The sequence below is a fragment of the Staphylococcus sp. GDB20D11A genome, assembly GCF_016893255.1.
Taxonomy (GTDB): domain Bacteria; phylum Bacillota; class Bacilli; order Staphylococcales; family Staphylococcaceae; genus Staphylococcus; species Staphylococcus aureus.
Genome location: NZ_JAFEPJ010000018.1, coordinates 57,672 through 115,342 on the forward strand (window position 1 = coordinate 57,672; position 57,671 = coordinate 115,342).

The 57,671-nt window shown below is 32.2% G+C and carries 50 protein-coding genes (1 of these 50 only partly in view); 11 read left to right on the plus strand and 39 right to left on the minus strand.

The window, feature by feature from the left end; all coding sequences use genetic code 11:
• Window positions 1-82: 82 nt before the first annotated feature.
• From femB to JV528_RS10915, 10 genes are all read right to left on the minus strand, one after another.
• Window positions 83-1,342, minus strand: coding sequence for an aminoacyltransferase (femB, locus tag JV528_RS10870; RefSeq protein WP_204177674.1), 1,260 nt, complete (start codon window positions 1,340-1,342; stop codon window positions 83-85).
• An 18-nt stretch (window positions 1,343-1,360) separates the two neighbouring features.
• Window positions 1,361-2,623: a glycine glycyltransferase FemA gene (gene femA, locus JV528_RS10875; RefSeq protein ID WP_000673315.1), complete on the minus strand. Its 1,263-nt coding sequence runs from the start codon at window positions 2,621-2,623 to the stop codon at window positions 1,361-1,363.
• A 321-nt stretch (window positions 2,624-2,944) separates the two neighbouring features.
• Window positions 2,945-3,673, minus strand: a complete 729-nt coding sequence (gene trpA, locus JV528_RS10880; RefSeq protein ID WP_000163613.1) for a tryptophan synthase subunit alpha — start codon at window positions 3,671-3,673, stop codon at window positions 2,945-2,947.
• A complete protein-coding gene (gene trpB, locus JV528_RS10885) occupies window positions 3,666-4,880 on the minus strand; it encodes a tryptophan synthase subunit beta (RefSeq protein ID WP_001041347.1) in 1,215 nt (404 codons plus the stop codon). The genes trpA and trpB overlap by 8 nt, the downstream gene beginning before the upstream one ends.
• On the minus strand, window positions 4,873-5,505 hold the full coding sequence (locus JV528_RS10890) for a phosphoribosylanthranilate isomerase (protein WP_204177672.1): 633 nt from the start codon (window positions 5,503-5,505) through the stop codon (window positions 4,873-4,875). The genes trpB and JV528_RS10890 overlap by 8 nt, the downstream gene beginning before the upstream one ends.
• On the minus strand, window positions 5,505-6,287 hold the full coding sequence (gene trpC, locus JV528_RS10895; RefSeq protein ID WP_000153609.1) for an indole-3-glycerol phosphate synthase TrpC: 783 nt from the start codon (window positions 6,285-6,287) through the stop codon (window positions 5,505-5,507). The genes JV528_RS10890 and trpC overlap by 1 nt, the downstream gene beginning before the upstream one ends.
• Before the next feature lies 1 nt (window position 6,288).
• The gene (gene trpD / locus JV528_RS10900) at window positions 6,289-7,287 is read right to left on the minus strand and encodes an anthranilate phosphoribosyltransferase (RefSeq protein WP_000173827.1); all 999 of its coding nucleotides are present in this window, start codon (window positions 7,285-7,287) and stop codon (window positions 6,289-6,291) included.
• 5 nt (window positions 7,288-7,292) lie between these two features.
• On the minus strand, window positions 7,293-7,859 hold the full coding sequence (locus JV528_RS10905) for an anthranilate synthase component II (protein WP_000604805.1): 567 nt from the start codon (window positions 7,857-7,859) through the stop codon (window positions 7,293-7,295).
• A complete protein-coding gene (locus JV528_RS10910; RefSeq protein WP_000382439.1) occupies window positions 7,856-9,262 on the minus strand; it encodes an anthranilate synthase component I in 1,407 nt (468 codons plus the stop codon). The genes JV528_RS10905 and JV528_RS10910 overlap by 4 nt, the downstream gene beginning before the upstream one ends.
• 492 nt (window positions 9,263-9,754) lie before the next feature.
• Window positions 9,755-10,786 (minus strand): M42 family metallopeptidase, encoded by a 1,032-nt coding sequence (locus tag JV528_RS10915; protein WP_000433354.1) that lies wholly within the window; start codon window positions 10,784-10,786, stop codon window positions 9,755-9,757.
• A gap of 164 nt (window positions 10,787-10,950) precedes the next feature.
• Between JV528_RS10915 and JV528_RS10920 the strand changes: the two genes are divergently transcribed.
• A complete protein-coding gene (locus JV528_RS10920; protein WP_000214271.1) occupies window positions 10,951-12,042 on the plus strand; it encodes a prephenate dehydrogenase in 1,092 nt (363 codons plus the stop codon).
• A gap of 136 nt (window positions 12,043-12,178) precedes the next feature.
• On the opposite strand, the gene JV528_RS10925 is transcribed toward JV528_RS10920, so the two are convergent.
• On the minus strand, window positions 12,179-13,441 hold the full coding sequence (locus JV528_RS10925) for a Y-family DNA polymerase (RefSeq protein WP_000283030.1): 1,263 nt from the start codon (window positions 13,439-13,441) through the stop codon (window positions 12,179-12,181).
• Between the two features lie 147 nt (window positions 13,442-13,588).
• Here JV528_RS10925 and JV528_RS10930 point away from each other — a divergent pair, with 147 nt between their 5' ends.
• Window positions 13,589-13,774, plus strand: coding sequence for a 2-hydroxymuconate tautomerase (locus tag JV528_RS10930; RefSeq protein WP_001123276.1), 186 nt, complete (start codon window positions 13,589-13,591; stop codon window positions 13,772-13,774).
• An 87-nt stretch (window positions 13,775-13,861) separates the two neighbouring features.
• On the opposite strand, the gene JV528_RS10935 is transcribed toward JV528_RS10930, so the two are convergent.
• Entirely contained in the window at window positions 13,862-14,845 is a 984-nt protein-coding gene (locus tag JV528_RS10935) for an LCP family protein (protein ID WP_000356976.1), read from the minus strand.
• Window positions 14,846-14,981: 136 nt separating this feature from the next.
• Between JV528_RS10935 and msrA the strand changes: the two genes are divergently transcribed.
• Complete coding sequence (gene msrA, locus JV528_RS10940; protein ID WP_001024830.1) at window positions 14,982-15,491, plus strand: peptide-methionine (S)-S-oxide reductase MsrA; 510 nt, start codon at window positions 14,982-14,984, stop codon at window positions 15,489-15,491.
• A gap of 202 nt (window positions 15,492-15,693) precedes the next feature.
• On the opposite strand, the gene mprF is transcribed toward msrA, so the two are convergent.
• The 7 genes from mprF to parE form a co-directional block, all read right to left on the minus strand.
• Window positions 15,694-18,216, minus strand: coding sequence for a bifunctional lysylphosphatidylglycerol flippase/synthetase MprF (gene mprF, locus JV528_RS10945; RefSeq protein ID WP_204177670.1), 2,523 nt, complete (start codon window positions 18,214-18,216; stop codon window positions 15,694-15,696).
• 480 nt (window positions 18,217-18,696) lie between these two features.
• Window positions 18,697-19,905 carry a cell elongation protein CozEb gene (cozEb, locus tag JV528_RS10950; RefSeq protein ID WP_001004752.1) on the minus strand — a complete coding sequence of 403 codons (1,209 nt, stop codon included), beginning with the start codon at window positions 19,903-19,905 and terminating at the stop codon, window positions 18,697-18,699.
• The gene (locus JV528_RS10955) at window positions 19,898-20,065 is read right to left on the minus strand and encodes a hypothetical protein (RefSeq protein ID WP_001788758.1); all 168 of its coding nucleotides are present in this window, start codon (window positions 20,063-20,065) and stop codon (window positions 19,898-19,900) included. Before JV528_RS10955 ends, cozEb begins: the two co-directional genes overlap by 8 nt.
• A complete protein-coding gene (glcT, locus tag JV528_RS10960; RefSeq protein WP_000505013.1) occupies window positions 20,040-20,891 on the minus strand; it encodes a glucose PTS transporter transcription antiterminator GlcT in 852 nt (283 codons plus the stop codon). Before glcT ends, JV528_RS10955 begins: the two co-directional genes overlap by 26 nt.
• A gap of 499 nt (window positions 20,892-21,390) precedes the next feature.
• Window positions 21,391-22,851: a glutamine transporter AlsT gene (gene alsT, locus JV528_RS10965; protein ID WP_000651164.1), complete on the minus strand. Its 1,461-nt coding sequence runs from the start codon at window positions 22,849-22,851 to the stop codon at window positions 21,391-21,393.
• Window positions 22,852-23,100: 249 nt separating this feature from the next.
• Window positions 23,101-25,503, minus strand: coding sequence for a DNA topoisomerase IV subunit A (gene parC, locus JV528_RS10970; protein WP_204177668.1), 2,403 nt, complete (start codon window positions 25,501-25,503; stop codon window positions 23,101-23,103).
• A complete protein-coding gene (gene parE, locus JV528_RS10975; protein ID WP_001574370.1) occupies window positions 25,503-27,494 on the minus strand; it encodes a DNA topoisomerase IV subunit B in 1,992 nt (663 codons plus the stop codon). The genes parC and parE overlap by 1 nt, the downstream gene beginning before the upstream one ends.
• Window positions 27,495-27,699: 205 nt before the next feature.
• On the opposite strand from parE, the gene plsY reads away from it, so the two are divergent.
• Both plsY and JV528_RS10985 read left to right on the plus strand, forming a co-directional pair.
• Entirely contained in the window at window positions 27,700-28,308 is a 609-nt protein-coding gene (gene plsY / locus JV528_RS10980) for a glycerol-3-phosphate 1-O-acyltransferase PlsY (RefSeq protein WP_000972779.1), read from the plus strand.
• 377 nt (window positions 28,309-28,685) lie between these two features.
• Entirely contained in the window at window positions 28,686-28,982 is a 297-nt protein-coding gene (locus JV528_RS10985; protein ID WP_001165377.1) for a HesB/YadR/YfhF family protein, read from the plus strand.
• A gap of 206 nt (window positions 28,983-29,188) precedes the next feature.
• Here JV528_RS10985 and menI read toward each other — a convergent pair whose 3' ends face one another.
• From menI to JV528_RS11000, 3 genes are all read right to left on the minus strand, one after another.
• Window positions 29,189-29,656 (minus strand): 1,4-dihydroxy-2-naphthoyl-CoA hydrolase MenI, encoded by a 468-nt coding sequence (menI, locus tag JV528_RS10990; RefSeq protein ID WP_000640487.1) that lies wholly within the window; start codon window positions 29,654-29,656, stop codon window positions 29,189-29,191.
• A gap of 178 nt (window positions 29,657-29,834) precedes the next feature.
• The gene (gene acnA, locus JV528_RS10995; protein WP_204177665.1) at window positions 29,835-32,540 is read right to left on the minus strand and encodes an aconitate hydratase AcnA; all 2,706 of its coding nucleotides are present in this window, start codon (window positions 32,538-32,540) and stop codon (window positions 29,835-29,837) included.
• Window positions 32,541-33,369: 829 nt separating this feature from the next.
• Window positions 33,370-35,016 (minus strand): BCCT family transporter, encoded by a 1,647-nt coding sequence (locus JV528_RS11000; RefSeq protein WP_001088978.1) that lies wholly within the window; start codon window positions 35,014-35,016, stop codon window positions 33,370-33,372.
• 203 nt (window positions 35,017-35,219) lie between these two features.
• Here JV528_RS11000 and mscL point away from each other — a divergent pair, with 203 nt between their 5' ends.
• A complete protein-coding gene (mscL, locus tag JV528_RS11005) occupies window positions 35,220-35,582 on the plus strand; it encodes a large conductance mechanosensitive channel protein MscL (RefSeq protein WP_000910489.1) in 363 nt (120 codons plus the stop codon).
• 70 nt (window positions 35,583-35,652) lie between these two features.
• On the opposite strand, the gene sbcC is transcribed toward mscL, so the two are convergent.
• The 8 genes from sbcC to sosA all read right to left on the minus strand — a co-directional run bounded on the left by sbcC (window position 35,653) and on the right by sosA (window position 43,814).
• A complete protein-coding gene (sbcC, locus tag JV528_RS11010) occupies window positions 35,653-38,682 on the minus strand; it encodes an exonuclease subunit SbcC (protein ID WP_000803156.1) in 3,030 nt (1,009 codons plus the stop codon).
• A gap of 3 nt (window positions 38,683-38,685) precedes the next feature.
• Window positions 38,686-39,807, minus strand: a complete 1,122-nt coding sequence (gene sbcD / locus JV528_RS11015; RefSeq protein ID WP_000691295.1) for an exonuclease subunit SbcD — start codon at window positions 39,805-39,807, stop codon at window positions 38,686-38,688.
• 123 nt (window positions 39,808-39,930) lie between these two features.
• Window positions 39,931-40,398: a CcdC family protein gene (locus tag JV528_RS11020; protein ID WP_000966142.1), complete on the minus strand. Its 468-nt coding sequence runs from the start codon at window positions 40,396-40,398 to the stop codon at window positions 39,931-39,933.
• Between the two features lie 93 nt (window positions 40,399-40,491).
• On the minus strand, window positions 40,492-40,590 hold the full coding sequence (locus JV528_RS11025; protein WP_001789897.1) for a hypothetical protein: 99 nt from the start codon (window positions 40,588-40,590) through the stop codon (window positions 40,492-40,494).
• A complete protein-coding gene (locus JV528_RS11030; RefSeq protein WP_000246909.1) occupies window positions 40,577-40,819 on the minus strand; it encodes a YneF family protein in 243 nt (80 codons plus the stop codon). Before JV528_RS11030 ends, JV528_RS11025 begins: the two co-directional genes overlap by 14 nt.
• Window positions 40,820-41,096: 277 nt before the next feature.
• A complete protein-coding gene (tkt, locus tag JV528_RS11035; RefSeq protein ID WP_000481456.1) occupies window positions 41,097-43,085 on the minus strand; it encodes a transketolase in 1,989 nt (662 codons plus the stop codon).
• A 120-nt stretch (window positions 43,086-43,205) separates the two neighbouring features.
• Window positions 43,206-43,445, minus strand: a complete 240-nt coding sequence (locus tag JV528_RS11040; protein ID WP_000071351.1) for a DUF896 domain-containing protein — start codon at window positions 43,443-43,445, stop codon at window positions 43,206-43,208.
• Between the two features lie 135 nt (window positions 43,446-43,580).
• Window positions 43,581-43,814: a DNA damage-induced cell division inhibitor SosA gene (gene sosA, locus JV528_RS11045; RefSeq protein WP_000499656.1), complete on the minus strand. Its 234-nt coding sequence runs from the start codon at window positions 43,812-43,814 to the stop codon at window positions 43,581-43,583.
• A gap of 142 nt (window positions 43,815-43,956) precedes the next feature.
• Here sosA and lexA point away from each other — a divergent pair, with 142 nt between their 5' ends.
• Window positions 43,957-44,580, plus strand: coding sequence for a transcriptional repressor LexA (gene lexA / locus JV528_RS11050; RefSeq protein WP_204177663.1), 624 nt, complete (start codon window positions 43,957-43,959; stop codon window positions 44,578-44,580).
• A gap of 379 nt (window positions 44,581-44,959) precedes the next feature.
• Here lexA and JV528_RS11055 read toward each other — a convergent pair whose 3' ends face one another.
• From JV528_RS11055 to JV528_RS11075, 5 genes are all read right to left on the minus strand, one after another.
• Window positions 44,960-45,976, minus strand: a complete 1,017-nt coding sequence (locus tag JV528_RS11055) for a CAP domain-containing protein (protein WP_014532626.1) — start codon at window positions 45,974-45,976, stop codon at window positions 44,960-44,962.
• Between the two features lie 21 nt (window positions 45,977-45,997).
• Window positions 45,998-46,975: a GMP reductase gene (gene guaC, locus JV528_RS11060; RefSeq protein ID WP_000688131.1), complete on the minus strand. Its 978-nt coding sequence runs from the start codon at window positions 46,973-46,975 to the stop codon at window positions 45,998-46,000.
• Between the two features lie 156 nt (window positions 46,976-47,131).
• The gene (gene rpsN, locus JV528_RS11065) at window positions 47,132-47,401 is read right to left on the minus strand and encodes a 30S ribosomal protein S14 (protein ID WP_001085655.1); all 270 of its coding nucleotides are present in this window, start codon (window positions 47,399-47,401) and stop codon (window positions 47,132-47,134) included.
• 453 nt (window positions 47,402-47,854) lie between these two features.
• On the minus strand, window positions 47,855-48,004 hold the full coding sequence (rpmG, locus tag JV528_RS11070; RefSeq protein WP_001265708.1) for a 50S ribosomal protein L33: 150 nt from the start codon (window positions 48,002-48,004) through the stop codon (window positions 47,855-47,857).
• Between the two features lie 90 nt (window positions 48,005-48,094).
• Window positions 48,095-49,612 (minus strand): catalase, encoded by a 1,518-nt coding sequence (locus tag JV528_RS11075; protein WP_000082539.1) that lies wholly within the window; start codon window positions 49,610-49,612, stop codon window positions 48,095-48,097.
• Window positions 49,613-49,815: 203 nt separating this feature from the next.
• Here JV528_RS11075 and JV528_RS11080 point away from each other — a divergent pair, with 203 nt between their 5' ends.
• The 3 genes from JV528_RS11080 to JV528_RS11090 all read left to right on the plus strand — a co-directional run bounded on the left by JV528_RS11080 (window position 49,816) and on the right by JV528_RS11090 (window position 51,802).
• Window positions 49,816-51,270, plus strand: coding sequence for an amino acid permease (locus tag JV528_RS11080; protein ID WP_065316381.1), 1,455 nt, complete (start codon window positions 49,816-49,818; stop codon window positions 51,268-51,270).
• Between the two features lie 138 nt (window positions 51,271-51,408).
• Window positions 51,409-51,513: a hypothetical protein gene (locus tag JV528_RS11085; protein ID WP_031901186.1), complete on the plus strand. Its 105-nt coding sequence runs from the start codon at window positions 51,409-51,411 to the stop codon at window positions 51,511-51,513.
• Window positions 51,488-51,802, plus strand: coding sequence for a hypothetical protein (locus tag JV528_RS11090; RefSeq protein WP_000580201.1), 315 nt, complete (start codon window positions 51,488-51,490; stop codon window positions 51,800-51,802). Before JV528_RS11085 ends, JV528_RS11090 begins: the two co-directional genes overlap by 26 nt.
• A gap of 290 nt (window positions 51,803-52,092) precedes the next feature.
• Here JV528_RS11090 and JV528_RS11095 read toward each other — a convergent pair whose 3' ends face one another.
• From JV528_RS11095 to JV528_RS11110, 4 genes are read right to left on the minus strand one after another with little or no spacing between them, the layout of a single operon-like run.
• Window positions 52,093-52,896: a Cof-type HAD-IIB family hydrolase gene (locus JV528_RS11095; protein ID WP_000186306.1), complete on the minus strand. Its 804-nt coding sequence runs from the start codon at window positions 52,894-52,896 to the stop codon at window positions 52,093-52,095.
• A 57-nt stretch (window positions 52,897-52,953) separates the two neighbouring features.
• The gene (thrB, locus tag JV528_RS11100; RefSeq protein ID WP_000073175.1) at window positions 52,954-53,868 is read right to left on the minus strand and encodes a homoserine kinase; all 915 of its coding nucleotides are present in this window, start codon (window positions 53,866-53,868) and stop codon (window positions 52,954-52,956) included.
• A gap of 1 nt (window position 53,869) precedes the next feature.
• Window positions 53,870-54,931: a threonine synthase gene (gene thrC / locus JV528_RS11105; protein ID WP_001255462.1), complete on the minus strand. Its 1,062-nt coding sequence runs from the start codon at window positions 54,929-54,931 to the stop codon at window positions 53,870-53,872.
• Window positions 54,932-54,936: 5 nt separating this feature from the next.
• Window positions 54,937-56,217, minus strand: a complete 1,281-nt coding sequence (locus tag JV528_RS11110; RefSeq protein WP_000735864.1) for a homoserine dehydrogenase — start codon at window positions 56,215-56,217, stop codon at window positions 54,937-54,939.
• A 190-nt stretch (window positions 56,218-56,407) separates the two neighbouring features.
• Here JV528_RS11110 and JV528_RS11115 point away from each other — a divergent pair, with 190 nt between their 5' ends.
• A protein-coding gene (locus tag JV528_RS11115; RefSeq protein WP_000868645.1) for an aspartate kinase crosses the window boundary here: on the plus strand, window positions 56,408-57,671 show its 5' portion. The gene runs 119 nt beyond the window's last position; 1,264 of the gene's 1,383 nt are visible here — the first part of the coding sequence; its start codon is at window positions 56,408-56,410; the stop codon falls past the right edge of the window.

Consider the following 57,671-nt stretch of genomic DNA (forward strand, 5'->3'; position numbering starts at 1 on the left):
ATATCATTTATAGAGGCTTTATTAAAAAGCATAAAAAAGAGCCTATAGTATCAATAACTATAAGCCCTAACATCATTTACATCTATTTCTTTAATTTTTTACGTAATTTATCCAATGTTGTGAACAACCAATATTTCACTTTATGAATTGGTTTATAGAAATCCCCTATTAATTCTTCGATTTGTACATTAAATCCACGTTTAAAGCGGTATACGCCATAATCTTCACTGTTTTCCGTAAAATCACCTGATAAACCATAGAAATTATAACGATCATAACCATTATCGAAGCAATAGTTAATCATAAACCAATGCATCATGTATGGTCCCATAAATTGATTATATTTTTCTGATGAACCCCCAGAGAAATAATTCACTTCATATGCATTTGCGAAATAAACGCCAGAAGCAAGGTTTAGAATTGGGCCGTCCGTTTTGCTCAATTCACTTGCATTCAATAATTCATGCTGATCATGATCAATTTGCTTATCTAATTCTGCAATTTTCTTCATTTGTTTATCTGATTTGTTTTCTTTCGCCATCATTTGATCACGACGATTTTCTTTGTCATTCAATTCCTGTTGCAACTTTAACACATATTCATCAAGGTCAATATATGCTAATGGTACTAATACTTTATCTCCATATGTGTCAATAAAGTTATAAAAATAATCATCTGTTTTTGATACAAATCCAGCACGCTCTTCAGTTTCACGATATAAATCTAGGAAAAGATTGAACTCATCACATTCAAGGAATCTAACTTTAACACCATAGTTTATCGCTTTATTAATATTACGTTTACGTTGACTATCAAATGTTTTTTTCAATGTTTCAGGTGTTTTACCTTCAAGGTTTAATACGCCCATCCATCGTACTTGGCTCGATGTATCATACTCAGTTGTAAAGCCATGATGCTCGTAACCATGCGATTTAAACAAGTTTACTAAGGCATCATTTTTCTCGCGACCTTCAAATGGCACGATATCTTTATCATATAGATGATATAACCAATACGGATCTAATTTAACATATAAACATTGATGTTGCTGTAAATATTTATCTAACTCTTTTAAATAATAATCAACTAAACCTAAATCTGAAAAATCCATTACTGGACCACGATTCGAATAGTAAACATAACTTCCCATAGTAGGAATTTTAGAGAAAAGGCTTGCTGCAATTACTTTGTTATTGTCGTCTTTAATACCTAATAAAACTACTTCAAAGCCATCATTCTCACGGGTAACTATATTTTCTTTTACTTGGAAATAATGACTTTCCAATGATGGATTTTGTACAAAGTTGTCAAATTCGGTAACAGTTAACTCTGTAAATTTCATGTTTTGATAATTCCCTTCCTAAAAAATTCTGTCTTTAACTTTTTTAAGTGCGGTATATGCTGCGTAAACAGGTTTATTAATTGGTTTAATAAAGTCACCAACATATTCAATAATTTCAGCATTGTAACCTTTTTTGAATTTAACTACACCAGCATCTTCAGCATCTTCTGTAAATTTACCACTAACACCATAGAAATTATAACGATCAATGCCATGATTTAATGCATAATTAATCATTTCCCATTGCACTGCATAACTTCCGGCAAAATGACGGAAAGCATTTGATGTACCACCAGCATAATAAACAACTTCAAATGGATTGATAAAGAAGAAACCAGCAGAGATAGGTAATTCATTACCATGTTCTTCTTGTAGACGTTTACCTTCTTCAATCTTTTGCTCATTTGCATCAAGTTGTTGTTGTAAGTTATCTCGCTTGTTATGCGCTTTTTTATTTTCAGGACGTTTTTCAATATCCTTTAATGCTTTATTTAAATCTTTATTTAAAATATCACGCTCTTCATTTAGTTCTTTAATATATTCATCAAAATTGATATACGCTAAAGGCACTAACACACGGTCTTTGTAATATTTTAAGCGATTGTAATAAAACTTGTCATCACGATCAGCAAAAGCTTTTGATTCTGACGTATCTTCCATAAATGATCTAAAAATTGGTAGTTCTTCTTCAGATAAATATCTTACTTTAACACCATTCTTTTTAACTTTTTTCGTGTTTCTTTTTCTAAGTCCATCCATATTTTTAATGATGTCATCTGCTGTTTTATCTTTTAAATCTAACACTGAGTGATAACGAATTTGTAGCACCGGATCAAATCCTTTATGGAATCCAGTATGTTCAAATCCTAAGTTACTCATTTTATCAAAGAACCAATCATTACCAGCATTACCTGTAATCTCGCCATCATGATTCAAGTATTGATATGGTAAATATGGATCGATATGTAGGTATAGACAACGATGTTTTTTAACATATTTTGATAATTCATTAAAGAAAAAGTGTACGAGTTCTTGATTTTCATAATCGATCACTGGACCGCGATTTGAATAAAAATACTTGAACACTTTCATAACAGGTACAGCAGTAAGTAAGCAAGCTGCAATGACCTCGTTATTATTGTTTTTTATTCCCACTAAATGTGTTTCATAACCTTCAGCAAGCTTTAACTCATAGTGGCCAACAGTTTGCGTGAAATGACTGTATGGCATGCTATCTGTAAAGGCACCAAACTCTTTAGCTGTTAAATTTGTAAACTTCATTATCATTACTCCTATTTGTCTCTCGTTAATTAATTTCATTTCCGTATTTGCAGTTTTTCTATTTCCCCTCTGCAATTATCAAAAATAATAAATCTAATCTAAATAAGTATACAATAGTTAATGTTAAAACTAAAACATAAACGCTTTAATTGCATATACTTTTATAGTAATATTTAGATTTTTGCATACAATTTCAAAAAAAGTAATATGAACGTTTGGGTTTGCTCATATTACTTTTGTATCATTTCTATTCAATTTTATAATTCACCGTTTTTCACTTTTTCAAACAGTATTCGACTAATTTTTTTAAATCAAGTAAACTTAATTATTCAATGTTTGCTGGATAGATTGTAAATATTTAATGATTTCTTCACGCGTGTTAGATTTAAATCGTTTTACTATTTCACTACCAATAACGATACCATCTGCAACCTCTTTTATATCTGCAACATGTTGTGGAGTTCTTATACCAAATCCTGCGACAACTGGCACATTGGCTATCGCTTTAATTGACTCAATTTTTCGTTTTAATTCTGGGTGAAACGCACCGTTTTGTCCTGTTGTCGCATTCATCGTCACAGTATAAATAAACCCTTCCGCATGGGATACGATTTCTTTTATACGTTTGTCATCAGTAGTCATCGCAACTAACGATATAATTTTGACGCCATAGTGACTAAATTGTTGTTTTAAACGCTGCGATAATTCAAATGGTAAATCAGGAATAATTAAGCCGTAAACACCGGTATCTCGACATTTTTCAAAAAACGCTTGTTCTCCATAATGACAAATAATATTATAATACGTCATTAATACATACTGACACTTAATTTGATTACCGTGTTTTTCTAATTGCTCGAAAATATAATCTATCGTTATGCCTTGTTTAATCGCTTGTTGACCTGCTTCCATGATAACTGGACCATCAGCAACCGGATCAGAGAAAGGTACACCAATTTCAATTATATCTGCACCATTTTCACTAAACAATGTTGCATTTTCAATCAAATCTTTATTGCCCATAATATAAGGTATAAATAATTTAGTCATTTGCAAGACCTCGCTCTGCCATATATTGTCTAATTGTTTCCATATCTTTATCGCCACGTCCAGAAATAGTTACTACAATAATATCTTCTTTCGACATCGTAGGCGCTAGTCTTTCAACATAACTCAGTGCATGTGCACTTTCAATTGCAGGTATAATACCTTCATGTTTTGTAAAGTTGATTAAAGCATTCATTGCTTGTGTATCACTTGCATTTTCAAAAGTTACTCTACCAATGTCGTGGTAATAAGAATGTTCTGGCCCAATACCAGGATAATCAAGTCCTGCTGAAATAGAATGTGCTAATTGCACTTGCCCACCTTCATCTTGAATTAAATACATTTTAGTACCATGTAATACGCCAGGTGATCCTTTGCCAATTGCAAGTGCATGTTTATCAGTATCCTCGCCTTGACCTGCGGCTTCAACACCGTATAACGCAACATCATCTTTAATAAATGGATAAAATGTACCGATTGCATTTGAGCCACCACCGATACATGCTACAATTGCATCCGGAAGTCGACCTTCTTTCTTCAATATCTGTGATTTTATTTCTTTACCAATCACACTCTGAAAATCTCTAACAATCGTTGGGAATGGGTCTGGACCTAATGCAGAACCTAATAAATAATGTGTGTCTTCTACATGACTTACCCAATATTGCAATGCTTTATTAACTGCATCCGATAAAGTCCCTTGACCATCTTCAACTGCCACAACCTTTGCACCAAGTAATTCCATTCTAAATACATTAAGTTGTTGTCTTTTAATATCTTCACTTCCCATAAAGACAACAAGTTCCATATCAAATAATGCAGCAACCGTAGCACTAGCTACACCATGTTGACCCGCACCAGTTTCAGCAACAAGCTTCTTCTTGCCCATTCTTTTAGCAAGCAACGCTTGACCTAACGCATTATTAATTTTATGTGCGCCTGTATGATTTAGATCCTCTCGTTTTAAATATATTTTAGCGCCACCTAAGCTTTCAGTATATGATGCAGCATATGTAAGTGGCGTCGCGCGTCCTACATACTCTGATAAATAGTATTCCAGTTCTCTTTGAAACTCTGGGTCTGCTTTTGCCTCTTTATAAGCTTTTTTCAACTCAATAATTGCTGGCATTAATGTTTCTGGAACATATTGCCCTCCGTATTCACCAAAGAAACCTAATTCATCTGCTTCTGTTTGTATTTGTTTATTCATTTTCTCTATCTCCTTTCACAATATTTACAATTGCTGTCATTTTTTTTATATCTTTTCGCCCATTTACTTCTATACCTGATGCAAGATCATAACCTTGATGTGATAATTTAAGTTGATTAACTGTTTGAATATTTTCAGAGTTAATGCCTCCTGCTATCAAATAAGGTATGTCTTTTATGTGCTTCAAAATAGTCCAATCATATGTTTGACCGGTACCACCATACGACACTGAGGGTGTGTCGATAATAAATAAATCTACGAACCCTTTATATTTATTTATGTTTTGGATTATGTTTTCATCTGCAGCTAAAGCTTTAGTAATCTTAATGCTTGAATACTTCTTTTTAATTTCCTGTATAAAATCAATAGATTCTGTGCCGTGTAACTGTATTGTGTTAATTGGCGTATTGCTTAATACGTGTTCAATAGTTGTTAAATCCGGATTTACCACGACACATACTTTGTCAATATGTTCTGGAACAGCAGACGCTAACTTTTTTATTTGGGTAATTGTTTGATGCCTTTTGCTTTTTTCATAATGAATGAAACCTATCGCATCAATAGGTAATTGACTGGCCGCTGTAACATCCTTAATTGATGTAAAGCCACAAAATTTCAATTTCATCATGACTTCACCTTTTGCATTTTTAGTTGTGGTAAAAATTCAGATAGATTGTCACAACGCATAAGCGCCTCACCTATTAGTAAGCCATCGATACCACTATGCAAGATTTTTCTTACATCAGATGCATCGTGAATACCACTTTCAGAAATATAATAATGATTTGGTTTTTTATTTTCTAAAATAGTATTTGTATGTTCCACATTTGTGACAAATCGTTTTAAGTCCCTGTTATTTACACCAATCAATTTAGCATTAACCTTATAGGCACGTTCTAATTCATGGCGATCATGTACTTCAACTAACACTTCTAAATTTTGCGATATAGCGTAGTTATATAAATCTTTCAATTGTTTATCCGATAAGATGTTAACGATCAATAAAATCATAGATGCACCAGCTTGTTTAGCAACATCAATTTGAAGCGGATCTATAATAAAATCTTTGCATAATACGGGTAATGTTGTTTTTGTTGTCAATGCTTGTAATCTTTCAAAGCTCCCTCCAAAGTACTTTTCATCAGTTAAAATGGACACGGCATTTGCACCGTACTTTTCATAATCTGAGATTTGTTGCGATAAATCTCGTTCAGGTAAGTCATTAACTGTAGGACTCTTCGATTTAATTTCTGCAATAATTGCTAGCTTTGGTTCTTTCTCAATTGCGTTTATAAAAGATTTTTTATTCTGAATCTTCACACTTTTTAAGGTATTAAGTTTGTCTTGATAATAGCCATTTTGTAAAAGTGACTGTTTATATTCAACAATTTCTGCTAAAATCGTCATATTATTCACCTCTCATTTGATGGTATTTTTTCAAAGCTTCACCATTATCTATCAAAGTACTTGCGAGTTCTATGCCTTCTGCGATGGTATCCACTTTCTCTGCAACATAAAGGCTTAAACCTGCATTTAAGACAACCACATCACGTCGACTTGAGCGATCATTACCATTTAAAATATTCAGTGTGATTGCTAAGTTTTCTTCAGGTGAACCACCTTTAAAATCACTATTCGGTGCATATTTCAAACCATAATCAGTCGCATTTAATGTGTAATTTTTGATTTCTCCATCTTCAGTCAATTCATATATCAAATTATCACCAGACAACGTTGCTTCATCCATACCATTTGCGCCATGTAATACGATTGCACGTCGTCTACCTAAATCTTTAATCGTTTTAGCAACTAACTTTAACTTTGTAGGATCAAAGACGCCTACCATTTGATACGTTAAGTGATATGGATTAATTAATGGACCCACAAGGTTTAATATTGTAGGCTTTCCAATCATTTTTCTAACTGGTTGCATATACTTCATGATTGGATATGATTCAGTTGCACCAATGAATACAAGGTCTTTTTCATTTAATTGGTTAGGTGTATCATCAACAGTTGTTGTTTGTATCTTCATTTGATTTAACAAATCCGTACTACCTGAATTTGAGGTAATGCTTTTATTACCATGTTTAATTACTTTAACACCAGCACTTGCTACGACAAAAGCTACAGTTGTTGAAATGTTGAAACTATTTGACTTGTCACCACCTGTGCCACACACACACATAGCCCCTTCATAACATGGTTGATGTGGGTACATTGTATTAATTAAACTACGTACAATATATGTCAATTCTTGTTGTTGAATTTCTCGTTCCGAATACGAACTCAATAATTCATATTTTATATCGGTTCCGATACTTGGAGAAATAAGTATGTCGATTAGCTCTTTAATGTCGCTTTCAAGTAATATAGTTTCAGTTTTTATTCTTGTTAGTAATGTCATGGTTTTCATCCTTTCTTCACTAGATTAATAAAATTTGTAATTATTTTGACACCATAGTCTGTAGCAAATGATTCAGGATGGTACTGAATACCATAATGCGGTCTTTCTTTATGCTCGAATGATTGTATACAGTCATCAGTACGTCCAGTAATTTTCAACGCTTCTGGAAAATTATCGGGGTTACTTATTAATGAATGATATCTCATAATTGAAAACTGTTCTGGTACATCTTGATATAACACTTTGTGAGTATTTGAAGTGATACTTATAGTATCAACTTTGCCGTGCATAACCTTGTCGCCTTTAATGACTTCTCCACCGTAATAACAAGTCAGTGCTTGAGCACCTAGGCAAATACCTAAAATGGGTTTATCTTGATAGGATGAGATAATTTTCATTAACTTTTGGTCGTCTAATGGATGCCCAGGACCAGGAGATATAATAACAGCGTCCACCGATTGATTCAGCACATTATCATCATCAGGGTATTGAACAATGACGTCAGTATGTTGAGCAACAATATCCACTAGGTTATACGTAAAGGAATCATAATTATCTACAACTAAAATCATGGGCTCACCTCCAATAAGCTTTTAGCTTTCAATTTCGTTTCATTCAGTTCTTTTTCAGGAATAGAATCATATACAACGCCACAACCAGCTTCTACGTTGATATACTGCTCATCTATCATCATCGTTCGAATTGCTAATGCAAAATCTAAGTTATGATTACAATTTATGTATCCAACACCACCACTATAAACGCCACGTTTATGTGGATATTGTTCGTAAATTCTTTCGATTGCACGTAATTTTGGTGCACCTGAAACGGTACCTGTTGGTAATAAATTCGCAATAACTGTCATTGGCGATAAATTTTGATTTATTTCACCTGTGACTTCACTTACGATATGCATAACATGTTCATATTTTTCAATAACCATTAATTTAGTAATTTTTGAGGTGCCGATTTTACTTACTCTATGAATATCATTACGTCCTAAATCAACAAGCATACGATGTTCACTACATTCTTTAGGATCGTTAAGTAGTTGTTTCATATTCTCATTATCTATTTGTGTCGTCTCACCACGTTGAATCGTACCTGCAATAGGATTAGTTGTTACAATTTGATCTTTGACACTTACGAAACTTTCGGGAGAACTACCGACAATATAGGGTTTATCGATATTAAGATAATACATATATGGACTTGGGTTTTGTCGTTTTAAATTTTGATACAGTTGAAACGAAAGTTGATTTAAATGCTGATTAGCATGATGCGCATATTTGTAAATTCTTGATGGCACAACTTGGAACATATCCCCTTCTGCTATTTTCTCTTTGAAATACTGTATCATTTCGATAAATCTTTCTTCAGAAATGTTTGATTGAATTTCTTTAGTTTTAAAATCAAAATCTTGTGTAGGCATGAATGGTTGGATTTTAGTTAAGTCTTCGATTGACTTATTAACTCGATTCTCAAGATCTGATTTTGTTGAATTTGAAAATTGATTTGTCGCGATGATATATAACTCATCTTTGTAATGGTCAAATACATAAACTTGTTCAACCATATATAACCGTACATCGTGCTGCTTGTGATCTTCTAATTGTATTGATTGCAATTTAGGAAATTCATGTCTTACTAAATCAAAGCTACACGTCCCAACATATCCAGATATAAACGGTAATGGCTTAAGTTGATTATCTTGAATATTATGATAGTCTTCATTTATTTTAGTCGTTAAATAATGATACGGTCTTTCAGTGATTTGATACGACTCTTTTAAAGTGCTTACTGATAATACATCGTTATCTAAAGTTAAAGTACCGTAGATATCAAATATCACTATAGAATAGCGACCCTTAGTTTGTTGTTGATTTGTACTTTCCAAAATGATCTTCTTGGAATGAAGTTGTGCTAAAACTTCAGGTGTTACATTTGCTTTTATTTTTTTATAGAATACATCCATTCTTTGCGCTCCTTTCTAAAAAAACGTCAGCATCCTTATCAATATAAAGGACGCTGACGCGTGGTACCACCTAAATTAACCGAATATTCGAAATATTCATAGTTCACTCTTTACTATATATAATTTTTCTGTTGCAGACAAAACCCAATTTCATTAATCTCGGTGTTAGTTCACATCACCCACTAACTTTCTGTTGCTACCTTTAATTAACTACTACATTTTGTCTAAATAAAAAGACACCACATAACGCATATACCTGTAAGGACGCGTTACCGTGGTGCCACCTTAGTTAACATAATTCATGTTCACTTTCAAAACTCATTCAATTGTTTTCCAAAGTCCAATTCACAAGATATGGCGTGCTAATTCCCATCACCCATTAGCTTTCTATTTGCTACGTTTCATATCTGCTACTATTTCTTTAGAAAATTCTAATTATTTTTATAGTTCATTATATTACATAGGTCGTTCACATTTGTCAACACTAATTGTTTACTCAATTGGTGATAAGCAATATGCATATAATAATTTCTCTGTCGCTTTAATAGAATCAATATGTGTTCGTTCCATTGCATGAGATGATTCAATGCCAGCCCCAAATAAACCATGTCTGATATCCGCACCAGCATGTAAAGCTGCTGAAGCATCTGAACCATAATATGGATATATGTCTACTTTATATGGAATATTATTTATTTTGCAAAGATTAACTAGGTGTGATTTCAGTTGCTTATGATATGGACCTGAAGCATCTTTGGCACAAATAGAAACTGTATATTCATCCGATGCTTGACCGTCTCCCAACGCGCCCATATCTAATGCAATATATTCTTTGATTTTCGAATCAATTGATGCATTTGCACCGTAACCTATTTCTTCGTTATTAGAAATATAAAATTGCGTTGTATGTGGTAATATTATTTGCTCTTCTTTTAATTTCTTTAGTAATTGTAGTATCATCGCTACGCTAGCTTTATCATCTAAATGACGAGATTTAATAAAACCTGATGACGTGATAACTGTACGTGGATCAAAGCTAACAAAATCACCTACTGAAATACCTAAACTCTTTGTATCTTCTTCTGATGTAGTTACTTCATCAATTCTTATTTCCATATGCTTTTGGTCTCTAGGTATTTCATGATTATTTCTATATACATGAACACTTGTTTCATGCAGACAAATGGTTCCTGTATATATTTGGCCAGCATCAGTTTTAATTTGGCAATATTCACCCTCAATCGCGTTATACGTGAATCCTCCAATTAATTCTATTGCTAAGCGCCCATCTTCTTTAATTTCTTTAACCATTGCACCTAAAGTATCAACATGAGCAGTAATACAGCGTTGTACTTCATCATTTTTGCCTGGCACTGTTATTAATAACGCACCTTTATTTGTTAGTGTTGTTTGATAACCTAAGTCTTTTGCATATTTTTCGACAAATTGAATTGCTTCTTCTGTGTCTCCTGAAGGACTATTAATACCTGTTAATGTTTTAATCATTTCTAATATTGGTTCCATTGATTTACCCCTCCGTTGCCATTGTGTTACTATACTCTTTATTGTAGATGATTTATATCCGTTTATCTATTAATGCTATTATCGATTTTTATTTACTATTGCACTGTGTCAACAGCTCATTTACAATGTTATTATTCTGAAAATTTCGAAATAAGGTGATTTATATGACAACAGTTTTATTTGTTGGGCTTGGGTTAATTGGTGGAAGTCTTGCTAGCAATATAAAATACCATAACCCTAATACTAATATTATTGCATACGATGCAGATACTTCTCAGTTAGATAAAGCTAAATCAATCGGTATTATTAATGAAAAATGTTTAAATTATAGTGAAGCTATTAAAAAAGCCGATGTAATTATTTATGCAACACCTGTTGCTATCACAAATAAATATCTTAGCGAGCTTATAGATATGCCAACTAAACCTGGTGTTATTGTTTCTGATACTGGTAGTACTAAAGCAATGATACAGCAACACGAATGCAGTTTATTAAAGCATAATATTCATTTAGTCAGTGGTCATCCAATGGCTGGTAGTCATAAATCCGGTGTACTAAATGCTAAAAAGCACTTATTTGAAAACGCTTATTATATTTTAGTCTACAATGAGCCAAGAAATGAGCAAGCAGCAAACACGTTAAAAGAACTGTTATCACCTACTCTTGCTAAATTTATTGTAACTACTGCTGAAGAACACGACTACGTAACAAGCGTCGTAAGTCATTTACCTCATATCGTTGCATCTAGTTTAGTTCATGTTAGTCAAAAGAACGGTCAAGAACATCATTTAGTCAATAAACTTGCAGCTGGTGGTTTTCGTGATATCACTCGTATAGCTAGTAGTAATGCACAAATGTGGAAAGATATCACCTTGAGTAATAAAACGTATATTTTAGAAATGATTCGACAGCTAAAAAGTCAGTTTCAAGATTTAGAAAGACTAATTGAAAGCAATGATTCTGAAAAATTGTTATCATTTTTTGCCGAAGCTAAATCGTATCGTGACGCACTGCCCGCTAAACAACTAGGTGGACTAAATACTGCGTATGATCTATATGTAGATATTCCGGATGAATCAGGTATGATAAGCAAAGTGACTTATATCTTGAGTTTACATAATATATCTATAAGCAACTTAAGAATCTTAGAAGTACGCGAAGATATATACGGTGCTTTAAAAATTAGTTTCAAAAATCCTACTGACCGAGAACGCGGTATGCAAGCATTGAGTGATTTTGATTGTTATATCCAATAATTATTAAGTCTCTTTTGATAAATTCCATGTATTCTTAGATATTATTGTGAAAATCTATTGTGATATATGAAATATTTATCTTTAGAGACTTATTTTATACGAATCACAGTTATATATTACTTAAACCGTATAGTCATTACATTTTATGTCCAGCCATTAAACCTAATCTGCCGTGTTTTGTACCTGCTTCTGTAAACGATACTGCTTTGGACACAATACCTTTGCCGTATTTCAAATGTAATTGGTCTATCGTTTTAGCTAGACATTCGTCACGTTTGCGTTGGTATTCATCTTCAAACAGACTTAACTGTCGCTCATCCTCATTAATAAATTGACTCAAAGATATACTTAGCGTACGATATAGTGCTTGTTTATTACATAATTCATCTGCGAAATGCATTACTACTTTATAAATATCTTTTTCTAAGTTTGTTGGATCTTTCAAAGTATATTGCTTATGTACACCGCCTTCATCACTATAGCCAAAGGCAAAATGTATCGTTCTTGCCACTTTTTTTCTTGCTCGAACTCTGCTAGCAACATCTTCAATTAACTCTTGCATTACTACTTTTGCTTCGTCAAAATGATAATCTCTCATTAATATTTGACTTTTGCATATCGATGGATTGCTAATCTTATGCTTTTCACGTACTTTACTCTGATCTATCCCATTCGCATGTAGATGCATATCAACACCTAAAATACCGAACTCTTTTTTTAAAAATTTATATGGATATTTTGCTAAATCTCCTATAGTAAAAATCCCTCTTTTATTCAATTTGGCTTCTGTTCGACGATTAATACCCCCAAAATCTCTCAAGGGCTGAATTGGCCATAATTTCGTTGGTACATCTTGATATCGCCATTCAGCTATACCATTTTGACTATGCTTCGCTTCAACATCCATAGCAATTTTACTTAATAACATATTAGAACCAATGCCCACAGTACAATAAATGCCTGTTTCTTCATAAATTTCACGTTTAAGTCTTTCGCAAAATGCATGTACTGTAGAACTAAATCTATGATAGCTATCAGTAACATCCATAAAAAATTCGTCAATACTATATTGGTGTAAATCTTCAGGTGGAATATAACGCAATGCAATCTTAGAAATAGCAACTGAAACATTAAGATATTTACGCATACTTGGATTGATAATGTAAATATCATTTCTATGTGGTATTTCAAACAATCTCGATCCTGTCTTGATGCCTAATTCTTTTAATTTAGGTGTCGCAGCCAATACTACAGAACCCTGACGCTTAGTATCTGCAACAACAGCTAACTTTGTTTCTAATGGATCTAGCCCCTTTTCAATACAAGAAACACTCGCAAAAAAACTTTTTTGGTCAATACATAGAACATCCCTATCTTCTAATAAATGATAATTATACACTGTTATTCCTCCCTTACTTGAATTCCATTATATACGAACACTTGTTCTATTTCAACTATTCCCGAACAAGTGTTCTGTTATTTTGCAAATGAATTTTTAAGTATTACATGATATACTCAAATTAATAATGATTAGGAGGTTTGGATGATGCCAATCGTCAATGTAAAATTATTAGAAGGTCGTTCGGATGAACAATTAAAAAATTTAGTTAGCGAAGTAACTGACGCCGTAGAAAAAACAACGGGGGCAAATAGACAAGCAATTCACGTTGTTATAGAAGAAATGAAACCAAACCATTATGGTGTGGCTGGCGTAAGAAAGTCAGATCAATAATTCTTCATAAGATGCATGCCAATTAATTCTTTGAAAACGAACAAGGCGACTTCTATCTGAGTATGATAGAAATCGCCTTGTTTATTTTTAATTTTCATCTAAAAAGTCTTTAATAGCTTGTTTATTTGTGTTTTTATTAATCTGTAATGCACTACCATCAGTATTTGTATTGACATCTTCGTATGAGTTCTTGATTGGCACAGTCAATGACTTAACATCTTTTTCACCTCGGATACCAAAACTCAAACCTGTTTGGAAAATCCCTGAATCAGGAATGTTTGTATTCACATAGCCTCTTAAAATACCTGCAACTTTTGGTAATTTAACAACTGTTCTAAAATTAACCATTTCTTTTTTCAATGTTTGCATCACTTGTTGCTGACGTCGCACGCGTCCGAAGTCACCTTCAGGGTCGTGACGGAATCTTGCATAACCAAGTAATTCTTTACCATTCAACCTATGGTTACCCTTTTTCAAAGATACACCAATATTTTTCGACATATCTTTTTCGACATTAATTGGTACACCTTCTGGCATTAATTCATCAATCATTTTCTCAAATCCAGTAAAATCAACTACTGCATAATATTCAGGATTAATTCCTAAATTTTTATCAAGTGTTTTTCTAAGTAGCTCTGGACCACCTAAAGCGTATGCTGAATTAATTTTGTGTTTTCCATATCCTGGAATATCTGCATAAATATCACGCATGACAGACATCATTTTCATCTTTTTATTGATAAAGTCATATTGAACAACCATGATAGAATCTGTTCTTGATTGTCCACCTTGTGCTTTATCTGCACCGAGTACAAGAATAGAAATTTTACCATCATTTTTTACTGGTCCATTAAATTGATGTACTTTAACATCTTTCGCATGTTTCTTGGCATATTCTACACCGCTATTGTAACTATGTACAATATATACAACTAATGCGATAAGTAAAATTACAACAATCAGAAGAATGATAGGTAATTTCCTAATTTTCTTCTTCTTTTTTCGCTTAGGCGCCGAAGTGCGATGTTCACTTTGACGTCTATATTCGTTGTCATTAGTTTCTTTATCCATATTTACCTACCTTATATCTTCAAAAATAGATTTTTGTGTACTATAATAATCACATATTAACGTTATATAAAAACAATTCAAAAAGCAAGTGATTTCTTAATAAATCGTACTAAGGTCTAATGAAAGGATGTCAAAAATGAATATTAATACAGCTTATTTTGCCGGAGGTTGTTTTTGGTGTATGACGAAACCATTTGACACCTTTGACGGCATAGAAAAAGTAACTTCTGGATATATGGGCGGACATATTGAAAATCCTACTTACGAACAAGTAAAATCAGGTACGAGTGGTCATTTAGAAACTGTTGAAATTCAATATGATGTTGCATTATTCTCATACAATAAGTTATTAGAAATATTTTTCTCAGTCATTGACCCATTAGATACAGGTGGTCAATATCAAGACCGTGGTCCTCAATATCAAACAGCTATTTTCTACACTAATGATCATCAAAAAGAACTCGCTGAGACTTATATCGAGCAGCTTAAAAATACGATTAATGCTGATAAGGCAATTGCAACAAAAATATTACCCGCGTCACAATTTTACAAAGCCGAAGACTATCACCAAGATTTTTATAAGAAAAATCCAGAGCGCTATGCAGAAGAACAAAAAATACGCCAAGAATACAAAAATAAGCAATAACATTTATACTTGATGAAACTAATTGGATTGATAATAAAAGTTAGGCGACTTAACTTAAGCTCATTTCAATATTAAAATACGGTACAGATAGGAAACTTAAATATTCTTATCTGTACCGTTTTTTATAAATCATTCTTTATAGAAACCAAAAAATCCAAGCGCTTCAGGCATAACTGTATACCTTTTAGCACTTGGATTTTTATTATTTGTGACGTATTACACGCATTACTTTAGAAAGTGATTCCCAAAGTGAATTATCTTTACGATAAACTAAAAAGCGTGGTTCCCAATTTGGATTATATTTAGATTTATAACGACGTAATCCTTGGAAACGATATAGACCGTTGAAATGTTCAAAGACACGGCCTGCAAGTCGTTCTCTTAAATATGAATAATGCAATTGACCAACATTTGATAACGTCGCCATACCCATATTGAATTTCGTATAGCCTTGCTCTTTACTCCAAAGTAACATGTGCAAGTATAATCCATCCATTAACGGTAAATCTAACTCTGGCAACCATCTAATTAAATCGACTGAAATGGCATCATTAAAGTATGTTGGCATTAAACTACAAAATGCAATTACTTCATTATTTTCATTACGCATCACACCAATTGGCGCTTTAGATAAATATGTTTCATTAAATTGACCAACAGAGAAATGCATTTCCTGACGATTATCTAACCACAAATCACTGACATGTTGAAGTTCATTTATAAATTCAGTTGAAAACGGTGGTTCAATAATTTCGAATGAAATATTAAGTTCATCGAATTTGTTTAAAGTCGCTCTAAATCCACGGCGTTTTTTACCTGAAGTTGAAAATTGCGTTAAATCAATAATTGCTTCTTCACCTAATTTGAAAAATTGGTTACCGAAATTATGATATAAAGGCATGTGTTGATCTGTAACTTGATAGAATATAACATCATAGCCTAAATACTCAGCGTAATTATAGAATGCTTCTAACAATTCATCAAAGGCATTTTCATCACCGATTGGATCGCCAAGAACCACTAATGAACTTGCTTTATAACGATACATTAAAAATGCTGTTTTATTTTCATTAGTGAAAAACTGCTTGTCACCACTATATATCAAGTGACTCAAATAATTACCGCCATACTGATTAATAATCTCTTCGCAATCTTCAATTTTAGAAGAAATACGTACTTTGCTAAATTGATAATCAAACAACCATGCAATCATACCTATGATGATAGCGATGATTAAAATCGTAAGCCAGAAGTAATAGCGCAATACAGATGTATGCATTTCAATCGTATAAATATCTAATGCATATAACGTTCCAGCAATAAATATATGGTTAACATATAAAATAAATAAACTGAATAAAAGCATTGCAACTATATTTCTCATTCTTACTGGGCGTTTTAACCTACGTGCTCTACGGAAAGCTACAATAAGAAGAACAAAAATAATAGCTAACCATGTTATTAAAATATATGAAGCGTAAGTGAAGAATGTCGCCACTGTGATTAATAAAATTGAAATCATAGCAAAGATGATGGCACGTCTACTTTGCTTATAAATACCAACTACATTCAGTAAAAGTAATAAACAAGCACTAGTATGAATTGCCAATAAAATATAATACGTTAAGTGATTTCCATCATATAAAGCATCGTAAACAATCGTTAAGTTATTTACAAAAAAGATCATACTTGTAAAGAATACTAAAATTGCTAATGACAATGATGGAATTTTAGCAATAATATCCTTTTGATAAGACATTAAAAATGACGTAACATCTTTAGCAGGGATAAAGTATTTAGATCCCTCAATATATTTCTTAGCTGAAGTACCAAACTCAAATGATGAAAGGATTAATGCAATAATCACTGGTACGAAATAGTACGCAAAGCGATAAAGTAGTAGCATTAATAATACTTTTTCCTCAGGGACACCTAAAGTTTTAAATCCTAGTAATACAACTAAATCGAAAGCGCCGAAACCACCTGGAATAAAGCTGACTAATCCAGATAATGCAGCAATAATGAATATTGCAATAAATGACATAAATGAGACATGGACGTCAACTATGACACCACAGAAGTATAATACAACTGCAGCAGCTAACCATTCCACACATGACACTAATGTACAATACAAGCCTACATAACGATTGTTTTTATCGGGCGGTCTAACCATTGAATAAATAATGAATAATGGTAAGAAAAATGACACTACATATAATACCCATCTTACCCATGTAATCTTATCTAAAATTAAAGATGCATCGAAAACATGGAATACAATTAACAATGATAATAAGCTTAAACCTGTCAACATTGAAATAAGTATTAAGGATATAAAGTGAACTAATTTCTTTTTATCATGCGTATAGTTTTTATAAACCATTGCTCTAACGCCTGCACCAATAAAGCCACCGAAACCTACAATCGCATTCAATGCATTGATGATATAACTCACTCTTAAAACTTTGCCTAAGGATATATCCATTTTTAAAGCTCTAGATAAAATCACATCATACATTGATAGAATAACAAGCGATGCCCCACCACCAATAAATAGTAAAACTAAGGACATACGGTTAATCTTACTAAATTCAACCAACGTATCTTTAAAGTTAATACCAGGTAACTCCCGATACAATGTGATTACTACAAAAATAAATAAAGCTGTAGCAAACGTAATTTTTAAGATTGAAAATATTTTGTTTTTAACTTCCTGATTCATTTTTTCACATCAATTCTAATTATTTCTGTTATAAATCAAAATATATCATATAAACCATAAAAATAGCATATCATTTACCTTTGATTTATATAACACTTTTGTCATATTGACATCTGTATTAAGAAGTAAATAGAAAATAATTCTATCTCAAACAGAACAATATGGTTATCTATACTGATTCATATTTAACATAAAGAAAATGATGAATCAATACTTATGAAAAATATTATTAAATAACAGCCAATTATGAGTGCTTCTTAATATATTAAAAATACCACTTGTTTTTATTTTCGACATAATAATGAAGTACTAATCAAGTGGCAAATACTCGTTTCATTATGCACGTGCTTTATAAACGGCTAAACTTTCGTAAAAATTTATAAACTAAACATGTGCTGATAATCATAGATGTGAGTCCCCAACATTATAAGCACCATAAAAATACCAACAAACGTATAGTCTATTGGTATTTTTAATTACTTATTCAACTATTTTATTACTTTCTTTAATATCATATTCACCTACATCATTACCATAGAAACGATTGTATCGACGTTTAAATAATTGGAATAAATGAGTAACTAATACTTTTAAAATAGCATATCCCGGAATACCTAAAATAACGCCTACAATACCAAGCAATTTGCCTGCACACAGTAAAATGAAAATGATTGTAAGTGGATGAATCTTAAGTGTTTTACCCATGATATTTGGTGAAATGAAGTGCCCTTCAACAAATTGTACTAAAGTCCATACTACTGCTAATTTTAAGAGCATCCACGGCGATGTTATAGCAGCTATTACAATAGCTGGTGAAATCGCTATAGTAGGCCCTAAATATGGCACAACACTTGTAACTGCCGCAATACTAGCTAATACTAAGCTATATTTCAACCCGATAACCGAATAACCGATAAACAACAGTATACCGATACAGAATGAAACAATAATTTGTCCTTGAATGTATGAACCCACTTGAACACTCATTTTTTCAAGTAGATCATGAAAATCTTTTCGGAATTTCGGTGGCATAATATTCGTTGAAAATTCTTTGAAGTGATGTCCATCTTTAAGCATAAAGAATAGTACAAATGGTGTTGTGACAATTACAACGCCAATATTAGCAATCGTTTCTGCAAACGTTGCAATTTTAGACCCAAAGCCATCTGTAAATTCACTTAACATAGATGGTATTTTCTTAGGTAAAGAATTTAACCAATCATTAATTTGACTATAATACGAAGAGAAAAACGTATTATTTGCTATTTTATCAATAGAATTAATTAATTTTTCTAGATATTGCGGTGAATTTTTAACTAAACTATCTACTTGCGAACCAATAATAGGTATCAATAAATTAACAATTAACGTAATAACACCTACTACAGCTAGATAAATAATAGAAATACCTGCAACTCTTGGTATTCTATAACGCTCCATCATATTTACGATTGGGTTAAATAAATAGAATAGAATTAAAGAGACGATGATAGGTGCTGCTATCGTCTTAAAAACGATGATAAAAGGATCAAAAACGTATGATACTTTTTCGAAAATAAAAATAACAATACCCAACAATACTAGTGCTATTAATGAGAAGACTAAATCATTCCCACCAACAAACTTCATATACCGTGATTCGGTAAATTTTAAAAAGTTCTTTCTTATATTCTTTTCATTTTCATTCAATTATAGATTCACCACCACTTAAAATATTCATAAGATGTTGTATAAAAACAGTCCACTTATGTAAAATTACTAACATCAATGATACCATACAAATACCCTTTACAGTAACGAAACGCCCGTGTAATACACTTAATTTAGGATTGATTAATCCTTTCTTCAAAATGATGAATGTGTAATGTTAAATATATAATTTCAGACTCACTGATATTAACATCAAATTGTTTTTGTATCATAGTTAAAATTTTATATGCTGTGTTATAGCAAATCGGATAGTGATTTTTAATCATAGACACAAAATCATCTTGTGCATGTATATATTCTTTTCTTCTTAATCTGCGAATTAAAAATTGTACATGTCTTATAAAACGTTGGTATTGTAATGATTCCTTATCAACAGTTGTCACAAGGTCTGATTCAATGATATCTATACCTTTTTTAATAACATTATTGATCAAAGTCATCTCATGCATAGATAAATCTTCTGTGTTAGATGCAATATGTAATGCAATAAATCCTATCTCATCTTCAGGAAAATGTACATCTAATGCTGCATTTAACTGATCAATCACCTGTTTAGCAATATGATATGCATCACTATATAACTGCATAGTTTCCATAACAAATGGATTGCTAATAACTTGATTTTGTTTTAAACGTTTATATGCAAATATAATATGATCCGTTAATGAAATTACAAGTTGTTTTGAATCAACATTCATCGCAGTATTAGAAATAAAATTTAACGAATCAATAATTACTTGTAATACATTGTCATCAGCGATTTCAACTAAACTTTTATAATGTGCTTTTTGTTGCTCACTCTCTAATTTATAAATTTTCTCTATTGTAATAGTTTGGTCGTTTAACGCCATTCCCTCTTTTTTGTTAAAACCAATACCTTTACCGATTAAAATAACTTCTTGATCATTATTAGTACATACTACGACATTGTTGTTCAATGTTTTAGTAACAATATATTCTCCCATTATCATCACCTATTTTTCTATTATTAAGATTATATATCGGAAATGTCTAACTTGAAAGTATAATAATTTAAATACTTGTGTTCTATTACACGCCTATCCTATATGATATATCTTAATTTAATTTCGATGCCTCTCAAAGTGGAATAACTATAATAAAAAAATCTGACTCCCATATTTACAAATAATTCTATTTATTTATATATTATCTGAATTAATACTCAATACAAACTAAAACGTACTATTAAATTGTGCAAAGCTAAAATAAATTTATATTCATCTATCTAACAATATGTCTTATTAATGGTATAGTCTTTGCACACCAATGGAGGAAATAAATCTCAATCTTATTATGTTAATATTTAATCAAATCTTAGATTAACTAGTGTAATGATACAGATGATTATTGAGTACAAATTTAAAACCCTGAGATTTTCGCTTTAATTTGAAAACCTCAGGGTTTATTTGATTTTTATAAAATGAATCGTTACATTAAAAATATTTATTTATCAGAGTTCTTATATTTGTTAGCGCCCCAAGCACTAATTCCAAATAAGTTAATTTCTAAGTTTTCAGGTTTAAAGACAGGATTCTTGCCTTCTTTTTTCTGCTTTTGATAATCTTTCATTAATGCAAAAGCTACATTGGACAGTCCTATAATGGAAATAATGTTTACAATTGCCATTAAGCCCATAAATAAGTCTGCTGTATTCCATACTGTTTCTGTTTTAGCAACAGCTCCCATAAAGACAAGTACTACAACAAGACATCTAAAGATAAATAATATCACACGATTTGTAGATAAAAATTCAATATTAGATTGACCATAATAGTAGTTACCTACCACAGATGAAAATGCAAACAGTGTAACTGCTATTGTTAAGAAAATACCTCCAGCAGAACCTAAATGCTCATTAAGTGCCGATTGAGTAACTGCAACACCTTGTGGTGCACTTTCACCAAATTTCAATCCTGAATATAGTAAAATCATGATTGCAGTTGCTGTACAAACCAACATTGTATCAAAGAACACACCTAATGATTGGATTAAACCTTGCTTAACAGGATGTGGTACGGCAGCAGTTGCCGCTGCATTCGGCGCAGAACCCATACCAGCTTCGTTAGAGAATAAACCACGTTTGATACCTTGAAGAACCGCAGCACCTACAGCGCCACCAGTTACTTGTTCGATACCAAATGCACTTTTAATAATCGTACCTATCATAGGAACAATTTGATCTAAATTAAATAGCAATATTACTAAAACCATACCAATGTAAATGATAGCCATAATCGGTACAATTAACGAAGATAACGTAGCAATACTACGTACACCACCAAATATAATAATAGCTGTTACGATTGCTAAAATAATACCTGTGATTACTGGACTAATATTATATTGCGTATTTAACGACTCCGCAATTGTATTAGATTGCACTGTGTTAAATACAAATGCAAATGTAATTGTAATTAAAATCGCAAATACGATACCTAGCCATTTTTGATTTAAACCTTTAGTAATATAGTAAGCCGGACCACCACGGAATCCACCATCTTTATCATGTACTTTATAAACCTGAGCCAAAGTCGCTTCTATAAATGCACTCGCTGCACCTATAAATGCAATAACCCACATCCAAAATACTGCACCTGGACCGCCTAAAACAATCGCAGTCGCAACACCAGCAATATTACCAGTACCAACTCTCGAACCAGCACTAATCGCAAATGCTTGGAATGGCGAAATACCCTTCTTACCATCTTCTAAAGTTTCTGGACGTTCTACTAAAGCTCTAAACATTTCAGGTAACATTCGTAATTGGACGAATTTAGAACTAATTGTAAAGAAGAATCCAGCTGTCAATAATAGACCAATTAAATATTGAGACCATATTAGATCGGTACCAACATGGACAAATTCTTTAAACCATCCAGGAATTAAACTATCGAAATCTTTCAAAATAAACCCCTCGCATCCTCTACATGAATTATGCACCTTCTATAAAATTAGACCGAATTGAAACTTCAGTAAATATAGAGATACATCATCATTTCTTATACAATACAAGAGATTTATATTAGTTTGGTCAAAGTATATCGCTAATTTAACGATAAGTACTTGGTCAGCATTTAATATAAATCCCTTGAATTAAGTCAAAATTTAACATTACTGTATTTTATCATTTAATTTCGTGATTGCATATAGTTTTTAGCTAATATACATGTCTATTACTTCACCAAAATCATCTGTATCTACAATGAATGAGCCATTTGTATATTGTTCAGATTTATGAATATCATTAATTAAACCATGTTCTTCGTTTGATTTTGAATATAATGTATATTGACTATGTTCACCTGTCACTACATGTGCAGCTACTATACGATGTGGATTTTTCTTTAATTCTTTTAATAAAGTTATTCCACGTTGTGCTCTTTTAGCAACTTGTAAGATTTTAAAACTAATACGTTTTAACGAGCCGCGTTGTGTGGCCATCAATATAGTATCATTTTCAGAAACACCTTCTGTCATAACAACGAAATCTTCAGCTTTAAGATTTATTGATTTAACACCAGCTGCCCTTAATCCGGTATCTGATAATTCACTTGTATTATACGTTAATGACATACCTTTATTAGTAATGATGGTAATTAATTGATCTTTTTCAAAGCGCATAACACTAATCAAATCATCATTTTCTTTAACTTTAGTAGCAATTAAAGGTTTATTAAAACGCGTTGTTTTAAATAGAGGCACTGTACTTTTCTTAATCATGCCATTTTGAGTCGCAAAAACATAAAATGCATCTGTATTAAAGTCCTTTTCATTAAAGACATTAATAACCACTTCATCTTCTTCGATAGGAACTATTTGTGATACATGTTGCCCCAATTCTTTCCAACGAATATCTGCTAATTTATGAACCGGTATAAATAGATAGCGACCTTTATTTGTAAATACTAGTACGGTATCTTGCGTATTTACTTCTTGATGTTTAAGTAAACTGTCACCATCTTTTAAACCAATATCTTCAACACCGCTAGCATTAAAGCTACGAATAGAAGTACGTTTAATATATCCATGACGCGTCATACTTAAAATAACTTCTTCACTAGGCACCATAACTTCTTTGTCAATTTTAATTTCTTCAATTTCTGCTTCAATTAAAGACAGTCGTTCAGATTTGAATTTCTTTTTAATTTCATTCAATTCTTCTTTTATGACATTCAATAATGCATCATGGTTATCAAGAATATGACGTAATTGTTTGATTAATGCTTCAAGTTCTTTATGTTCACCTTCAAGCGCAACTATGTCAGTGTTTGTTAAACGATATAACTGTAACATTACAATTGCTTCAGCCTGTTCTTCTGTGAACTCGTATACTTCGATAAGGTTTTCTTTAGCGTCACGCTTGTTTTTAGAGCTACGAATCAATTCGATTACTTTATCTAAAATTGACAACGCTTTAATCAAACCTTCGACGATATGCATACGTTTTTCAGCATTATCTAATTCAAACTTCGTTCTATTTGCAACAACCTCAATTTGATGATTCAAATAACTATCTATAATTTGACGAATACCCATCAATTTTGGACGACCATCACTAATAGCGACCATGTTGAAATTATATGAAATCTGTAAATCAGAGTTTTTATAAAGATAATTTTTGATTGATTCACTGTTCACATCTTTTTTCAATTCAATTGCTATTCGTAAACCAGTTCTATCAGTTTCATCACGTACTTCAACGATACCATCGACTTTTTTGTCAGCACGTAATTCATCGATACGTTTTACTAAGCTACTTTTGTTCACTTCATATGGAATTTCAGTAATAATTAACTGTTTACGTCCATTGCGTAAAGTTTCTTCTTCAACTTTAGAACGAACTATAATTCTACCTTTACCTGATTCATAAGCTTTTTTAATACCATCAATACCTTGAATAATACCACCAGTTGGAAAATCAGGACCTTTAATATATTTCATTAATTGATTGACTGTAATATCCGGATTATCAATATATTTAAGTGTTGCTTGAATCACTTCAGCTAAATTATGTGGTGGTATATCTGTCGCGTAACCTGCAGATATACCTGTAGAACCATTCACTAGTAAGTTAGGAAATCTTGATGGCAATACCATTGGTTCGAGTGTCGTATCATCATAGTTTGGAATGAAAGAAACTGTCTCTTTATTAATATCACGTAATAACTCTTCAGCTAGTAAGCTTAACTTAGCTTCAGTGTAACGCATTGCCGCTGGCGGATCATTATCGATACTACCATTATTACCATGCATTTCTATTAAGACATGTCGTAACTTCCAGTCTTGACTTAAACGGACCATTGCTTCGTACACTGAGAAGTCTCCATGTGGATGATATTGACCAATAACATCACCGACTGTTTTCGCACTTTTACGGAAATTTTTATCGTGTGTATTACCACTTGAATACATTGCATATAAAATACGACGTTGTACGGGTTTTAAACCATCACGAACATCTGGCAATGCACGCTCTTGAATAATATATTTACTATATCTTCCAAAGCGATCACCTAAAACATCTTCAAGTGATAAATCTTGAATTATTTCACTCACTAGATTTCCTCCTCATCAAATTGATCATTTTCAAGCACTTGTACTTCAGAATTATCTAAAATACTTTGGTCCTCTTGCATACCAAACTCAACATGCTTTTCAATCCATTCACGTCTAGGTTGTACTTTGTCACCCATTAATGTTGTTACACGTTTAGATGAACGCACTTCATCTTCAACTTGTACACGAATTAAAGTTCGTGTTTCTGGGTTCATCGTCGTTTCCCATAATTGTTCAGGGTTCATTTCACCCAAACCTTTGTAACGTTGTAACGTGAAGCCTTTACCAAGTTCTTTTTGTAATTTATTAAGCTCTTCGTCTGTCCAAGCGTATTCAACTCTCTTTGTTTTGCCTTTACCTTTTTCCAATTTATAAAGTGGAGGTAAAGCAATAAATACACGACCTGCTTGAACGAGAGGTTTCATATATTTGAAGAAGAATGTTAACAATAGCACTTGAATATGCGCACCATCAGTATCAGCATCAGTCATAATAATTACACGATTATAATTACTATCTTCAATTTTAAAGTCAGTACCAACGCCTGCCCCGATTGTGTGGATAATTGTATTAATTTCTTCATTTTTAAAAATATCTTCCAGACGTGCTTTCTCTGTATTAATTACCTTACCACGTAATGGCAATATCGCTTGGAATTTGCGGTCTCGTCCAAGTTTTGCTGAACCTCCCGCAGAATCACCTTCGACTAAATACAATTCATTTTTATCTGTATTTTTACTTTGTGCAGGTGTTAATTTACCAGATAGCAAAGTGTCTTTACGCTTGTTTTTCTTACCTGAACGAGCATCTTCACGAGCTTTACGTGCAGCTTCCCTTGCTTGTTGTGCTTTAATCGCTTTTTTCACAAGTGATTTAGACAATTGTCCTTTTTCTTCTAAATAGAATGGCAATTTGTCTGCAACAACTGAATCAACAGCACTTCTTGCTTCAGAAGTACCCAATTTAGATTTCGTTTGTCCTTCAAATTGTAGTAATTCTTCTGGAATACGTACAGACACAACAGCTGTTAAACCTTCACGAATATCATTACCGTCTAAGTTTTTATCTTTTGTTTTAAGTTCATTAATACGACGTGCATAATCATTAAATACACGTGTCATTGCTGTTTTAAAACCAACTTCATGTGTACCACCATCTTTAGTACGTACATTATTTACGAAACTTAAAATACTTTCTGAATATTGATCATTATATTGGAAAGCTACATCTACCTCTATACCATTTGCTTCACCTGAAAATGTAGCCACGTCATGCAAAACTTCTTTTCCTTCATTGACATAACTAACAAATTCTTTGATTCCTTCTTCATAATGGTAATGCTCTTGACGCTCTTTACCACTGCGTAAATCATTAAGCGTTATTTTTAAATTTTTCAATAAGAACGCAGACTCTTGTAGTCGTTCACTTAAAACATCAAAATTAAATGATGTAGATGCTTTAAAAATTGTGTCATCAGGTTTAAATGTTACTTTGGTACCTGTTTTCTTAGTTTTACCTTTTTTTACTAAACCAGAAGATGGCGAACCACCGTTTTTAAAACTTTGATGATATATATTACCATCTCGATGGATTTCAACTTCAAGCCATTCACTCAATGCATTTACAACTGAAGCACCAACTCCGTGAAGACCACCTGAAGTTTTATAGCCGCCTTGTCCAAATTTACCTCCTGCATGTAAAACAGTAAAGATAACTTCGACTGTCGGTTTACCTGATTTATGTATACCTGTTGGCATACCACGTCCATTATCTTCTATAGAAATACTACCATCTTTATTAATTGTTACATCTATTTCGTTACCGTAACCATTCAATACTTCATCGACGGAGTTATCGACAATTTCATATACTAGATGATGTAATCCCCGTTTATCAGTTGATCCAATATACATACCAGGTCTTTTACGAACTGCTTCTAACCCCTCTAAAACCTGTATTGAATCATCTGAATAATTATTTTGTTTATTCATTGCCAATGATTTCGCCTCCTGCAAACGTACGTTCGTTTTTAAAACTATACAATAGTTATTCTTATATAAATCAGCGTAAAATGCAAGTATCAATTAACTTTCATAGCTTAATTCCATATATTAATCCCTGTTTTTAAAAATTTTAGCCGTAATTTAAACGAATATGATAAAATAGTCCTAAGATATTAAAGGATGTGTAATATTTATGATGATAATCGTCATGTTACTACTAAGTTATCTTATCGGCGCTTTCCCAAGTGGATTCGTAATTGGAAAATTATTTTTCAAAAAAGATATTAGACAATTTGGTAGTGGTAATACTGGCGCTACTAATAGCTTTAGAGTATTAGGTCGTCCTGCAGGATTCTTGGTAACATTTCTAGATATTTTCAAAGGGTTCATAACTGTTTTCTTCCCTTTATGGTTACCAGTTCACGCAGATGGCCCTATTAGTACTTTTTTTACAAATGGTTTAATTGTTGGCTTATTCGCTATACTTGGACACGTTTATCCTGTTTATTTAAAATTCCAAGGTGGCAAAGCGGTTGCAACTAGTGCAGGTGTCGTCTTGGGAGTCAACCCGATACTTTTACTAATACTTGCAATTATCTTCTTTATTGTATTGAAGATTTTTAAATATGTTTCTTTAGCAAGTATCGTTGCAGCAATTTGCTGTGTAATTGGCTCGCTTATCATTCAAGACTATATTTTATTAGTCGTTAGTTTCTTAGTTTCAATCATATTGATAATTAGACATCGCTCTAATATCGCAAGAATTTTTAGAGGCGAAGAACCTAAAATAAAATGGATGTAACAATTTTTTGACATTAGTCCATCATTGCATATTTTTTTGCAGTTGATGGATTATTTTATTTTTGCAAAAACAATTTTTTTAACTTAAAATTCAACTATACTTAGTTTTTTTACAAGAACATTTGAGACCGAGACATAGATCAATGTCATAGGCTACACAATGTTATATTAGCTGTAGTTGACAGAATGAAATGCGCTTATAACTAGGTTTTTTCAATTCTGGTCGGGGGTCCCAACATAGAAGCTTATGGAAATTCAGCTTACAATAATGTGCAGGTTGGGGTGGGCTCCAACACAGAGAATTTCGAAAAGAAATCCCACAAACAATATGAATTGGGGCCCACTCCCATTCTGTAATAAATATAGGAGGTCATTGTTATGCAAATAGAACTTACTGATGCAGCAGTAACTTGGTTTAAAAATGAACTTGAGTTACCTGAAAATAATAAAGTGCTCGTGTTTTTTGTAAGATATGGTGGCGAATTCCAACTCAAGCAAGGATTTAGTCCTGCTTTTACAGTTGAACCAAAGGAAGATGTTGATATTGGCTATGAACAACAATATGACGATTTAAATGTTGTCGTAGCGGAAAAAGATTTGTGGTACTTTGAAGATGACCACATTATTGTAAATGTAGTTGATCACGAAGATGAAATTTCTTATTCCACAAAATAACTAAAATAAAACGAACTTGTTTACACATTCTGATGTGTACTGAACCTCACAAGTTGTACTTTGGTTTAACACATCTGATGTTGTATGAACAAGTTCGTTTTTGCTATATATTAACTTATCTTCACGCTAATTACATTAATGTTAACGTATTGGCTATTTTTTATAGATTAATTGTTAATATTGCCTCTCCAAACATTTATAGTAACTTATAAAGAATCAATACCATCCATTATCTCTACTGTTTTCCCTTCATTATTGAGCGTTTGCACTTTACTATAGGCTTCATGCCAATCTGGGAAATAACGATCCAACCGTATAGGCTTAAAAGTATCTTCTTTAATGCAAATCAATTCTGTGGAACCTGTAGTTGCAAGTTCACCTTTTTCATTAAAAATCTCATATTTATACACTGAACGTAATCTCGAATATTTTTCAACCCAAGTTTTAACTTTAACTTTTTCTGGATAAAAAATAGACTTTTTATAATTGACATTGAGGTCAGTCACAGGTGAAATGATTCCTTGTTTTTCCATATCAGCATAACTAAAACCTAACTTCGATATATAATCCAACCGCGCAACTTCAAACCAAGTTGCATAATTCCCGTGATAAATTACACCCATCTTATCAGTTTCAGCATAACGCGCTTCTATTTCTGTAATACTATATATCATTTTAAGCCTTCTTTCAGTTTAACTTTATATCTCATTCTAACATAATATACAAGAATAGGCCGCCCAAGAACACAAAGGTTTTGAACCGACCTATTAAATCATAAAGTTTATAGAGGTGTTTTTGAGCACTATCAAAGTGCCTCAAATACCGATTAAAATTTTACTGTGATATCTATTTTTATTGCGCTAATTTATTTCTTAAAACCATTTGTAAAATTCCACCGTGACGATAGTAATCCATTTCAACAAGTGAGTCAAAACGAACCATAGCGTCAAATTCTACTAAATCACCATCTTGCTTCTTAGCAGTAACTTTGACGTAGTCATGTGGTTGAACATTTTCATCAATATTAACAGAAATTTCTTCTGTACCATCTAGACCAAGAGAATCAGCTGATTCACCTTTTTTAAACTCTAATGGTAATACACCCATCATAACTAAATTTGAACGATGGATACGTTCATAACTTTGTGCAATAACTGTTTTAACACCTAATAAGTTTGTACCTTTTGCTGCCCAGTCACGAGATGAACCCATACCATAATCGTTACCAGCTAATACAACTAAAGCTGTACCATCTTCTTTATATTTCATTGCAGCATCAAAGATAGGCATTACTTCATTTGTTGGCCAATAAGTTGTAAAACCACCTTCAGTACCTGGCGCTAATTGGTTTTTAATACGTATATTAGCAAACGTACCTCGAACCATTACTTCGTGATTACCACGTCTTGAACCATATGAATTAAATTCACGAATAGGCACTTGATGATCTTGTAAATATTTACCAGCTGGCGTATCTTTACCAATTGCACCTGCTGGAGAGATGTGGTCAGTTGTCACAGAATCACCGAATTTACCCATAACACGTAAACCATTTAATGGAACAATCGTACCCGGTTCTTTAGATAATCCTTGGAAGAATGATGGATTTTGAATGTATGTTGAATTAGGATCAAAGTCATATAGAGGTTGATCAGTTACATCAATCTCATTCCATAATTCGTTGTTATTGTATACGTTATTATATTCTTCAATAAATAATTCAGGTGTTACAACACTATCAACGGTATCTGAAACTTCTTTAATTGATGGCCAAATATCTTTCAAATATACATCTTCACCGTCATTACCTATACCAATAGGTTCATTTTGTAAATCAATATCAACCGTTCCAGCTAATGCATAAGCAACAACTAACTGTGGTGAAGCTAGGTAATTGGCTTTTACAAGAGGATGGATACGACCTTCAAAGTTACGGTTACCAGATAATACAGATGTCACTAATAGGTCCTCATCAGCAATCGCTTTTTCAATTTCTGGTAATAAAGGACCTGAATTACCGATACAAGTTGTACATCCATAACCAACCAAGTTAAAGCCTAAATCATCTAAATAAGGTTGTAAGCCAGCATCTCTTAAATATCCGGTAACAACTTTTGATCCTGGTGCTAGAGAAGTTTTAACGTATTCAGGAACTTTCAAGCCTTTTTCAACTGCTTTTTTAGCAACTAAACCTGCACCTAACATTACATAAGGGTTAGATGTATTTGTACATGATGTAATTGCTGCTATTGCAATATCACCTGTTTTCATTGTAGCTTTTGATCCATCTTTGAAGTTAATTTTAGCTTTCTTATCAAATTCACTTTTATCTAAACCATGTCCTTGGTTGCCCGCTGGAGCTGTTACAGAATTTTCAAATGATGATTTCATATCACTTAAGAAAATTAAATCTTGAGGACGTTTTGGTCCTGAAAGCGATGCTTCAACTGTTGATAAATCCAATTCGATAACATCTGTATAATTAGGATCTTCTTTTTCAACATCAAAGAACATATGGTTTTGTTTCAAATATTCTTTTACTAGCGCGATATGTTCGTCTGATCTACCAGTTAACTTCATATATTTAAGAGATTCATCATCAACTGGGAAGAATCCGCAAGTTGCTCCATACTCTGGCGCCATGTTTGCAATTGTAGCTCGGTCTGCTAGTGGTAAATGTTGTACACCTGGACCAAAGAACTCTACAAATTTACCAACAACACCTTTTTTACGTAGCTCTTGAGTTACTCTTAACGCTAAATCAGTTGCTGTTGCGCCTTGTGGTAATGAATTTACTAGTCGTACACCAATAACCTCTGGAATTGGGAAATAAGAAGGTTGTCCAAGCATTCCAGCTTCAGCTTCAATACCACCAACACCCCATCCTAGTACGCCTATACCATTTATCATTGTTGTATGTGAATCAGTACCGACTAATGTATCTGGAAATGCAGTTTTTTCGCCATCTACATCACGAACATGTACAACACTTGCTAAATATTCTAAGTTAACTTGGTGAACTATTCCAGTTGCAGGAGGAACTGCATTGTAATTATCAAATGCTTTCGTTGCCCAATTTAAAAACTGATAACGTTCATAGTTACGTTCAAATTCTAATTTCATATTACGTTCAAGTGCTTCTGGATTTGCATAGCTATCCACTTGAACTGAGTGGTCAATAACTAAATCCACCGGTACTTCTGGATTAATTTTAGTAATATCTCCCCCAACGTCATCCATTGCTTTACGTAAAGAAGCTAAATCAACTACGGCTGGTACACCTGTGAAATCTTGTAAAATAACACGAGAAGGTTTAAATGGTACCTCGCCTTCATTTCCATCTTTTCCAAACTGACTTAAAGCTTTAATATGATCGTCTGTAATTACAAAATCATCTTCTTGACGAAGTAAAGATTCTAACAAAACACGAATTGAATAAGGTAAATTCGAAACTTTAGTAATACCTTGCTCTTCTACAGCTTTTAAATCATAGTAAGTATAACTTTGGCCATTCAAGTCAAAATGTTTTTTTGATTGCTCTTTAAAATTTGCAGCCATTTAATGATCCCCCTTGATACATTTTTATATTTATATGCCTTGATTAAATTGTATTATTATATTTATTGATAAACAACTCATCATGCTTAGAAAACGCTTAATTTAGGTTTTGACTTTTTAATCAGAGTATATAAGTAAAACTTATCGTTCAGGTAAGGTGTAATAAGTATTTTTTATTAATTGAGAATAATTATCAATTTCGCGAATGATTCAATTTTTAAACGTATTATTTCATTGAGCAGAAAGAAAATTATGCCGCCAAACTTTAATATTTCTTTTTCAATGTCATTCTTTTGATGGGAGTGGGACAGAAATGATATTTTCGCAAAATTTATTTCGTCGCACCACCCCAACTTGCACATTATTGTAAGCTGACTTTTCGTCAGCTTCTGTGTTGGAGCCCTCACCCCAACTCGCATTGCCTGTAGAATTTCTTTTCGAAATTCTCTGTGTTGGGGCCCCTGACTAGAATTGAAAAAAGCTTGTTACAAGCGCATTTTCGTTCAGTCAACTACTGCCAATATAACTTCGTAGAGCATAGAATATTGATTTATGTCCCAGTCTGAGTTAATTTTCTATAAAAGTATAGTTAATTTTTGTTTATACCGTCGTACTTCACTTTATCTTTGTCAAAACCCTTTCTATTAAGTTGTCATAAATAAACCTATTTTAAAATAAAAAAAATCGAGAATTCGTAGTTTAATAGCGAAATTCTCGTTCTTATCCTTTTGAATATACTCAATTTTCCACAAAAATAAACAAGTAGTATATCTGTTCTAGCTACTAGAATGACATACTACTTGTTATTAAAATACTTAACTAAATTTTATTAGTTATCTTTTTTCTCTATATTTCTACGTGACTGACGCTTTTCAAGAATGTCAGATTCATAATCTTCTTGTTGACTCTTGATATATTCTTGTAAGCGGTGTTTATTCGGAGTCAATGTTAAACCTAAGAATTTACGTTCCTGGTTCGCATCCTTGTAGAAACTTACCATCATGAGTATGACGACAAAGGAGAATGGGAATGCACTTATAATTGCAGCACTTTGAATCGCATTTAAAGCTTCAGCGCCGTTACCGCCACCAGCTAATAAAAGTACAAATGCTATTAAGGCCTGTGAAATTCCCCAAACAACTTTTACCATACTAGATGGATTTAATGAGCCAAATGTTGTTTGCATTCCTAATACAAATGTTGCTGAGTCAGCAGATGTAATAAAGAATGATGCAATTAATAATAATGCAATCAACGATAAAACAATGCCAAATGGCACATGATTAAACACTCCAAATAGCTGTGTTTCAGGAGTCATATCAAAAATTTCTTTGTGTTTCTTACCTGTTTCGATGCCTAATACACCAAAGACACTAAACCATACAAAACTAACAATTGCTGGAACTAGCAAGACACCAGAAATGAACTCTCTAATTGAACGTCCTTTTGAAACTCGTGCAATAAACACTCCAACAAATGGGCTCCAACTTAACCACCAACCCCAGTAATAAAGTGTCCATGAAGACATCCATTCACGTTTTTGAGGATTTAAAGCAGCTGTATCAAAACTATTAAACAAGAATGTGTTTAGTAAACTACCCGTAGAGCTAGTTAACATATTTAAAATAAGAACAGTTGGTCCAACAATTAAAGCAGCTACCATTAAAATAGTACCCAAACCGATGTTCAAGTTACTTAAGTATTGAATACCTTTACTTAATCCTGACCATGCACTTGCTATAAATAAGATAGTAACAACAATGATGATAATCGCTTGTACAAACGTATTGTTTGGAACATTGAACAAGTAATGTAAACCACCATTAATTTGTAGAGCACCCATACCTAACGAAACGGCTACCCCAACGATTGTCGCAAATACAGATAAAACGTCAATAAAAATACCAATAGGTCCTTCTACTTTATCACCTAAAAGAGGACGCAAAGTTCTAGATAATAAACCTGGTTCACCTTTACGGAATTGCGAATATGCCAACGCTAACGCAACAACACCATAAACTGCCCAAGCATGGAATCCCCAATGGAAAAATGTTGAACGTAGAGCTTCAGTATAAGCTTCAGTAGTTTTGGGATCTGCTGTAGGTGGCGTAGCAAAGTGCGCCATCGGTTCAGCTGCACCATAAAACACCAAACCTATCCCCATACCAGCACTAAACAACATAGCAAACCATGAAATTGTATTAAACTCAGGTTTGTCATTTGGTTTACCTAGTTTAAGTTTTCCAATAGGACTAAAAATAAGGAATATACAGAAGAACACGATAATCGTAGTAAGAATAAGATAATACCAACCTAATTTTTCTGTAATCCACATTTTAATATTATTGGTAACATAGTTGAATTGTTCAGGTAAAAATGCACCAAGTAATACGACTATAGCAACAACAATTGCACTATAGATGAAGACTGGTGAATACTTCTTTCCATTTGGATTCTCTGGTGAAGAAGAATTCATAATTAATTACTCCCTTCAATTCTATATTTAATTTTATGTAGTAGAATAAAAATATTATCTAAACATTTTATTCAATAACTCACGCACCTTTATAGGATAACAAAGGTCTTTGCGATAATCAAATTTTCTTGAATAATCTATTTTCTAATTTTTTTATTTGTTGTATAATTGAGGTTACATTTAAAAAAGAGAGGTTGAGTGTAATGTTAAAAGAATTCAAAGAGTTCGCCTTAAAAGGTAACGTCTTAGATTTAGCAATTGCTGTTGTGATGGGTGCAGCTTTCAACAAGATTATATCTTCATTAGTAGAAAATATCATCATGCCATTAATTGGTAAAATTTTCGGATCAGTTGATTTTGCTAAAGAATGGTCATTCTGGGGTATTAAATACGGTTTATTTATCCAATCTGTTATCGACTTTATTATCATCGCGTTTGCTTTATTCATCTTTGTTAAGATTGCAAATACATTAATGAAGAAAGAAGAAGCCGAAGAAGAAGCAGTTGTGGAAGAAAATGTTGTGTTATTAACTGAAATCAGAGATTTATTACGTGAGAAAAAATAATTTTTAAATAAAAAGAGATGGGCTAAGGTTGTTCTATACATTCCAAAGTACCATCTCTATTTTTTATGTTTTAATTTCTTTTGAATCTTGTTGAACTCTTATATTGATCTGATTTCACTTCTAAAACTAAAGGTATTCTATTTTTCAATTCGCTCACATGTGAAATAATCCCAACCATTCTACCAGTTGATTTAAGATTTAACAAAGTGTCTAACGCTGTTTCAAGCGTTTCTTGATCTAATGTACCGAATCCTTCATCAATAAATATTGATTCTAGTGAAATACCTCCTGATTGCTGCTGTACAATTTCGCTTAACCCTAAAGCTAATGCAAGCGACGATTGGAAAGTTTCTCCACCTGATAACGAGCTAATATGTCTAGACTTATTTGAATGCAAATCAAATACATCAATTTCTAGGCCACTAAGACCATGAGAAACCGCTTCTCGCCTAATTAGTTGGTATCGATTATCTGACATTGTTGCTAATCTCAGATTTGCTTGAGCAATAATTTGATCTAAATAGTAAATTAAGACAAAGTTTTCCAATGTAAGATTTTTGTTATTCTTACCACTAAGAATCTCAGCCAATTGAAATATTTCTTGTTGATCCTTTAATTCTTGATTTAAGTAATTAATATGCGAAACTATAGATTGTGTTTTTTTAATATTATTTTGACATTGATAATGAACAGCAGAGTATTCATCTATCAGTGTATTCATCTTTCCTTTTTTTAGTTCATAGTCATCTTTTAATTTATCAGAGTCCAATAACTCTTTATCCTTGGTTAATGATTCTAACCTAGCGATTTCCATTTCAAATTCATGATAACGTTTTTTATAAGTATCCCTTTTCTGCTCTAATTCCTCTTGCTCGCCCCTCCAGGCTTTTATTTCATTTATATCATTGTCGTCAGTTAAATTCAGCCTCGACATTTCCATTTCAATAGATTGTTCATTCAATTCTAAGTCATTATTGTAAGTTTCTAGTTGATTTTCATAGTGATTTAGATTATTTTGCTCAATTAACTTTCTTTGAGACAATTGTATTAACTTATCTTCAATCTCCTTTGAGTGTTCTTGATGTTGATTCACATCTTGAACATACTTCTTATAATCCACTTCAAAATTAGTGATATTATTATATTTTGAGAGTGTTTCAAATTCAGTGATGAGATCTCGACATATTTTCAACTCAGATTCATTTTTATTTAGACGCAATTGTTTATTATGAATTTGCAACGTTAGATTATCTTTTTCTTCTTTCATTTGTTCTATAAATTTATTAAGATCTCTTTGATTATTCAATGCATTTTCATTTTCTAGCAGACGCTTATTCAATACTTCGAGTGAAAGATCACTTTGCGTTTTAATATTAATATTCGATATTTTTTCATTAACAAATTTAATTTCAGAATTATGCACAGCAATATTCGATTCCATAGTGTGGATATTTGCTTCAATTTCTTTAATTTCATTTTGACGTTTAGCAATACTGTCAAAATCAATATGATGCCCTAAATCCTGAATTTCATTACCACATATCGGACATTGATCTCCAATCTTTACAGCAGATTTAATTTCACTTATAAAGCTTTCTTTATCATTTAAGTCCAATTTTGATTTATCATAGCAATCTAATTTTATTTCGAGATTCTTCAATATAGTTTTTTCTTCATTAATTTGATTCTCTAACTCTTGCTTACTACCTAATAGTTTATCTAATTCATCTTTAGCTTTTTCATTTTCTTTAATTACATTAATTTCATTATTTATGTTAGTTATCGCATTATTTAGTTCGATAATTTTCTCGTAATCACTTTTATTATTACCTATTGAATCTTCGACCTTTTCTAAACCTTTAATTAGATTATTTAATTCATCACCTAATTGTTCATCCTCAGTTCTCAAGCGTTCAATATTGAGATAACTTTGTTGATACTTATTAATGTCGTTAAATAATACTCTAGTTTTATCAATAAAAGAGATTTTACTTTCAATTAAATCTCCATTTTCTTCTAACATTTTTTTCTCTTTGTCTATGTTTCGCTTATCACAATCAAGGTTCAATATTTTATTATTGGTTTCAGAAATATCTTTTTTGCTTTTAGCAATTTTAGTTTCAATTTTTTCTCTATTTTCAATATAATTCAATAGGTTTGTAATATCTTGTAACAACTTTAACTTAGCTTCAATTTCCTCTATTTCAGGTTGTTGCTCTTTCAATTGAACGAAATCAATTTTATTTTTGTTGAGTTGATTAATATTATCTTTTAATATATTATTTTCTAGTGTTTTCTTTTCTATTATTTCATATTCTTTAATAGCAGTTTCTTTACTTTCATTTACAAATGCTAGTATTTCTTTCGACCTAGCTTGTAAAAGTGGTATATTTTCAATCACTTTGTCTATCTGTTGAGTGGCAACCTCTAATAAGCTTTTTATTTTGTCATCATCAAATGATTCAATTTCTTGCCATAAAAGGTCAATTTGTTGATATCTATTCTCGATTTGAGCTTTTTCTTTTTTTACTTCTTCTTTTAATATTTCTCGTATAGCTTCAAATTTTTCACTGTCAAACAGTGTTCTTAATATCCCTTGCTTTTCACGACTGTTTGATATTAAAAAGCGTTTGAATTCACCTTGAGGCAAAATAAACAATTGTCGGAATTGATCTGCATTTACTCCTAATAATTCAATAATGAATTGGGTACCTGAAATTACTTTACTTTCTCTAATTTCATACTTGCCATCCACCATCTCAAATACATCAAATTTAGCGTTCGTTTTTGTTGTATTACCTTCTTTGATATAAGGGCCTTGTCTATGCACTTTATAAATTCGATGATTTAATTGAAATTCAAACGTTACTGACATCGGCTGTTTACCATCAGCGAAATGACTTCTCAAATCATTTTCTTCTCTTTGTTCAGTTGATGCTTTACCAAACAAGGCATAAGTCATTGCATCAAAAATCATTGTTTTACCCGATCCAGTCTTACCACTTATTAAAAACAATTCATTATTATCAATTTTAGAAAAATCAATTTCTTCTTTTAAAAAGGGGCCGAAATTATTCAACTTTAAATGTAATGGTTTCATTCATTAATCCTCCTTTCTCAATTCGTTTTCTAAAATATTTTTTATCTTTTTAGATTGGATATCCGATAATTCTTTATCAGTTATATGTTTATAAAACATTTCGATGATTGACATGTCATCTTTTTCACTTATTTCTATAGCATTATTTTCTTCATTATAATTAAAAGTTTCATTCGTCAGCGCTAAAGTATTAGGATAAATTTGTTTTAAACTCATCATTGGATCAGTAATATGGGACATATTTTTAAGTTTAAAATGTAAATAATTATCTTTATTTTTCACATGAACTTTTTCATTAATAACATCATTATATTCGCCCGAGATAATTTCCAATTGTCTAAGTGGCTTAAGAGGAATAAATACATCGTTAATAATGCCATTGTTAATTGTTACACGTCTATACCCTTTAGCTTGACCCGCTTCCGAAAATGAATACTGCAATAAGGAGCCACTATATTTAATTTTGTCGTCTTCTATACTAAATGGATGATGCAAGTGACCTAGCATGACATAATCAAATATATCAAAAACACCTTTCTGAACTGATTCAACCGTTCCAATAGTTAATGGTCTTTCAGAATCAGATGTCTTTCCACCTTGAACAGTCAGATGACTAATTAAAATATTGACGGCATCTTCATCAATTGCCGGTGCTATTGTTTCAATACAGCGCGTAATTCCCTGTTGATGCGTTTCAATGGTGTCATCTTCAAAATAGTGTTTCATTTCGCTCACAGTAGCATAAGGGAGTGTATAAAAATTAACCCCATTTATCTCTATTGGCGAATTAATCGATGTAAAATCTGTTCTTATAAATAACTGATTATGTTCAAACCAACTCGCCCCATAGTTTAATCTCTCTTTACCATCATGATTTCCGCTAATCATAATTATTGGTATACGCAGTTCTAAATTTAGCTTTCCAATCGCTTGTTCTAATAACATGATTGCATCTTTACTTGGATATGTTGTGTCATATAAATCTCCAGCTATCACAATGATATCAGGTTCTTCTTCTTTCATTTTTTCTACGAACATATCTAAAATATAAGCTTGATCTTCTAAAAGCTGTTTGCCATTTAATATTTTCCCTAAGTGCCAGTCCGCTGTATGTATAATTTTCATTACTGCCTCCATATAGAACATTTGTTCGCTTTTATTTTAATATAAACATTTCACCTTTTCAAGTAAAATTAAAACCACTCATTGACTGATTTAAAAGTCGATCACAAGTGGTTTTAAAAGTAATTAATTGATTAATGTTTTCTTTAGTTTTTTGTATTTATATAGCATTGCTGCTCTCCAAGGAACAATCATACAGAATGCTAATAAAAAGAACATGCCGCCTAATTCTCCAGGATCTATTTCATTACTAATGAATATTTTCATCACAGTACGAATGATAAGTAATGAAATCAAAATAACTGGAAATGCTTTAGATCGTTTCATATAAATTTCTGTACCTTTGACTTCAAATCGAGAAGTCCAAATTAGAACTGTAGAAAAAAGCAAACCAATTATAAAGGCTTCTAGCATTTCCGATCCTGTTAGCCTAAAATATGGAACGACGTACATCAATGCACCAGTCGCCATAAAAAACGGTGGCAAAACTATTTTTTTCTCATTTACCGGATAATTTTGAGCTTTCATACGAATAACTATAACTATAGTTCCCATAAATAAAGCTACAATGATTGAAAATATTAAATAGAGCACGCAGACACCTTCTCGTTAAATAAACTCTCTGTAAATCATACAAAATGAATTATAGCATTTCTCAGTCTATTCGTCATTTTGTTAACTTTAATTTTAATAAACATATTTATTCTTATTAATTTGATTATAAAAAGAGGCCATTTCCATATCTGGAAAATAGCCTCTATCAATTGCGAATTTACTTTTTCGCACTCTTCATATTTTGATCCATATTTTTATTCATCATCGTCATCATTTGATTAATTTTCTTCTGAGAAGGTTTTTGACCCATTTGCATCATCATCATACGAAGCATTTCTTCGTTGATTGGTGGGTTTTTCTTCAAGTAGTCCATCATATATTTTCTAGCTAAAAGGAAACCTCCAATTAAACCTAAAATTAATGCAGCTACTATAAAAATAATTGCTAACCAAGTTGCCATTGTTTCACCCGCTTTCTTTATCCTACTGAATTTTACTAAATTCATCACATTATTTCAAGAACTAGTTTATTCAAGTATTTTAATATCGATACTAAAAATAATATCAAAAATCATGCTGTTATAACAGAGGTTTTAAAGATTAATCTGAAATAGTATATTTTCAAAAGTTATCACTTATGGTGTAGTTTGAGTGCTATACTCTAAATTTCACCACTTTAAAAGAAGCCTAAGATTATGCATCCTAGACTTCTAAACATACTCGCTTTATAAATTATTCTTATAAGCTCATAACTTGGTTTAAGATATTTTCTTTTGTAAAGCCATATTTTTCAACTACTAAATCGCCAGGTGCACTTGCGCCAAAGCCGTCAATAGCAATAACTTTACCTGCAGTACCTACATATTTATGCCATCCTAGCGGTGAAGCCATTTCAATCGCAACACGTTTTGTTACGCTTGATGGAATAACTGATTCTTTATATTCTTCAGATTGTTGTTCAAATGCATTCCAGTTAGGCATTGAAACAACACGCACTGATTTACCTTGCTTTTCAAGATCTTTAGCAGCTTCAACTGCAAGACTAACTTCTGAACCTGAAGCTAATAATAGGAATTCTGGTGTCTCTTCAGAGCCATAAACTGTATAGGCACCTTTTCGAACGCCTTCTTCAACTACATCTTCTGGTACATCTAAAACCGGTAAGTTTTGACGTGTCAATACTAATGAAGTAGGTGTAGATTCAGATTCTAAGGCAACTTCCCATGCTACTCTTGTTTCATTACCATCTGCAGGACGGATAACATTCATATTTGGAATGGCTCTTAGTCCAGCTAATTGTTCAATTGGTTCATGAGTAGGACCATCTTCACCTACTGCAATTGAATCATGTGTGAAGATGAACGTAGCATTTAATCCCATAATTGATGATAAGCGTAACGCTGGTTTTAAATAATCACTAAATACGAAGAATGTTGCACCATATGGATGTAAACCTCCATGTGCAGCCATACCATTTACAGCAGCACCCATAGCAAATTCACGTACACCAAACCACACATTTTTACCTTCAGGTGTTTCAGAACTATAATCTGTTGCATCATTTACATTGGATTTGTTTGAACCAGCAAGGTCTGCTGATCCACCAAAGAATGAAGGGACAGTTTTACTGATTGCTTGAATAACAGTACCAGAATCAGCACGAGATGCACCATTATGACCAAGTTCAAAACGTGGTAGTTCATCCTTATAATTTTTAGGCAATTTACCACTAATCGCTAATTTAAATTCTTCTGCTAATTCAGGATATGTTTCTGCATATTTTTCTAATAATGAATTCCATTGAGATTCATCTTCATTAGCACGTTTTAACATAGTATTTTGGAAAATTTCGTATACTTCTTCTGAAACATTAAAACGTTTTTCAGGATCTAAACCGTAATTTTCGAATGTTAATTTTCTTTCATCTTCACCTAAAGGTGCCCCATGAACACCATTAGTTCCTGCTTTATTCGGTGAACCAAATCCGATTGTTGTTTTAACTTCGATAATTGTTGGTCCTTCTTGAGATTTAGCAGTAGTAATCGCATTATCAATTTCTTCTAAATCATTACCATCTTTAACTAGTAAGTAATTCCAACCATATGCTTCAAAACGAGCTTTTGTGTTTTCAGAAAAAGCTTTGTTTAATTCGCCATCTAATGAAATATCATTTGAATCGTATAAAACAACTAATTTACTTAATTTATTATGTCCAGCAAATGAAGCTGCTTCATGCGAAATACCTTCCATTAAATCACCGTCAGAAGCTAATACATATGTGTAATGATCTACAACATTATATCCTTCTTTATTAAATTTCCCTGCTAGGTGATCTTCTGCTAAAGCTAATCCTACTGACATAGCAAAACCTTGTCCAAGTGGTCCAGTAGTAACTTCTACACCATCAGTATGTCTGTATTCAGGATGGCCTGGTGTTTTAGAACCCCATTGTCTAAATTGCTTTAATTCTTCTAATTCTAAACTACCAGAAACATGTAACAAGCTATACAATAATGCTGAACCATGCCCTGCCGATAATACGAAACGGTCTCTATTGAAGTAACCTTTAGATTGTGGATTAAAATTCAGATGACGTGTCCACAAAGTGTAAGCCATTGGGGCAGCTCCCATAGGTAATCCTGGATGACCAGAATTCGCTTTTTCGATTGTGTCGATACTTAGTGCACGTAGCGTATCAACAGCTAATTGATCTTTTTCATTAAACATCTTGTGTATCTTCCCTTCTTCAATTTTATCAAATACATTATAACTTATTTTAAAATAAAAAGATAAGTAAAATACTTATTCCAAGTTATAATGTCAGAAAATTCTTTACAGATTTGTGATTTAATTTTTATTATCTCTTTTTTGTTGTATCTCTTTAATTTTTTCAGGTGTTACATCATTACCTTCTGGATCAATTACTTTAGTATTTTCAATTTGTTGTTTAAACCCTTTTCTAAAACTCTCAAGATAAGCTTTTCTTAAGGCTGTTTGCTCCTTTGCTTCTTCTTGAGTTAATCCTACTTCTTTTTTCTTTTTAGCTAACTCGTTAATTCTTTCGATATTCAAATCAGAATTACTCAATTAAAAAACCTACCTTCAATTTGTTTATTCAATCATTATAATACTTTAACAAAATATAACAAATTTAAGTTCAGCAAAAAAGTAATAAAAAACGCTATTTCGCAAAAATAGGCAAAATAACGTTGTGACAATGTATCAATTTATTAAAGCGAACACTTTCCCATCTCTTTGTTCGCTATTGTTTGTAGGGTCTTTATGTTCGTATACTTTATTTATCGTATTGTTCTTAATTTGATGGTCAGTCATTTCGTACACTTGTTCCGAGTGAGCACTAACGTTCGCACTTAACAAGAATATTGCAAAGGCTGCACTTGAAACTAAAAATATGATGATATATGTTGATACGTTTTTATATTTATTGTAAAACATCATTTTCACTCCTAGAACATTTGTTTGTATAAGTAATTTATCAGAACTTATGTTCTGTGTCGATATTTTAACGAACAAATGTTTGTTTTAGTTGTGAATTAATGATATACTGTATTTAAATTAATTTAGGGAGTGCCTATATATGAGAGAATTAACAAAACGACAAAGCGAAATATATAACTATATTAAACAAGTTGTTCAAATGAAAGGTTATCCGCCTAGTGTTCGTGAAATTGGTGAAGCAGTTGGCTTAGCATCCAGTTCAACTGTTCATGGTCACCTTTCACGTCTTGAAGAAAAAGGTTATATAAGAAGAGATCCAACGAAACCACGTGCTATAGAAATTGTAAGTGATCAAACAAATGATAATATTAATATGGAAGAAACGATTCATGTGCCAGTTATTGGTAAAGTCACAGCAGGTATTCCTATTACCGCTGTAGAAAATATTGAAGAGTATTTTCCATTACCTGAACACTTAACATCGACACATAATAGCGACATATTCATATTAAACGTCGTAGGCGACAGTATGATTGAGGCTGGTATATTAGACGGAGACAAAGTAATTGTTCGCAGTCAAACCATAGCAGAAAATGGAGACATTATTGTTGCTATGACTGAGGAAGATGAAGCAACTGTCAAACGCTTCTATAAAGAAAAAAATCGTTATCGATTACAACCTGAAAATAGTACAATGGAGCCAATTTACCTCGACAATGTTGCTGTAATTGGGAAAGTAATTGGTTTGTACCGCGAAATGTAATATTTTAAACCGTTATATATTATCGTAATTGTTAAACCCTCATTTTTATAAATTTTGGACCTCTTGAAAAAGTTTCGTTTTCAAGAGGTTTTATTTATTCTAATCTAAATTCAGTTCAAACAGAAATTGCGAATTGTTAGATAATCTCATTCTTTAATATAAATTTTGAATTACAGATTCCTGCAAAATGTTACACAAATTAAAACTCGCCCCCGTAATAATTTACAGGAGCGAGCCATTATTATTTTTTTCTTTCTTTTTTATTAAGTATATCTTTGACGCGTTCAAGTATATCCGCATCTTTTGGTTTATCTGTTGTCATCATGTTTATCTACTTCCTTACAGACAAACATTACCCTTTAAACTCATACCAAAAACATTAACCAGTATAATTTTCTGTCCAAAAAGGTTGTTTTTCATCATTAAAATCAACACCAACACCTAATATTTTAAACGTATCATTTAAAATATTTTTTCTGTGACCAATAGAATTCATTAATCCTTGATGTGCATAGATACTACTAACTTGACCATATGCTAAATTCTCTCCGGCTGAGTTAAATGTAATACCATCTTTTTTCAATCGATCAAATGGTGATTGACCTTTTAAATTTGTATGATCAAAATAATGATTTTTGGCCATATCTTTACTATGCTTACGAGCAGTTTCAGAATTCTGTTTAGAATACTTCAATGTAGATAATTGATGTTGTTTTCTTTCAGCATTAACTAAATCAAAATTTTGTAGTTCAAAACTATCTGCAAGCGATTTCGAAGGTGCCCCATATTGTTCTTTTAATCTATTTTCCATAGCATCACTTACTTGTAAAACAGCTGTTACATTATTACGTTGATGCTTATCATAAAATACCGTCGTATAAATGTGATTTTTATGGAAAACATCATATTCTTTATTATTTTGTTCGTAACGTACTCTACCTTTAACAATCTCTGTTTCTGGTTCGCCTAATCTTTGCCTTACAACCGATTTCGGTGTATTGTATTTAATTTTTGATTTTGAAGTGATGATATTTTGATTTGTATATAACGCATTAACTTTATCTTTAATGTAACTTATCATTATAAAATTATTGTAATCGTCATCATAATACGTATACCACTTCGTACCATATTCATTAAATGTCACTCTTTTTGGTTTATTCAATGTTTTCTCAACATCTGACTTTGACATATTCATCTGAATATTATTAAAGGCAAATTGTTGTTTCTTAGGCGTATCCAATTTATTTTCCGCAGAAATTGTTTCTTTATTGATGTGAATGTCAATATATTGTCTTACTTCATTTTGTAAATGAATGAATGGTTTAAATTCTGTTATTGGCGCAATGATAATAATTGATAAAAACGCAACAACAGTTACTATGAATTTTTTAATTTACATCACCTACTATAAATATTAATCTCTATCACCGTTGAAAATAGAGTTTCTAACAATAACATAATCTACAGTACGTAATGATTTCAAGTCTTTTCCACCGGCATATGAAATTGAGCTTTGTAAATCTTGTTGCATTTCTTTTAAGGTATCCATTAATGACCCCTTATGTTCTACAAACATTTTTTTACCTTCTACATTTTTATGTTCGCCTTTTTGAAATTCAGATGCACTACCAAAATATTCTTTATACTGTTTACCATCAAGTTCTACAGTTTCACCAGGTGATTCTTCGTGTGCCGCAAATAATGAACCAATCATGACCATTGATGCACCAAATCTAATTGACTTAGCGATGTCGCCATGCGTTCTTATACCACCATCGGCAATCAAAGGTTTACGAGCTGCTTTACTACATATGTTTAATGCCGCTAACTGCCAACCACCAGTACCAAAACCTGTTTTAATCTTTGTAATACAAACTCTACCAGGACCTATACCGACTTTGGTAGCATCAGCACCAGCATTTTCTAATTCTCTAACACCTTCTGGCGTACCAACATTACCAGCAATAACAAAACTATCAGGTATATGGGTTTTAATATGTTTAATCATGTTTATCACTGAATCCGAGTGACCATGCGCAATATCTATTGTAATATATTCGGGGATTAATTTTTCTTGAGCTAACTTTTCAATAAAATCAAATTCCGCTTTCTTTACACCAACTGAAATAGATGCAAATAAGCCTGAATTTTGCATATTTTTTATAAAAGGTATTCTTGCTTCTTCATCAAAACGATGCATGATATAAAAGTAATCATTTTCAGCAAACCATTTCGCTAATTTCTCATTCATAACTGTTTGCATATTTGCAGGAACTACAGGTAGCTTGAATTTTTTCGGACCAAATTGGATAGTTGTATCACATTCAGACCTACTTTCAACTATGCATTTATTAGGTATTAATTGAATATCTTCGTAATCAAATATTTTCACTTTAAATAGCCCCTTTAAAAACTAATTATTTTTAAATGCAAATTAAAAACCGAATGTTTCCTTATTAATATGAGAAAACATTCAGTTTATAGCATTCGTATATACTGTACATTGTTTTATTGATATTGTAAATGGGCTAAAGTACGAAATTTGATTTTACCAACTTGATTTTTTAACACCTGGAATTTGTCCTTTGTGCGCATGTTCTCTAAACGCAATACGAGACATTTCAAATTTACGTAATACACCTCTAGGTCTTCCAGTTACTTTACATCTTCTAGTTAAACGTGTAGGTGATGAATCTCTTGGTAATTTTCTTAACGCTTCGTAATCACCTTTTGCTTTTAACTCTTTACGTAATTCGTAATATTTATTTACTAACTCTTCTCTTTTTCTCTCTTTTGCTATTTTAGATTTCTTAGCCATATATAGTTACCTCACTTTTTATCAAATCGTAATTATTACGATTTATATAATAACACAATCCTCACATAATTCAACAGTAAAGTTTCATTTCTTTGTTAAATTATTTTCTAAACCATCATATTTAACATTAAAATGTATTGTCGAACATTTATAAAACATATCCACAATTATTTCGTACTTATTAAATTCCGCTTTGAAATTTTAAATTCTACTATATTAAATACTCTTTCAAGCATTCGCTAACAAAATGACTTTATAAAATCAGTAATCTATTTCCTTCTATAAATATTCTCAAATTTTAATAAAGTAACAACTAATACAATCATAAATTGTTCTATCGATGAAACTCAATTCATTAATCACTCTTCACAAAAATTTCATAAAAAAGCGAGCTCCCCAATATAATAGGTAAGCCCGCTTTATTTTCAAATCGTCGTATTTGAATGATAAGAATTACTTAGTTTCACGATGTAACGTATATTTGTTTAATCTTGGGCAATATTTTTTCATTTCAATACGCTCAGGATTATTACGTTTATTTTTAGTAGTGATATAGTTACGATCGCCACATTCTGTGCATGCTAATGTTACGTTTACGCGCACGTTAAACACCCTCTCTTGTTAGGAATCTTTACGATTTATTATGATATCATAAACTGCTCAACTACGCAATATAGAAACTACATATCAAATTTATTTTTCAAAGTTTTCGTATGTTTCATCATTTTCAGTTTCAAGATCAATAGAATTTATATCAATACCTAATGCTTTTGCAACACCTTTACCATATTCTGGGTCAGCTTTGTAACAATGACGAATATGACGTCGTTTAACATCATCCGTTACTCCTTCCATTGCATTTGCTGTATTTGTAAAAATTCTTTCTTTAGCGTCCTCTGATTGTAATCTAAACAATTTACCTGGTTGTTCAAAATAATTATCATCATCTTGACGTTGATTATATTCATAGCCGTATCCATCAGTTGGGAATGGTGGCTTTTTATATTCAGGTTGAGAATCAAATTTACCATGGTTATTTGGATAATAATGTGTTCCTCCACCTTGGTTATTGTCAACTACGCGCATTTGACCATCTCTACTAAAAGGACAAATATTTTCAATACCAACACCTTTAGGTTGGTTTACAGGAATCTGCCAATGATTAACTCCTAATCGATATCTTTGCGCATCGCCATATGAGAATAAACGCCCTTGCAGCATTTTGTCTGGAGAAAAATCTAATCCTGGAATAATATTAGTTGGTGCAAACGCAGCTTGTTCAACATCCATAAAGTAATTATCTGGATTTCTATTTAATTCAAACTCTCCAACTTCAATTAGAGGATACTCATCGTGATACCATACTTTTGTTAAATCAAATGGATTATCTTTATGGTTTTTAGCTTGTTCCTCAGTCATTACTTGAATATACATTGTCCATTTTGGATAATCACCTTTTTCAATGGCTTCGAATAAATCGCGTTGAGATGAATCGCGATCTGTAGCTATAATTTCAGCAGCTTCTTCATCAGTTAAGTTTTCAATACCTTGTTGAGTTCTAAAATGGAATTTAACCCAAACACGTTCACCAGAATCATTATACATAGAGTATGTGTGTGAACCGAACCCATGCATATGACGTAAATCTTTAGGAATCCCTCTATCTGACATTAAGATCGTTACTTGGTGCAATGCTTCTGGAAGCCCCGTCCAGAAATCCCAGTTATTTTGTGCATCTCTCATATTTGTTCTAGGATCTCGTTTCACCGCACGATTTAAACTAACAAATAACTTTGGATCTCTAAAGAAGAATACTGGTGTGTTATTCCCTACTAAATCCCAGTTTCCTTCTTCAGTGTAGAACTTTAACGCAAATCCTCGAATGTCACGCTCCGCATCAGCAGCACCACGTTCTCCTGCTACAGTAGAAAAACGGGCAAACATTTCGGTTTGCTTACCTATTTCAGAGAATATTTTAGCATTCGTATATTTTGTTATATCTTTAGTTACAGTAAATGTCCCAAATGCACCAGAACCTTTGGCATGCATTCGACGTTCTGGTATTACTTCTCTATCAAATTGAGACATTTGCTCTAAAAAGTAAATATCTTGCATTAAAAGAGGTCCCCTAGGCCCTGCTGTCATACTATTTTCTCGATCTGATACTGGATGTCCAAAAACACCAGTTAACTTTTTGTCTTGTTGTGACATAGTCATCCCTCCACAATTTATAATAATTATAATTTAATACATATTATAATTTAACCCCATCAGAATTACAATTAAACATGCTCAAGATGATTAAAAAATCAGAAAATTTTAATTTTTTCGCTTTACAGTGCTAAATAGTTATTGAATAGTACACTTAAAAAGCTTACAATAATGGGTATATTTAAATAGATGGGAGACTAAATATGGAAGATAATAAAATGAACCGTAGTCTTAACTCAAGACACATTTCCATGATTGCTATAGGTGGTGCAATTGGGACTGGTCTATTTGTAGCTACTGGTAATATCATTTCTCAAGCTGGTCCTGGAGGCGCTATACTCGCTTATCTTGTTATTGGTGTCATGCTATATTTCTTAATGTCATCAATTGGAGAGTTGGCAACATTTTATCCAGTATCAGGTTCATTCAGCTCTTATTCAACACGCTTTATTGACTCATCTCTAGGCTTTACCATGGGATGGTTGTATTGGGCATTGTGGTCATTAGTTACAAGTGTTGATGTCATAGTAGCGTCAAATGTGCTTTATTTCTGGGACACATTTAAATTTTTCCACCCCATTACTTGGAGCTTAATCTTTATTACAATTTTACTATTATTAAACATTTTTTCTGTAAAATCATTTGGAGAAACTGAGTTTTGGTTATCATTGATTAAAGTGTTAACAATTATCGTATTCGTTATTTTTGGCTTTTTAATGATTTTCGGTATCTTAGGTGGTCATGCATATGGATTTGAAAACTATACAAAAGGCCAAGCACCGTTTGTTGGTGGTATCTCTGGTTTCTTAGGCGTATTATTAGTCGCCGGATTTTCAGTTGGTGGTACAGAAGTAGTAGCAGTAACTGCTGGTGAATCAGATGACCCTAAAAAGTCTATGCCTAAGGCAATTAAACAAGTATTTTGGCGTATTCTTTTATTCTATGTCTTATCAATTGCAGTAATTGGTGCAATTATTCCGTACACAGATCCATCATTATTAAGAGCAAGTAGTTCAATAAGTCAAAGCCCATTTACCATTGTATTTGATAGAGTAGGCATAGCCTTTGCAGCATCAGTAATCAACGCGGTTATTTTAACTTCATTATTATCCGCTGCAAATTCAGGTGTTTATACAACAGGAAGAATGTTGTATTCCTTAAGTTCAGACAAAAAAGCACCTAAATTTTTAAGTAAATTAAACAAGACAACAAAGTTACCTTTAAGAGCACTATTAACTACTTATGCAGTCGTTGTTATTGTTATTATTTATGCAAACTTTAATTCAAATGCCGTTTTTAATTTACTTGAAATTATTGGTTCAATGATTATAGTTGTTTGGGGATCAAGCATTTGGTCACAAATACGATTGCGACAAGCTATTAAAAAACAAGGTCAAGATCCTAATAAGGTCCTACCATATAAAGCACCTTTTTATCCATTAGGACCAATCATTGTCATCACTACTCTATTATTCTTGCTATTTGGTGGTTCAGTTGAATATATTTTAAAAGATCAATGGTTAAATGCTTTTAAAAACTTTTTACCTTTAATCATTCTAGCGTTGATTTACTTTATTCATAAAATCATTCACAAAACAAAATTTGTAAAGCTAGAAACAATTAATTTAAAACCACACGATTATGACAATCAAAAATAAATAAATTCTCACACGGCAGATGCTTTAGATTATCTATAGCATTTGCCGCTTTTTAATGGTGTAAAGCAGATATACTTTAATATCTTTTTCTAGTATAAAGTGTATTAACTAGTATTCTGTTTATATTTTATTATGACCATGTTACCATTCTTTATTTTCGATATTTTGCATATCGTGTATAATATAGATAACAATAACTTTTCAGGGGTGAAATTCAATGATTGGACAAACAAATTTATTTGATGATGTACTAAAGCAAGATGAGAGATTTGTTATTGTAGTTCAAGCATTAGAAGAAAAGAACGGACAATTATTAAAGAGAACTTTAAGGGAATATCCCGGTTTAAACCATAAACAAATGAATGATTTATTTACGCACTTAAAGGAATTATTTTCCGAAGAATCATTTGCTGAAAACCAATCAGCGTTCAGTATTACAGTTTATACAAATTTAGATTATACTGCTGACCAAATATATGCTCATGTAAAACGCTTCAGAGGGAAGCATGACTGGACACAAACAGCTAAATAAAATCAAGATGCTTGCAGTGATTTTAACAATTAATGTTAGATTGTCACTGCATTTTTTAATACATTCGTTAATATTCAGAATGCTTCAAATTTATTTATCTACCTCCGTGACCAGCTAATACTTGATTTACTTAAAAAATATGCATCTACTCTATTCTTTAGATATCATTACTAATCTATAATATGTATTTCAAATACGCCATATTATAGCTAACGCATTTTCACATAAATAAAAAGCCTTAACACAAGATATCTTATTCAAATATCCTGTGATTAGGCTTATTTTAAAATTTATAACAATTTTTTGAGCGCATGTGGAATACCATTTTCATTATGGTCCAACGTAATTTCATCTGCATATTGCTTAAGTTCATCTGATGCATTCCCCATAGCAATAGCTAGACCTGCGACTTCAAACATTGATTTATCATTCATACTATCACCAAAAGCAATGACTTGATCCACCGAATATCCCAATTTGTGACATAACGCTTTAATTGCATTACCTTTTGAAACATCTTTAGCCATAAATTCTAAGAAGAATGGCTTACTTGTCGTAGCATCTACATTATCATTGAACACACCATTCAAATCAATTCTAGCTTCTGTAATATTCGCTACATAATCTACACCCATGACCTTAGGAACATCATCTTGAATATACGCCTTAATGTCATCAACACGTTTCATCGGTAAACCAGTTAATTCTGCTTCAATATTCATATATTCATGTTCGCTGTCGTAAATAATTTGACCATCATGATATGTAAGAACGAAAAATCCTCTATCTCGACAATAATCTACAATTTCATCGAAATCCTGCTTACCAATCGATTTACTTACTTCTACTTCTTCATTAGTCATGTTAATCGTTTTACTGCCGTTATAACTAATAATATAGCTATGATGTTCAGGTAATTTTAAATCTCTAGCAGTTGGAATCATACCTTCAGTAGGTCTACCAGATGCTAAAACAACATAATAACCTTCATCTTGAATTGCTGTTAAATAATTTGCAGTTTCTTCTGATATCACATTATCTGAATTTAGCAATGTGTCATCCATATCTAAAACGACAACTTTATAATTTGTCATATCGCATTAAATCTCCTCTCTATTTCACATTCAATACTATTTTACAATATAAAGTGTCTATTGGTATACAATTCGTTCTTTAACACCACTAACATTAATATCTACTAATTCAGAATGACATGTAACTACATTTCTATTTAAAGCGCGAACCAATTCGCCACTATTTTCTTTGCGACTAAATATTAAAATTGTTGGTCCAGCACCACTAATTACAGTTGCATAGGCATTATGTTGACTAGCGATTGTTTTCACTTCATCAAATTCAGCAATTAAATGCTGACGATACGGTTCATGAAAGCCATCTTGTTGCATGAGTTTACCTGCTAATTCATAATTGTGCTGTGCTAATGCACAAATCATTGTATTACTAATTGCACTACTTTTAACCGCTTCACTATGTGTTAACTTTTGTGGTAAAGCACGTCTTGATGCTTCTGTTTTTAGTTCATAGGTTGGTATCGTTACAATCACATCCACGTCTGGTATGTCAATATGTGCAACTGACGTTTCTTTCGAGACATCATTATAATACCCAGCGATTAAACCACCATAAATGGTCGGCGCAACATTATCAGGATGTCCTTCTATTTCAGTCGCTAATTGTAATACCTCGTGTTTAGATAGTTGGATATCACCAAAATAATTTGCGATATATATAGCTCCTACTAAAGCAGAAGCTGACGAACCTAACCCTCTTGCCAATGGAATATCACTTCTCATTTCGATACATAAATTAGGCAAGTCAACACTATATTTAGCAGCAACTTGTTGTGCCACATGATAAATAAAGTTTGTTTCGTCAGTAGGTAATTGCTTCGATGCATCATCATGGAAAATATATTCCCATTTTGTCCCTGATGTTTCTTTTACAGACAGATGCAAAAATTTATCTAAAGCCATACCTATAGAATCAAAGCCAACTCCAAGGTTGGCTGTTGATGCAGGAATTGTTAACTCCAAAACATTCGACATGTTATAAAGCTCCTTTAATATAATCGATAATGCTATCTTTATCATTTGGCAATGGCTTTATCGGATTATCTAGTAGTGAAATAGCAGTATCAGGATCTTTTAGTCCATTACCAGTTAAAATCGCAACTACTTTTTTACCTTGAGGTAATTTACCTTGTCTATGCAATTTAATTAAACCTGCAATAGAAGCATTACTTGCTGGTTCACTAAAGACACCTTCTTTAGTTGTCATTAACTGATATGCTTCTAGAATTTCATCATCAGTAACACTATCTATTAATCCATTTGATTCTTTAAGAGCATTAGTCGCCTTTTCCCAACTAGCAGGATTACCAATTCGAATAGCAGTTGCAATCGTTTCAGGATTTTTAATGACTTTATTTTGAACAATTGGTGATGCGCCTTCAGCTTGGAAGCCAAACATTTTCGGCAATTGTGATCCTTTAGCTTCATGATATTCTTTAAAGCCTTTCCAATATGCAGTAATATTACCTGCATTACCTACAGGAATCGCTAAAATATCAGGTGCTTCACCGTCTAATTGTTGCACAATTTCAAATGAGCCTGTCTTTTGCCCTTCGATTCTAAATGGATTGACAGAGTTTACAAGCTCGATTTCGCCACTTTTTGCAATTTCTTTTACAATTTCTAAAGCTTCATCAAAGTTTCCTTCAATAGAAACGATTTCTGCACCATACATTACTGCTTGCGACAGTTTACCTAACGCAATTTTACCTTCTGGTATTACGACGATAGCTTTTAAACCTGCTCTAGCTGCATATGCTGCTGCAGACGCTGATGTATTTCCAGTCGAAGCGCATATTACAATTTTCTTACCTTGCTCTTTTGCTTTTGTCACAGCCATTACCATACCGCGATCTTTAAATGAACCTGTCGGATTGGCACCTTCATACTTCACATATAAATCTATACCTAGTATTTTAGACATATTTTCACAATGAATGAGTGGTGTATTTCCCTCGTTCAATGTTAATTTTGGTGTATTTTCATTTACTGGTAAATGTGCTTTAAACTCTTCTACTAATCCTTGCCATCTTCTCATTATAATTAAACTCCTTCTACTGGGTATACTTTGTCAACTTCGTATCCATGCTTAGTGATTAATTCTTCTGGTGATGATTCCAATCCAACTATAACAGCGGCATATGATTGATTATCGTAATTTGCAACTCTTAATGATCGGTGGAATGGTAATATTGCCTTTAACTCATTTTCAAAATTTTCAATTGAACCTTTGACATGATTCACTACTACAAAGAAATTGGATTTTTCTTTAATATTAATTTCTGCATCAGAATCCATCATTTCCCTTGTTTTATCTGTCTTTAATTCAAAATGTGGTGGCAATGTGTGTAAATCTGATTCAAAGAATAATGCTACATTCAATAAATCACTGACAACGGCACTACCTGTTGCTAAACTGCCTGCTCCTTTTCCATAAAACATCGTGTCACCAACGGCATCACCAATGACATAAATCGCGTTATATTCATCCTCTACAGCTGCTAATTGATGCTTTTTATCAATTAACGTTGGTTCTACTGATGCATTAACTTTACCATTTTCATATATTCCCTTACCAATCAATTTAATTTTATACCCCAGTTGATCGGCTACATTAATATCAGTTAAAGTTACACCACTAATTCCTCTTCGTTTAACGTCGTTTAATTTAATGACTTGGTTAAATGATAAATATGATGTAATGACAACTTTACGCGCTGCATCTACCCCTTCTACATCATCAGTTGGATCCGCTTCAGCAAAACCAAGTCTTTTCGCTTCATCAAGTGCTTCCTCAAATGTCGTTTGCTCTTTAGTCATTTTAGATAAAATAAAATTAGAGGTACCATTTAAAATTCCCATAAATTTTGAAATATTATTCGCATTCAAACCATTATTTATGGCATTTACGATCGGAATACCACCTGCTACACTCGCTTCAAACTTTAAAGCTACACCATTTTCTTCTGCTAAATCTTCTAAAAGTTTAAGATGTACTGCTAATAAATCTTTATTTGCGGTAATAACATGTTTTTTATTTTTAAGTGCTGTTCTTAACCAATCTACAGTTGGTTCAATTCCTCCCATGACTTCAACGATAATATCTAATGAATCATCATTTAAAATTTCATTAACATCTTCAGTTAAATGATATTGGCTAATATTTAGCGGTCTCTTTTTAGATTTATCTCGAACAAGAATATGCTTTATGACGATATCTTTATTTAATGTATCTTGAATTTGCTGTCGGTTCTCTTCGATGATTTTAACAACACCAGATCCGACAGTACCTAATCCTAATAATGCTATATTTAATTTTTTCATTTTATGTACCTCCGTTTGTGCTTTTGAGAAAAACAAATGTATTATTGAAAAACACTAGATGATAGTATAGTATAGAATTATTCTTTATTTTTGTAAAGTTCGTAATATTCAAAATATAAATACATAATATCATTCTTACTTACAAAACTGAATACAATTTTCTGATTTTTTAGAAAGGTTGGCATGCACTATGAAAGTTTCCAAATTCGGTGGTAGCTCCGTCTCCAATGCTACTCAAATTAAAAAGGTTTTAAATATTGTTAATTCTGATCCAGAGCGAAAGATTGTTATCGTTTCTGCTCCAGGTAAAAGACATGATAATGATATTAAAACAACTGATTTATTAATCAGATTATATGAAAAGGTCATTAATCATCTTGATTATCATGATAAAAAAAGAGAAATTATTCAGCGTTATGATGATATTGTAAAAGAATTGCAAATGGATGAAAGTATTTTACGGACGATAGATGTGACTTTGGAACATTATATTAATCAATTAAAAAATGAACCGAAGAGACTATTAGATGCATTACTTTCTTGTGGTGAAGATTTTAATGCGCAATTGATAGCTCTATATAATAATAGTCAAGGTATACCAACAAAATATATATCACCGAAGGAAGCGGGTATTTTTGTTACTGACGTCCCACAAGAAGCACAAATATTAGATAGTGCTTACTCTGAAATTAAAAAATTAAGAGATTATGACGAAAAACTAATTATCCCAGGATTTTTTGGCGTATCTCATGAAGGATATATAGTTACATTTCCACGTGGCGGATCAGATATAACTGGCGCCATCATATCAAGTGGTGTTAGAGCCACAATTTATGAAAATTTCACCGATGTGTCTGGTATTTATAAAGCTAATCCAAATATCATCAAAGATCCTGAATTAATCGAAGAAATCACTTATCGAGAAATGCGTGAATTATCTTATGCTGGTTTTAGTGTTTTCCATGATGAAGCCTTACAACCACTTTATAAAGATCGCATCCCTGTGGTGATTAAAAATACGAACCGCCCTCAAGATAAGGGTACATTTATAGTGCATGATAGAGAAATAAATGCGAAAAATGTGATTAGCGGTATAAGTTGTGATAAAGATTTTACTGTTATTAATATCAAAAAGTATTTAATGAATAGACAAGTCGGCTTTACTAGAAAGATATTAGGTGTCTTAGAGGATAATAATATTTCATTTGATCATATGCCTTCAGGTATTGATACTATCAGTATCGTTATGCGTTCAAAACAAATTCAAAATAAAGAAACAAAAGTATTAAATGAAATTCGTCAAAAATGTGATGTTGATGAGCTAAGTATTGAGCATGATTTAGCAATTTTAATGATTGTCGGCGAAGGTATGAATAAAGTCATTGGTACTGCAAATAAAATTACACATGCCTTAGCTGAATCAAAAATTAACTTAAAAATGATTAACCAAGGTG

Bases quoted from the DNA above. Each gene is read 5' to 3' on its own strand.
- JV528_RS10915 (WP_000433354.1), bottom strand. From the start codon at position 10,786: ATGGAACCAATATTAGAAATGATTAAAACATTAACAGGTATTAATAGT.
- JV528_RS10905 (WP_000604805.1), bottom strand. From the start codon at position 7,859: ATGATTTTAGTTGTAGATAATTATGATTCCTTTACGTATAACCTAGTG.
- JV528_RS11080 (WP_065316381.1), top strand. From the start codon at position 49,816: ATGGAAGATAATAAAATGAACCGTAGTCTTAACTCAAGACACATTTCC.
- JV528_RS10890 (WP_204177672.1), bottom strand. From the start codon at position 5,505: ATGAAATTGAAATTTTGTGGCTTTACATCAATTAAGGATGTTACAGCG.
- femB (WP_204177674.1), bottom strand. From the start codon at position 1,342: ATGAAATTTACAGAGTTAACTGTTACCGAATTTGACAACTTTGTACAA.
- JV528_RS10910 (WP_000382439.1), bottom strand. From the start codon at position 9,262: ATGGATGTATTCTATAAAAAAATAAAAGCAAATGTAACACCTGAAGTT.
- JV528_RS11085 (WP_031901186.1), top strand. From the start codon at position 51,409: ATGTTACCATTCTTTATTTTCGATATTTTGCATATCGTGTATAATATA.
- tkt (WP_000481456.1), bottom strand. From the start codon at position 43,085: ATGTTTAATGAAAAAGATCAATTAGCTGTTGATACGCTACGTGCACTA.
- plsY (WP_000972779.1), top strand. From the start codon at position 27,700: ATGATGATAATCGTCATGTTACTACTAAGTTATCTTATCGGCGCTTTC.
- JV528_RS10985 (WP_001165377.1), top strand. From the start codon at position 28,686: ATGCAAATAGAACTTACTGATGCAGCAGTAACTTGGTTTAAAAATGAA.
- mscL (WP_000910489.1), top strand. From the start codon at position 35,220: ATGTTAAAAGAATTCAAAGAGTTCGCCTTAAAAGGTAACGTCTTAGAT.
- msrA (WP_001024830.1), top strand. From the start codon at position 14,982: ATGAATATTAATACAGCTTATTTTGCCGGAGGTTGTTTTTGGTGTATG.
- JV528_RS10930 (WP_001123276.1), top strand. From the start codon at position 13,589: ATGCCAATCGTCAATGTAAAATTATTAGAAGGTCGTTCGGATGAACAA.
- JV528_RS10920 (WP_000214271.1), top strand. From the start codon at position 10,951: ATGACAACAGTTTTATTTGTTGGGCTTGGGTTAATTGGTGGAAGTCTT.
- thrB (WP_000073175.1), bottom strand. From the start codon at position 53,868: ATGTCGAATGTTTTGGAGTTAACAATTCCTGCATCAACAGCCAACCTT.
- menI (WP_000640487.1), bottom strand. From the start codon at position 29,656: ATGATATATAGTATTACAGAAATAGAAGCGCGTTATGCTGAAACTGAT.
- sbcD (WP_000691295.1), bottom strand. From the start codon at position 39,807: ATGAAAATTATACATACAGCGGACTGGCACTTAGGGAAAATATTAAAT.
- JV528_RS11075 (WP_000082539.1), bottom strand. From the start codon at position 49,612: ATGTCACAACAAGACAAAAAGTTAACTGGTGTTTTTGGACATCCAGTA.
- JV528_RS11000 (WP_001088978.1), bottom strand. From the start codon at position 35,016: ATGAATTCTTCTTCACCAGAGAATCCAAATGGAAAGAAGTATTCACCA.
- JV528_RS10935 (WP_000356976.1), bottom strand. From the start codon at position 14,845: ATGGATAAAGAAACTAATGACAACGAATATAGACGTCAAAGTGAACAT.
- JV528_RS11110 (WP_000735864.1), bottom strand. From the start codon at position 56,217: ATGAAAAAATTAAATATAGCATTATTAGGATTAGGTACTGTCGGATCT.
- sosA (WP_000499656.1), bottom strand. From the start codon at position 43,814: ATGTTTTACAATAAATATAAAAACGTATCAACATATATCATCATATTT.
- trpD (WP_000173827.1), bottom strand. From the start codon at position 7,287: ATGACATTACTAACAAGAATAAAAACTGAAACTATATTACTTGAAAGC.
- acnA (WP_204177665.1), bottom strand. From the start codon at position 32,540: ATGGCTGCAAATTTTAAAGAGCAATCAAAAAAACATTTTGACTTGAAT.
- JV528_RS11095 (WP_000186306.1), bottom strand. From the start codon at position 52,896: ATGACAAATTATAAAGTTGTCGTTTTAGATATGGATGACACATTGCTA.
- trpC (WP_000153609.1), bottom strand. From the start codon at position 6,287: ATGACGATTTTAGCAGAAATTGTTGAATATAAACAGTCACTTTTACAA.
- sbcC (WP_000803156.1), bottom strand. From the start codon at position 38,682: ATGAAACCATTACATTTAAAGTTGAATAATTTCGGCCCCTTTTTAAAA.
- parE (WP_001574370.1), bottom strand. From the start codon at position 27,494: ATGAATAAACAAAATAATTATTCAGATGATTCAATACAGGTTTTAGAG.
- trpA (WP_000163613.1), bottom strand. From the start codon at position 3,673: ATGACTAAATTATTTATACCTTATATTATGGGCAATAAAGATTTGATT.
- mprF (WP_204177670.1), bottom strand. From the start codon at position 18,216: ATGAATCAGGAAGTTAAAAACAAAATATTTTCAATCTTAAAAATTACG.
- lexA (WP_204177663.1), top strand. From the start codon at position 43,957: ATGAGAGAATTAACAAAACGACAAAGCGAAATATATAACTATATTAAA.
- JV528_RS11090 (WP_000580201.1), top strand. From the start codon at position 51,488: ATGATTGGACAAACAAATTTATTTGATGATGTACTAAAGCAAGATGAG.
- trpB (WP_001041347.1), bottom strand. From the start codon at position 4,880: ATGAATAAACAAATACAAACAGAAGCAGATGAATTAGGTTTCTTTGGT.
- thrC (WP_001255462.1), bottom strand. From the start codon at position 54,931: ATGAGAAGATGGCAAGGATTAGTAGAAGAGTTTAAAGCACATTTACCA.
- glcT (WP_000505013.1), bottom strand. From the start codon at position 20,891: ATGGGAGAATATATTGTTACTAAAACATTGAACAACAATGTCGTAGTA.
- JV528_RS11030 (WP_000246909.1), bottom strand. From the start codon at position 40,819: ATGGCAACTTGGTTAGCAATTATTTTTATAGTAGCTGCATTAATTTTA.
- femA (WP_000673315.1), bottom strand. From the start codon at position 2,623: ATGAAGTTTACAAATTTAACAGCTAAAGAGTTTGGTGCCTTTACAGAT.
- rpsN (WP_001085655.1), bottom strand. From the start codon at position 47,401: ATGGCTAAGAAATCTAAAATAGCAAAAGAGAGAAAAAGAGAAGAGTTA.